The 41,709-nt window shown below is 46.7% G+C and carries 38 protein-coding genes and 2 tRNA genes; 18 read left to right on the top strand and 22 right to left on the bottom strand.

The features are described 5' to 3' along the window. On the top strand, positions 1-681 hold a 681-nt coding region (locus tag Q7S09_04345), incomplete at its 5' end, for a helicase C-terminal domain-containing protein (protein MDO8558385.1). Between the two features lie 105 nt (positions 682-786). After that, positions 787-1,050 (top strand): topoisomerase DNA-binding C4 zinc finger domain-containing protein, encoded by a 264-nt coding sequence (locus Q7S09_04340; GenBank protein ID MDO8558384.1) that lies wholly within the window; start codon positions 787-789, stop codon positions 1,048-1,050. Positions 1,051-1,064: 14 nt separating this feature from the next. Here Q7S09_04340 and Q7S09_04335 read toward each other — a convergent pair whose 3' ends face one another. The 4 genes from Q7S09_04335 to Q7S09_04320 form a co-directional block, all read right to left on the bottom strand. Further along, positions 1,065-1,958, bottom strand: a complete 894-nt coding sequence (locus Q7S09_04335; protein ID MDO8558383.1) for a tyrosine-type recombinase/integrase — start codon at positions 1,956-1,958, stop codon at positions 1,065-1,067. 966 nt (positions 1,959-2,924) lie between these two features. Beyond that, complete coding sequence (locus Q7S09_04330; protein ID MDO8558382.1) at positions 2,925-3,440, bottom strand: class IV adenylate cyclase; 516 nt, start codon at positions 3,438-3,440, stop codon at positions 2,925-2,927. A gap of 240 nt (positions 3,441-3,680) precedes the next feature. After that, positions 3,681-3,754: transfer RNA gene (locus tag Q7S09_04325), tRNA-Val, on the bottom strand. A gap of 1 nt (position 3,755) precedes the next feature. After that, a complete protein-coding gene (locus Q7S09_04320; GenBank protein ID MDO8558381.1) occupies positions 3,756-4,385 on the bottom strand; it encodes a hypothetical protein in 630 nt (209 codons plus the stop codon). A gap of 551 nt (positions 4,386-4,936) precedes the next feature. Here Q7S09_04320 and Q7S09_04315 point away from each other — a divergent pair. Next, positions 4,937-7,027 (top strand): hypothetical protein, encoded by a 2,091-nt coding sequence (locus Q7S09_04315; protein MDO8558380.1) that lies wholly within the window; start codon positions 4,937-4,939, stop codon positions 7,025-7,027. A gap of 117 nt (positions 7,028-7,144) precedes the next feature. Here Q7S09_04315 and Q7S09_04310 read toward each other — a convergent pair whose 3' ends face one another. From Q7S09_04310 to Q7S09_04290, 5 genes are read right to left on the bottom strand one after another with little or no spacing between them, the layout of a single operon-like run. Beyond that, positions 7,145-7,522 carry a hypothetical protein gene (locus Q7S09_04310; GenBank protein MDO8558379.1) on the bottom strand — a complete coding sequence of 126 codons (378 nt, stop codon included), beginning with the start codon at positions 7,520-7,522 and terminating at the stop codon, positions 7,145-7,147. A 57-nt stretch (positions 7,523-7,579) separates the two neighbouring features. Next, positions 7,580-8,002, bottom strand: a complete 423-nt coding sequence (gene msrB / locus Q7S09_04305) for a peptide-methionine (R)-S-oxide reductase MsrB (protein ID MDO8558378.1) — start codon at positions 8,000-8,002, stop codon at positions 7,580-7,582. A gap of 48 nt (positions 8,003-8,050) precedes the next feature. Beyond that, positions 8,051-9,337: a GspE/PulE family protein gene (locus tag Q7S09_04300; protein ID MDO8558377.1), complete on the bottom strand. Its 1,287-nt coding sequence runs from the start codon at positions 9,335-9,337 to the stop codon at positions 8,051-8,053. A gap of 46 nt (positions 9,338-9,383) precedes the next feature. Then, positions 9,384-9,953 (bottom strand): peptide-methionine (S)-S-oxide reductase MsrA, encoded by a 570-nt coding sequence (gene msrA / locus Q7S09_04295; protein ID MDO8558376.1) that lies wholly within the window; start codon positions 9,951-9,953, stop codon positions 9,384-9,386. 47 nt (positions 9,954-10,000) lie between these two features. Next, positions 10,001-10,402, bottom strand: a complete 402-nt coding sequence (locus tag Q7S09_04290; protein MDO8558375.1) for a PaaI family thioesterase — start codon at positions 10,400-10,402, stop codon at positions 10,001-10,003. 331 nt (positions 10,403-10,733) lie between these two features. Here Q7S09_04290 and Q7S09_04285 point away from each other — a divergent pair, with 331 nt between their 5' ends. After that, entirely contained in the window at positions 10,734-11,231 is a 498-nt protein-coding gene (locus Q7S09_04285; GenBank protein MDO8558374.1) for a hypothetical protein, read from the top strand. A 174-nt stretch (positions 11,232-11,405) separates the two neighbouring features. Here Q7S09_04285 and Q7S09_04280 read toward each other — a convergent pair whose 3' ends face one another. The 5 genes from Q7S09_04280 to Q7S09_04260 all read right to left on the bottom strand — a co-directional run bounded on the left by Q7S09_04280 (position 11,406) and on the right by Q7S09_04260 (position 15,289). Continuing rightward, entirely contained in the window at positions 11,406-11,627 is a 222-nt protein-coding gene (locus tag Q7S09_04280; protein MDO8558373.1) for a hypothetical protein, read from the bottom strand. Positions 11,628-11,903: 276 nt separating this feature from the next. Continuing rightward, positions 11,904-13,247 (bottom strand): FAD-dependent oxidoreductase, encoded by a 1,344-nt coding sequence (locus Q7S09_04275; GenBank protein ID MDO8558372.1) that lies wholly within the window; start codon positions 13,245-13,247, stop codon positions 11,904-11,906. 167 nt (positions 13,248-13,414) lie between these two features. After that, positions 13,415-14,392, bottom strand: a complete 978-nt coding sequence (locus Q7S09_04270) for a cation diffusion facilitator family transporter (GenBank protein MDO8558371.1) — start codon at positions 14,390-14,392, stop codon at positions 13,415-13,417. A 167-nt stretch (positions 14,393-14,559) separates the two neighbouring features. Next, entirely contained in the window at positions 14,560-14,964 is a 405-nt protein-coding gene (locus tag Q7S09_04265) for a hypothetical protein (protein MDO8558370.1), read from the bottom strand. Positions 14,965-15,109: 145 nt separating this feature from the next. Next, a complete protein-coding gene (locus Q7S09_04260) occupies positions 15,110-15,289 on the bottom strand; it encodes a hypothetical protein (GenBank protein MDO8558369.1) in 180 nt (59 codons plus the stop codon). A 153-nt stretch (positions 15,290-15,442) separates the two neighbouring features. Between Q7S09_04260 and dnaX the strand changes: the two genes are divergently transcribed. From dnaX to Q7S09_04245, 3 genes are all read left to right on the top strand, one after another. After that, a complete protein-coding gene (gene dnaX / locus Q7S09_04255; protein MDO8558368.1) occupies positions 15,443-16,567 on the top strand; it encodes a DNA polymerase III subunit gamma/tau in 1,125 nt (374 codons plus the stop codon). Positions 16,568-16,578: 11 nt separating this feature from the next. Next, positions 16,579-17,007, top strand: a complete 429-nt coding sequence (locus Q7S09_04250) for a hypothetical protein (GenBank protein ID MDO8558367.1) — start codon at positions 16,579-16,581, stop codon at positions 17,005-17,007. A gap of 322 nt (positions 17,008-17,329) precedes the next feature. After that, positions 17,330-17,403: transfer RNA gene (locus tag Q7S09_04245), tRNA-Gln, on the top strand. Positions 17,404-17,409: 6 nt separating this feature from the next. Here Q7S09_04245 and Q7S09_04240 read toward each other — a convergent pair. Next, entirely contained in the window at positions 17,410-17,556 is a 147-nt protein-coding gene (locus tag Q7S09_04240; protein MDO8558366.1) for a hypothetical protein, read from the bottom strand. Positions 17,557-17,561: 5 nt separating this feature from the next. Between Q7S09_04240 and Q7S09_04235 the strand changes: the two genes are divergently transcribed. Together Q7S09_04235 and Q7S09_04230 are read left to right on the top strand one after the other, a co-directional pair. Beyond that, positions 17,562-19,088: a RelA/SpoT domain-containing protein gene (locus Q7S09_04235; GenBank protein ID MDO8558365.1), complete on the top strand. Its 1,527-nt coding sequence runs from the start codon at positions 17,562-17,564 to the stop codon at positions 19,086-19,088. 10 nt (positions 19,089-19,098) lie between these two features. Continuing rightward, positions 19,099-19,944 (top strand): hypothetical protein, encoded by an 846-nt coding sequence (locus tag Q7S09_04230; GenBank protein MDO8558364.1) that lies wholly within the window; start codon positions 19,099-19,101, stop codon positions 19,942-19,944. Between the two features lie 27 nt (positions 19,945-19,971). Here the strand turns inward: Q7S09_04230 and Q7S09_04225 are convergent, their stop codons facing one another. The 4 genes from Q7S09_04225 to Q7S09_04210 all read right to left on the bottom strand — a co-directional run bounded on the left by Q7S09_04225 (position 19,972) and on the right by Q7S09_04210 (position 24,762). Then, the gene (locus Q7S09_04225; GenBank protein ID MDO8558363.1) at positions 19,972-21,315 is read right to left on the bottom strand and encodes a recombinase family protein; all 1,344 of its coding nucleotides are present in this window, start codon (positions 21,313-21,315) and stop codon (positions 19,972-19,974) included. 88 nt (positions 21,316-21,403) lie between these two features. Beyond that, positions 21,404-22,981 (bottom strand): hypothetical protein, encoded by a 1,578-nt coding sequence (locus Q7S09_04220; protein ID MDO8558362.1) that lies wholly within the window; start codon positions 22,979-22,981, stop codon positions 21,404-21,406. After that, positions 22,938-23,414 (bottom strand): hypothetical protein, encoded by a 477-nt coding sequence (locus tag Q7S09_04215; GenBank protein MDO8558361.1) that lies wholly within the window; start codon positions 23,412-23,414, stop codon positions 22,938-22,940. Before Q7S09_04215 ends, Q7S09_04220 begins: the two co-directional genes overlap by 44 nt. Beyond that, positions 23,401-24,762 carry a ParB N-terminal domain-containing protein gene (locus Q7S09_04210; protein ID MDO8558360.1) on the bottom strand — a complete coding sequence of 454 codons (1,362 nt, stop codon included), beginning with the start codon at positions 24,760-24,762 and terminating at the stop codon, positions 23,401-23,403. Before Q7S09_04210 ends, Q7S09_04215 begins: the two co-directional genes overlap by 14 nt. Before the next feature lie 623 nt (positions 24,763-25,385). On the opposite strand from Q7S09_04210, the gene Q7S09_04205 reads away from it, so the two are divergent. After that, positions 25,386-26,123: a DUF4352 domain-containing protein gene (locus Q7S09_04205; protein MDO8558359.1), complete on the top strand. Its 738-nt coding sequence runs from the start codon at positions 25,386-25,388 to the stop codon at positions 26,121-26,123. Between the two features lie 501 nt (positions 26,124-26,624). Beyond that, positions 26,625-29,192: a hypothetical protein gene (locus tag Q7S09_04200; GenBank protein ID MDO8558358.1), complete on the top strand. Its 2,568-nt coding sequence runs from the start codon at positions 26,625-26,627 to the stop codon at positions 29,190-29,192. Here Q7S09_04200 and Q7S09_04195 read toward each other — a convergent pair. After that, the gene (locus Q7S09_04195; GenBank protein ID MDO8558357.1) at positions 29,189-30,502 is read right to left on the bottom strand and encodes a DNA methyltransferase; all 1,314 of its coding nucleotides are present in this window, start codon (positions 30,500-30,502) and stop codon (positions 29,189-29,191) included. The genes Q7S09_04200 and Q7S09_04195 overlap by 4 nt on opposite strands. Before the next feature lie 203 nt (positions 30,503-30,705). Between Q7S09_04195 and Q7S09_04190 the strand changes: the two genes are divergently transcribed. The 3 genes from Q7S09_04190 to Q7S09_04180 all read left to right on the top strand — a co-directional run bounded on the left by Q7S09_04190 (position 30,706) and on the right by Q7S09_04180 (position 35,188). Then, positions 30,706-32,403, top strand: a complete 1,698-nt coding sequence (locus tag Q7S09_04190) for a TIGR04141 family sporadically distributed protein (GenBank protein ID MDO8558356.1) — start codon at positions 30,706-30,708, stop codon at positions 32,401-32,403. A 213-nt stretch (positions 32,404-32,616) separates the two neighbouring features. Then, a complete protein-coding gene (locus Q7S09_04185) occupies positions 32,617-33,792 on the top strand; it encodes a hypothetical protein (protein ID MDO8558355.1) in 1,176 nt (391 codons plus the stop codon). A 1-nt stretch (position 33,793) separates the two neighbouring features. Next, positions 33,794-35,188, top strand: coding sequence for a hypothetical protein (locus Q7S09_04180; GenBank protein ID MDO8558354.1), 1,395 nt, complete (start codon positions 33,794-33,796; stop codon positions 35,186-35,188). A 118-nt stretch (positions 35,189-35,306) separates the two neighbouring features. On the opposite strand, the gene Q7S09_04175 is transcribed toward Q7S09_04180, so the two are convergent. After that, positions 35,307-35,675 carry a hypothetical protein gene (locus Q7S09_04175; GenBank protein ID MDO8558353.1) on the bottom strand — a complete coding sequence of 123 codons (369 nt, stop codon included), beginning with the start codon at positions 35,673-35,675 and terminating at the stop codon, positions 35,307-35,309. 610 nt (positions 35,676-36,285) lie between these two features. Between Q7S09_04175 and Q7S09_04170 the strand changes: the two genes are divergently transcribed. Continuing rightward, positions 36,286-37,296, top strand: coding sequence for a PD-(D/E)XK nuclease family protein (locus Q7S09_04170; protein MDO8558352.1), 1,011 nt, complete (start codon positions 36,286-36,288; stop codon positions 37,294-37,296). 36 nt (positions 37,297-37,332) lie between these two features. Further along, positions 37,333-37,845, top strand: coding sequence for a hypothetical protein (locus Q7S09_04165; protein ID MDO8558351.1), 513 nt, complete (start codon positions 37,333-37,335; stop codon positions 37,843-37,845). A 91-nt stretch (positions 37,846-37,936) separates the two neighbouring features. Here the strand turns inward: Q7S09_04165 and Q7S09_04160 are convergent, their stop codons facing one another. Beyond that, positions 37,937-38,140 carry a hypothetical protein gene (locus tag Q7S09_04160; GenBank protein MDO8558350.1) on the bottom strand — a complete coding sequence of 68 codons (204 nt, stop codon included), beginning with the start codon at positions 38,138-38,140 and terminating at the stop codon, positions 37,937-37,939. On the opposite strand from Q7S09_04160, the gene Q7S09_04155 reads away from it, so the two are divergent. Both Q7S09_04155 and Q7S09_04150 read left to right on the top strand, forming a co-directional pair. Beyond that, on the top strand, positions 38,139-39,305 hold the full coding sequence (locus Q7S09_04155) for a PAS domain-containing sensor histidine kinase (protein ID MDO8558349.1): 1,167 nt from the start codon (positions 38,139-38,141) through the stop codon (positions 39,303-39,305). The genes Q7S09_04160 and Q7S09_04155 overlap by 2 nt on opposite strands. A gap of 525 nt (positions 39,306-39,830) precedes the next feature. Beyond that, positions 39,831-41,709: hypothetical protein (locus tag Q7S09_04150; GenBank protein MDO8558348.1), on the top strand; the 1,879-nt coding region annotated here is incomplete at its 3' end.

Here is a 41,709-nt window from a genome sequence, read left to right as displayed (position 1 = left end):
GATTATGAACAACAGGTTCGTTTTTTTGTACCAAAGGGGATTGCGTACAAGGAAGGAAAAGCTAAGCACTTCCAGAAAGCTGCGGCATTCCTGCAAGATGCTATTATCGCATCGGATGGAGGGTCTCTGGTACTTTGCTCAAGTCATGAACAAGTAGAACAACTCTACGAGCTGCTTTACCCAGCTCTTACGCAAAAAAATATACTTCTTTTAAAGCAGGCGCGTGGGAAATCTGCGAGCTCTGTGTTATCCGAATTTCGGCAAGATCTTAATTCGGTATTGATAGGGACGCTAACGCTGTGGCAAGGGGTTGATGTCCCAGGAGATTCTCTGCGCAGTCTGTTCATTTTTAAAATACCGTACAAGCGACCGAGTGCACCGGTTATACGGGCACGCATGGATTTTATAGACGCGCACGGCGGGAATGGCTTTGAAGGGTATTATGAGCCACTTGCCGCCCTAGAGTTAAAACAGGGGTTTGGGCGCTTGATCCGGAAAAAGACCGATGTCGGAATTGCGGTATTACTTGATGAAGGACTATTGGGCCGCCCCCGAATCGTAGCCTCCCTACCAGAAGGCGTGACGGTGCAACGTGCTTCTCCCGATCAAGTCATACAGGCCCTGGCTGCTCTTGCTGCGAATGTGCAGGAGCGCATGGGCACACTTGAAGTAGCGGAATAAGCTTGGCTAATTTTAAGTTAATGCCAAAAACTCAATGAAGCGATCTTATTATCAAATATACTTTAGTGAACGAGGGTGTGGGGTAAATTTACCAACTTCTCACGTATGAGCAGTCATTCAAAATCTGTTGCTAGGGCAAAAAAGGGCATATATCACCGCAATAGTTTTTTCCATCGTGGTGGTTTTAAAAAGAAACAAAAAAATTCCTATCCAGAGCCGCGCATACTACCCGGAGGCTCATTTGCTAAAATAAAACAAGGCTCCTGTCCAAATTGCAGCGAAAAGTTAGTGCCGAAAAAGGGTAAATTCGGTAATTTCTATGGCTGTTCAAGTTACCCTAAATGCAAATTTACTGCTAAGCATTTATAACCAGGCGGTTATTATCAGCTATTCAGCGGATGCTTCGTTATCTGCCCCCTTAGATGCTCAATGTTAGCTGCCAGGTAAATGGTGGTCGTTTTTATATCCGAATGCCCCATCATCTTGGACAGACTATAAATGTCACAACCACCTTCCAGCATGAGCGTGGCAAAGGTATGGCGAAGTTTATGGATGCCAAAATCTATCTTGGAAATCTTTCGCGTCTGCTCCACCAGATGCTTTAAGCCATGGTCCGTAAATCCGCTATTGAAGGTTAATGAGGTAAAGAACTCCGGACAAGTCTTGCGTAGGCGTTTCCGCTCTACTAGGTACTGTAGCAGTATGTCGGCAAGCCGCGTACAGATGGGAACTACCCGGTCCTTGGCTCCCTTACCCTGGCGGACAAATATAGACATGTTTTCAAGATCTACATCTGTGTAGGTCAATTTCAAGAGTTCCTTTTTGCGTAGACCGGCAAATATGTATGTCGCGAATATCGCCTGGTTGCGATAGCGCGTGAATTTGGATACATGCGGATAGTTGTAGACTACCTCTAGCAATCGCATGGAGTCTTGTTTTGACAGCTTCAATGGTAACCGCCTTTCTAACTTTGGTTGTTCTGTATCGTCGGTAGGGTTGGGTCCGCGCATTCTTCCTTCTTTAATGCACCACTCGAAGAATACTTTAAGGGTGTTATGACAGCTGATAAAGGTGCTACTCTTCCAATTGCGCTCTGTCCTACCCCTAAAGAAGAACTCCCGGATGTTGTCTTTGTTCACTTGCTCTATTTCCTCCACGCCCATCATCTTTATGAACGTGTTGGCCACGAAATGGTATCGCTTGATCGTCGCCGGTGAGTTACCGCGAAAATGTGTCGCATAGTCGCAGAAGCGATTAACGAGGAACTTAATCTCCATAAAAAATACTGCAACAAAACTGCTGCAGTATCTTTTCTTTGAGCCGTTGGTCGGAATTGAACCGACGACCTACTCCTTCATTCACACTCCTCCTTAACCTCTATATTGCCCTATACGAGGAGATTAGACTGTATCTTAAGCATTCTCCTTTCGGAGAAGAAGCCTCCCTTGTCAGTCGTTCGGGCGTTCTTAAACGCCACGGTCTGAACCCGGCGTGGGTCTTTAACCGTAATTCGGGATTCATCAGAAAGTTTCCGATCTGATGGGCAAGAAGACAAAATGTCTCACCATGGAGTTGCTCTACCAGCTGAGCTACAACGGCATATTTTCAATTTTGAAAATCTCTTTTCCACTCGCTATTCTAACCCATTTGGAAGGTCATCTCCAGTTTTAGAGCGGTGCTGTAAATGAGGAAAGATAATGACTAAAAGGTAATTATCCATTCTCACGTCACCGAGCCATTACCATGGAGTTGCTCTACCAGCTGAGCTACAACGGCATATTGATTTTGGAGGCTCAGCTTTCGCTGAGGCCGCGAGTACGCGGCACTTCGGCGCCGTTACTAAGTTGATAGAACACAGCGAGCGGCGCCTTGCTACAACGGCATATTGATTTTGGAGGCTCAGCTTTCGCTGAGGCCCTCGCTACGCTCGGGATCACGGTTTTCTCCAAATCTGGTATACAAGAGGAGAAAACCTGGACTACAACGGCATGTAATTTTTTAATGCATGCTCAGCTGAATCAGCTAGGCCCCGGTGAGTACGCCGGGATTACGGCCTTTTCAATTTCCGATAGAAAGGCGGAAAAGGCCTAGACTACAACGGCATACATTACCTCATACAGTATACGGATTTACCGGAAAATAGGAAGAGGAGCCTCTTGGGCCTCTCAGGTCTCTTCCTGTAAAAACTAAGTTTTAATCATGACTAAATTAGTCATGATCAAATAAAAACGAACAAAATCCCGTCACTTCTTCAAAAGAAGGTCGCTGTAGGAGACAGAAACGAGGTCAGTGTCGCTAATACCGAATAACTGCATATAAAGCTGGCATTGCTCCTGTAGTTTTTCTTTTTCGATAGAGCCATCCTTGTCGATCGCTTCTATCTCTACGAAAGCGCCAAGCTCTGCAACTTCATCAATGTGGAATTTCACATTTTCTATAAAATAGATCTCCCTCTTTTTATCTACCACAACAAGTACTCCAAGGCTTTTCTCCAAAATCTCTTTCAGTGATGTCCTTGGGGTCGTCGGAAAAAGCGTTACGTGAGATTCTTTCGGGCCTTCCTTGTCCTTTCTTTCATAGTAAATGAGGTAATTCTCTATGTCCCCTTCACGTAGTTTTAACCGTCCACGCTGGACATTGAAATACATATCTATTTGATGGTCCTTGCCATGAAAATCCGCATTCTTTGAAATGAGTATCTGTCTGATCCTTTCCGAATCGGAACATCTTGCCTTTATTTCCACGTTGAGATGGGACATGGGCAAAGCTTATCATAGACGATAAATTAAAACACGCCCGCAAGGAGCGTATTTCGGTTTCTGGTGGGCGGTACAGGATTCGAACCTGTAGTCCTGGGCGGCTTTTATACGATTAAAAACATTGAAGCCTCCTAGGCAAGTCCTCATTTTTCAGAAACATCGTACTTGCCCGTGGAATAAAAGACTTCTGTATTCCACCCCGCGAAAAGCAAAGACATTTGCTTTTCGCCCCCTGCAATGTGCGCGCGCCTGGACTTGAACCGGGGACCTCTGCAATGTGAATGCAGCGCTCTAACCAGCTGAGCTACGCGCGCGTTAGTCACCCACGATATTTTTCATCTTATTGATGAGTTTTTTATGCGGGCGCTCGAAAATATCGCGCAGGAAGTTATCATACATGCCGTACCGATAAATGAATTCCTGCGCAAGAAGCACTGCGTAACGGAGTTCCTTCCCGACATCCGCCTCCAGACCTCGCATAAATGATGCAACGGATTTGGCATGCAACGCATCGCCAACGACAAGTACGTCGAGCCTCGCCTTTTCATCGTTCAGCAAATGGCCCGCGATGACTGCGAGTTTAACTCTGCCAAGCTTCTTTATGGCATCGATCTTTTTATCCCATGCGGTCGGCGACGATTTAAGCACGAGGCTGCGCAATTCATTGAAAAACGCAAAGTGTGGGTTGATATGATATATCGTTTCTTTCTTGATGCGGACGCGCCGCTTGATTTTTTTTGTCGTCCGTATCGTACGGGTTCGTATAAGATCAATGGCCAGAAACTTCTTGATTTGACGCGCAAGTTCGCTTGATGCGACCCGCAACCTTCGGGCTCCGTCCTTAATGGAAAAAGCCTCGTTGGGGTTGCGCAAAAAAAGCTTTAATGATTTTACTTTCACCGGGGAATCAAAAAGTTCTCCTAAAATATCTTTTTCGTAATGCATAAAAAAATTCAGCCCAGACATTTGAAGCGCGAAACGCCAAGCATAGCGCCGGCGCCTTACCGTCGGGTATGGGATAGATGTTAAGGACTTTTTCAGTATAACACTCTTTAAAAAATGGTATAGGCAATAATATGCTCTGCCGCCTACGTTGACAGAAGTTTCCCGAGATTGGCATATTATTTGATTTTTTAAGTTCTGGCTTCCTCTATTTAGAAAAGTAATGAAGCGTCAGGAGATATCCCTTGGATAAGCTATGGATATCTTGGGAAATGTCTCCGTAATATCATGATGAATCAAAAACGTCAAGGATGTGCTGGGGCTCGGCAGGGAGTATACTGTAATTATGAAGGGCGGGCGCGATGCAAGGACTTTTGCTTCGCGTGGGCGGGAACCATGTTCCAAGTGCATGGCATCCGTCCAAGAATACGGCGTTACTGTACAGAAAGCACATCATACAATCCTATCTTTCTCAATGATCCGCAGGGCAAGGTAAGCATTGATGCTACTTGTAAGTCAGGTATTCTGCCGACTAAAGGCCTTCGTGGGCTTCCATGAGAAAGGACTCTAAAAAATCTTCAGCGCTCATAATGCTCCCGGCATTGAAAGCCGAGGTGAGGGAGCTTGTGCATTTGCCAAGAAGAAGCCCGGATGTTGCCGTAACATTTGCCTATGAGCCGACTCATGTGAACGAAATCCCCTTGGGGAATCTGTACATGATCGGACACATTGAAGACGCTTCCTTACAGGAACAAACGCTCCTAAATTCTCTTTTTTTGGAAGTACGGCGGACATACTACCGCACTGCGCACGGCTTGCCGGAAGAACGCTTCCACCGCACGCTTCAACAACTCAATACCTACCTGCAGGAACACATCGAAACGTCTACGTTCACATCGCGTCCCGCCCGATGCCATATACATCTTATGGTCATTGCGGACGGCGCAGTTCTCGTGAGCGAAACGGGTTCGGTTTTTTCGTATTTGGTGCGGGGTGAACTTATAAGCTCCATAAGCCACAAAAACGCTCCGGAGCTTGCAACCACTTCCGCATATCCCTTTACGCACCTTGTGCGCGGAAGGCTTATGGCCCAAGACCAGCTTTTGGCGGTAACGCCTCATTTTATCGACACTTCGCTCATTGAAAAGATAGATTCGGTGTTTCTCTCGCCCCCCCTGCTTGAAGAACTCACACAACATGCAAAACTGCATCTTGCCCAGGATATCAATAACGAAGGCCGTGCCGCAGCCGCCATCATCACGCGCATTTCAAATACCTCGGCAATCGAGCAACCCGATCTTTCCCTGGGAGACGGTGGAGAATTTTTGCATCATACTTCTCGCCCGGAGACGCGTCCGAACCATAGGAACCTTGCCTCTCCCAACCCGCGAAGTCCCAGAGCCTCCCCTTCAATGATCAACCAGATGCTGGAAAGCATGGCGCCGGGCGGCAGAGAAAAGTATGATTTTGCAGAAGAAATTCCCCGAGAAAAAATGCGTCGCACGCCTTTTAAGATCTTTGCGTCGGGCGCAACACGATACCTTCTTCGTTGGTACGTCCTTCTTCCGGTAGTCTCAATATTATTACTTACCGGAATGATTCCGCATATCGTACGCACCCATGAGGAGACGACATCGCGTGTACTGTTAAGTGATCGGATGAGCGATCTGACGGCGCGGATACGGACGGAGAAACAGGAAGTATCGCAAATTCAAAAACGCTCGATGCTCGCCGATTCGCTTCAGGCTCTGAACGGATCGCTGTTCCAGAAGAATATTCCCGAAGAGACCGAGGAAGTCCGTCTCATTCTGGAAAATGCCATCCGGCAGATAGACCGGATCACGCCCATATCTGTTTTTGTCCTTGCCGACTTTTCCAAGCTTGCCATTGAATTTTCACCGGAAATCCTTCTGGAAGGAGAAATGAACGACTATATCATTGCCGAAAAAAGTTTCGTGCAGCTATTACGCGTCACTGAAAACCAAAATCTGCGGTTCCTTATAACCGGCATAATAAGCCAAAAAAAGACGCTGGCAGTCGCCGTAACGGCGGAGGGCCAAAAGCGTCTTGCGCTATTGACGCCGGACATGTTTGCGGTTTTTGAGCCGCAAACAAAAACGTACCGGGAGCAGGATATCAGAATTCCAAAAACCATTACGGAGCCTGTATTTTTGGTAAGCGGCGTAAAAGAAATCTTCGCCGTCTCGCAAAATGGTCCCATCGCGCGTAAAATGCTCAACGAAAAAAAGTCTGATGTGTTTACGCCTCTTGCGCTTGGAAAACAATATAACGCGCTTGCGTGGCGCGGAGCCGCGGTGCTCTCACCTGCCCTCTATCTTCTTTCCGAAGACCACCGGCTTCTGCAAGTCGTCGGGGGGAAAGTCACAAGCGACAAGACGCTTGGCATCTCCGAGAATTTTGGCGGCACTGTGCGCCTTCGGGGGCTTAAAGGAAGCAAGCTTCTTGCAATTCTCGACGAAGAAAACCGCCGCATTATCATTGCCTCTCCGGACGGAAAGATCGTAAAACAGTATCGCCATGAATTATTTATCGATATGCGCGATAGCATTGAAGCGCCGGATGGCACAATACTAGTTCTTACCGAGACACTCCTTTTGCAAGTTTCCGATCCGGGATCGGGCTGACCCGGTAGCAAAAACTCGGCCCTTGCCAAAGGCCTTTGCTTACTGCAAGAATCTGGTGATGGATTTTCTGTCACTTGAAAGTAAAACCGCTCCGTACACGGAGCGGCACTGGAAAAATCAGTGGACAAGACGCTCGAGACACTCGACTTCGCTGTCCTTTTCTCTCGCAAACTGCATGAGCATGCTTATGATGCGCTTCTCAATGGCAGGCCATGCTTTCTCCCAGTCAAGATTTTGACGAAGGGAAATTCGCACGCAAGTTAGCTCAATGCCGATTCTCGCAATCCCGTCAACATCCGAGATGCGCTTGATAATTTCCGGAGTCGTATTGTCGATCTCCGAAATGTCATAGTAGTGCGACTCTTCCGAAATAATCCGGTTTATGTGGTACGCCCGATGCCAGGGAACGTCTGGTCTTGGCTCTATCCATATCAGCACAGGTCCCTTGAAATCATCTGCCTCCCCGTTGTCAGGCCTATTGAAAAGAACACTCATGATGACACCTCTTGTGCTTGATAGTATACCTCGCGCCGGATAAAATTCAAACCGTGCCTACTTCTCTTCAAGATCAAGGCAAACGGAATTCATGCAATATCGCTTCCCCGTGCTAGGACCGCCCGCCTTGCCCGCAAAGCGAGGCAGGTCGTCAAACACATGGCCAAGATGGGACCGGCATTTTTTACAGACAACTTCCGTGCGGTTCATTCCATGACTTGCATCACTCACATGCTCCACGCTTTCGGGTAGAGCTTGGTCAAAGCTCGGCCATCCGGTCCCCGAATCGAATTTGGCATCGGAGGAAAAAAGCGGATTGTTGCATGCCGCGCAGTTGTACGTTCCGCTTCTTTTTTCATGAACGTATCCACCGGAAAACGGCGCCTCGGTTCCTTTCTGACGCAACACCGCATACTGCTCCGGAGTAAGTTTTTCTTTCCACCCATCTTCCGTTTTCGGCATGGGTTTTTCTTGCTTCATGTTACTAAAGGTAGGGCCAATCGCGTTTTACGAACTATCCGCGAGACATTATTCAAGAGTTGCCTTCAGTATCTCTTCAAGCGCGGTGCGTCCGGTAAGCGCCTTGGCAAATCCATCCTGAAACATCGTGACCATGCCTTCCTGCAGAGCCTGTTCGCGTAAAGCCTGGGCGGACGCGCGCTTCTGTAAAAGAGCCCGCATCGCATCGCTCACATCCAGCACTTCGAAAACCGCAGTGCGGCCCTTAAAGCCGGTATGCATGCACGCGTCACAGCCTTTGGCGCGAAAAAGCATGGGCGGGCGTGGAATTGGCGTGAGATGCGGCATACGCTTTTCAATATCATCAATGATGCGTCCAAGGTCGTACCGCGTCTCTAGACCCTTGTAGACGTCCGGATCAAGTGTGTAAGACTCAACGCAGTGGGCGCAGGGCATCCGTACCAGACGCTGCGCGATCATAAGCGTTGCGGCGGATGCGATGAGATAAGGCTCAATACCAATCTCCAAAAGTCTGATGAGCGCGCCTACGGCATCGCGCGTATGCAGTGACGAGAGTAGAATGCGGCCCGTTAATGACGCCTCAATGGCAGCTTCGGCGGTCTCCCGGTCGCGTATCTCCCCTACCATAATGACATCGGCATCCTGGCGCAGAAGGCCCCGCAGCCCCACTGCGAACGAAAGCCCCGTGCCGCTTCCTGCCTGTATTTGATTAACGCGCGGGATGGCGTATTCCACGGGATCCTCGATAGTATTGATGTTGGCGCCCACGCCGCGTTCGGCAATGAGCGATTGCAAAAGCGTATAGAGCGTGGTACTTTTGCCCGCTCCCGTCGGCCCGCATACCAGTATCATGCCGTAGGGCTTCCGGATATTTTGCAGAATGGTAGTAGCGGCGTGTTCGTCAAATCCTAATTCCGTAAGCGCGAGCATTTTTACCTCGCGCGGGAGTACGCGTAGCACGATCTTTTCCCCGAACATGAGCGGCAGAACGGAAGTTCGAAAATCTACCATTTTCTCCCCGAACTTTCCCACAAAGCGCCCATCCTGCGGCACGCGATGTTCATCTATCTTAAGATTGGCAAGCACCTTGATGCGCGCAAGCACTTTCTCGTGCGTTGGTCTGGTAAATACACAGGCATCATACAGCAAGCCGTCAATGCGAAAACGGCAGACAACGTCTTGCTCATACGGCTCAATGTGTACATCGGACGCGCCGCGATCAACGGCAAATTGCAGCAGCATTTCGGTTAGCCGTACAGTCTGCTGCGGATCTTCTGATCCTTCGGCAAGTCGGCTTATCCGTTGGGCTTCTTCCTGCCCGAGAATAGTAGTCATATGGGGAAGTATATCACGAAAATCCCGCCCACGTACTCACCAGATATTACGGAATGTCCTTAAGCAACTGGGCGAATCTCTTTTGCGCTTTTTCCAGTTTTGAATTTATGACAAGTTCGCAATAGGAATTCTGCGGATTTTTTGCATAGTAATCACGGTGATAATTTTCTGCTTCGTAAAAATGGGTAAGCTCCTTAACTTCGGTCACGATAGCGCCGCCGTCGGAGTGTGATTCGTTGAGTTCCTTGATAAATTGCCCTGCTTCCTGTTTTTGTTCCCTGGTCGTATACAGGATAATGGACCGGTACTGCGGCCCTATGTCATTTCCTTGCCGGTTTTTTGTTGTGGGGTCATGGGTCGAGAAAAAAACCGAAAGAAGATCCGTAAAAGAGATACTCGTCGGATCATACGTGATGCGGATAACTTCCGCATGTCCCGTTCTGCCATCACAGACATCTTCATAGGTCGGATCCGCCTTTGTCCCTCCTGCGTAACCCGGCATTACCGAAATAATGCCCTTGAGCATTTTAAATACCGCCTCCGTGCACCAAAAGCAACCACCACCAAAAACCGCCATCTCTGTGTTTGTGTGTTGCGTTTCCACAAAATCCATCATACACCAAAGGATTCATATTAAAAATCCGCCGTTCGGCGGATGTGCGGCTACTCTTTAGGTTTTGCAAAGCGCAATGTGAAATGAGCCCTTTTTTCTGACCCGCAGAAAACCTCAACGATAACGTGCAAAGACTTCTTGTCTATGGCTACCACGTCGGCCCGGGCGAGAATAACCTCATCGATTCGAAAAGGACCGTAGTAGTCCCCGTGGACATTCGCAAGCGGGGTGTGTCCCGCGGAAATCCTCGACATTGCCGCGTATACTCCGGCAAAGTCGGCAATAGAGAAGGAAACTCCGCCCTGCACCATTCCCTGTGTAATAAGCATCTCGTGAGTAACTTTGGCGCTCACGACTGCAAAGCCCGTCTCAAGTCTCTCCAGTTTTGCGCCAAGGAGCCTGGAGAATGGATGCTCTCCAAAGCCCTGTTCCAGTTCTTCAATGCGTGTCATTCGGCACCTCCGTTATTTTTCAGCATTCCTCTTTCTTATTCCCATGTCAATCTTGACAATTATATTTTATATGCTATAATGTAATTACACTCAAAAATAGCCTTATTTGAGTGCTCTCGTAAGCCCTTACTCAACAAACTTCGGCTTGCTGACAGACAATGTTATCTTAAGCTTGCCAAAGGAACCCTACGGGGAAATGGGGAGGCGAAGAACAGAACGGAGAAAGGCAATGATACAGAAATTGGTTGGCATTTTGAAAACACATTGGACCGGACTTGGGGTAGTGGCTAGCCTAATCACCTTTTTGGCGGCACACGCTAGTCATGCTTATTTGTCCGTCAATTCGTATCCGAAAATGTACTTGCCCTTTCTTGGCGTAGTTGCCAGCATGTTCTTGTACACTGTGGCCTGGGATATTTTTTTCAAGAAGCGCAACCGGCAGCTCATTTCCACCAAACCCCGCATCCACGTCTGGACGCACAACGGCCTTACCATGGCTGCGGCAGATGCCGACGTGGAGCTTGCGATTCAGCAGCGGGAAAGATATCGCCTTGCAGTTAATCTACCGGCAGAGACGCCCATACGAATTCGGCCAGCATACTTTGCGCTGTTTTCCGAAAAATTCAAGTGGACAGATTACTGTATGCTCAACTCGATGCATGAATTGGTCGAGTTGATGGAGCTCTGTGTCGTTGTCCGTACCGAGATGGAGGTTCCGGAAAATGTTATAAAGGTCGGTGCCAGCGGAGCGATTTCCGTAATAACGCTGTGGAAGCTCATCACTAACTGCCGCGATGCGGAATTCCATCCAAAACCGGCTACCGTCTAAGCATCGCCTTGCCCCCACACCAATGTACATTGGTGTGAGCTCGCAAAGCGAGCGGGGGCTTGCGCCGTTCCTTGTATTACCAGGAACGGCGCATCACTTTTTCCGAAAGAAACATGCAAATAAAAAACCGCCGGATGATATCGGGCGGCCTAAAAGCGCGAGGAGACGCATGAACTATTGTCCGTTTTTCGCGTCTTCAAAAAGAACGCTGTTGAAAAAAGTTCCTGGAACCTCCTGCAAAAATACCCTGGTAGAGAAACTGTGAACCTCTGTTCTTTCCACGGTATACGTGTGGCCGACTTGCAAATGCCGTTGAGCATTTTTCTGGTCACCCGGGTATCCGTTATTCGGATGAGAAAATACCACCCTGCTTCCTGGTTTGGCGTAAATGTTCATTGTTACTACCTCCGTTGTAAAAGAATGGCTAGGATTACCAAAATACATTGTAGCAGATAGAATGGTAAACGTCAACACGTACGGCAATTTGAGAAAAAAATCTCAAATCCACTGCTACTTGCTTATATCCGGCAGGGAGGAGTCATGAGAGAAGTTCTTCGCTCATGATCCGAGAGAACCGGATATGTCCTTGATATTTTGTTAAATAAGCAAGTAGTCATGTTTTAACAAATAAAACCGCATGGACAATGTCCATGCGGTTCTCTTTCATAATTTCTAAAGTCCCAGGTTTTTCCTGAATCGTTCCTCGTCAAACCGGTAGTCTTCTCCAAGGGAATGCACGATGTACTTGGCAAAGCGCATTCCGTTGTACACGCTCACGGACGCACCGGGAGAAGGCGTAGTGACAAAAAGGCAACTCTCCCCTTCGATGGTGACGTCACCCATGATCATCTCTCCTTTTGCAAGATTAATGATCTGCGGGCGAATGCCTCCCGCACCCCGCCGAAGTTTGAGATCTTTGTAGCGGATGGTGGGAATGATGGGGCGGACCTCGCGCAAGAAAAGCGCTTTGCCGATGACGGGCAAGTCGTACAAAAAGTGCTTCGATACATAGCTCAAAATGCGTCTGTTCGCAAGTATCTTCCCCAAACTCCATATTCCGTGCCCCACCGCCCAGGGAGACCTGAGGAACAGCTTCAGATAATCCCACAAAGTCTCATAGTGATAGCGCTCCATGAGCGGAAGCGGTTTTGTGGTCGGGCCGAATCGCGTATCGTTCATGTTCAGGATATCCGGATCTCCGTGGATTGCGGCGAAGGGCAGACCCTCTATCTGGCATCGGTAGACCTTGGAATCCAACAGGTGGCCTGCGGAGAAAAAGCTTCCGGCAACGGAAAGAATGCTGTATTCCTTGCCGTATCCGAGCTGATGAGCGAAGTGCAGACTGTAGGCGCCGGCGGCAAAAACGACCTCCCGCGCATAAAATCGCATCCCCGTATCCGTTTCCAGAATAAATCCTCCGCCATTTCTGCTTACGGATTTTACTCCCGTATTGAACAGCGCCTCAAGCCGGACATTATTTTTCCCGGCTTCTTTCATCGCATCCTCAAGCAAACATTCCGCGAGCCGCTGATAATTTACGATATAACCCTCGGTGCTCACCAAAGCACAGATGGGTTTGGCGGGGTCTCTTCCTTCCATGATTTTCGGCTCGAGCTTTGCCAGCTCTTCTCTCTCTGCAAGGTGCAAATCGGAATAATACGGGGCAAATTCCATGAATCGTTTGTGTAGCATTTCAACTTCGTCCTGGACCACTCCAAGCGCCATCCGGAGACGCTTTTGAAAAAGCAGAGGGTCGTTTCTTTTCACGCAATACGCGCGAAGCATGTCCGAGCACGCCTTCACTTCCAGGGCATGAGCAAGGCCGTAGTTGGTCTCGGTGCCTCCATCGTGCGAAGTCTGCGCGTTGTTCATGGGATGCGAATTCACCTGCCCCACCCATGGATTTTTTTCAATAATCACTGTGTTTTGGATGTTTGCATAACCTAATGCCCACGCGATCGCGGCACCCGTCACACCCGCTCCCACAATGACGACATCAACCCTTTGTTCGGTCATATTTGATTCCTTTCGCATCGAACGGTCTTTGGGATGAATTTTCAAAGAACCAACTGTATAGGATACAGAAAATATTTCATGCCGTCAATGGCGTTTGGGGTTATTTGCTTTTACCCGTGTAGCAAGAAAAAATCCGCTACACAAAGTGTGGCGGATATAATATAGATCTACGAGTAGTCATACGGATCTTTCTCTTTAAAAATACTGCTTGCGCGTTCCCGGGCCGGCGCGTTATCCGGTTCAATGTGGATGTTTGCCGATCTCAAGCCCGGAAAGGCGTCATGCAGTGCACGCTTGACGCGATGACAGATGTCATCATGGGCTTTTTCAACCGTCAGGTCTTTCCTTACCCCAATATGCAATTCAAGAAAAAATCCTTCTTCAGGCCCACGCGAACGGACCGCATGGCAAAATTCAACCCCCGGCACGCAAAAAACCACCTTGATGACGTCCTGCGGCGGCACCGCTTGCGCATCCGCAAGTACGCGAACGGTCGGAGAGATCATTCCCCAAATAACCCGCAGAATGGAAAAACCGATAAGGAGCGTTACGATACCATCAACCTGCCACCAGCTTGTCCACGCCATGATCCCTGCGCTTGCCAGAACTCCTCCCGAGATCACAAGATCCGCTTTGGTTTCGCTCGCATCGGCAATAAGTAATCCGCTTTTCAGTTTTTTTCCGGCGCCACCCTCATAGAGAACTGTCGCGAGATTTATTGCCATGGATGCGACGAGAATCGCAAGTGCTAAAGTGGGAATCTTAACAGGATGTGGGTTTAAGAATCTCTCGATACCGCCCTCAAAAACTTTGTAGCAGGTAACGGATATCAGAGAAATGATGAGCATCGTCGCGATCGACTCAAACTTGTCGTATCCGTAGGAATATGTTTTATCCGGTTGCTTCTTGGCAAGTTTAATGCCCACAAAACCAACGACATTCGAAAGCGAGTCGCCCAGGGAGTGGAATCCGTCCGCAACGATCATAAGCATTCCTGTTGTAAAACCAAGCGCGATCTTGATAAGAGAAGCGCTGAGGTTCATTACCAGCGTCCAGCCCAGTACGCGCTGAATCTTTTCCAGCCGCAAAAGCCGCTCACGAGCCGTCATGCGCCCTCCTTCTTTTTCCAGTATATAATTTTTCAAAGAACCAACTGTATAGGATACAGAAAATATCTCTTTCTGTAAATAGTGTTTAAAGTTATAGGTCGCTTGCTCGTCCGTGGCATTGTGAAGGAGGAATGTGGAAGTTTTTCTGGCTCAATCGCTGAAAGTTTTCTGAAAAGAAAAAACCACTGGGTGATGCCCGATGGTTATACAGTCACGGTGGACTGCGATAGGGTTTTGATATGGGCCCAACCGGAGATTCTGCCTACCGAGTAACTCACATCAACCCACTCATCTTGTGACAGTTTACTGTATCGCGCTTTGTCGATCATGATGGAGCCTTTCCGACCATCCACTTCCACATACACTATATATTCGTCGTCAACTACGAGGAAAAGACCGGTTACCGCGTGAGCGAGATTGAATTCTTTCTTTGAAATCCTGCCCTTGCCAGCTCTCTCGGCCAAAAACCATGAATCGATGGCTACAAATACGCGCCATGCCACAAGTCCGATAATTACGAGAACTAAACATGCGAGGAGAATGCCAGCGATTGTACCAAGTGGCCAATCCTGAAACATTTCCATAAGTTCATTCAGAATGTAAATCATCTCGAGATCCTCCTATAGAAAACCTGATAGCAAAGTACGGGATATAATATAACTCGCCATCTCTAGCGTGTCAAGTCTGTTCGCGCAACAAGAAAAACCCCGCCAGATTGCGGGGATGGTCTTAAGTTTCGAAAGAGATGCGTTCTTAGCCGTCAAGCGCGACTTCATGATAGCGTGCCATGTCGAAAAGGTATGCTTCCTCGTCGCCGTTGTAGATGTCGCGGATGACTTCTTGTGGGTTCCGGTCGTCGGGCAGGGTATTCTCCCGAATGACATTCCAGATCTTCCGCTTTTGATCTTCGGTCAGGAACTGTGGAGTGCTCATATTTCCTCCATTTGGAATGTTCTGTTTGTATTTCTTAGTATGCGTTCACAAGGAGTAAATGTCAAGCGCTTCTATATCTATATCATAAAATGAATAATTTAAATTTGAACTTCGGCGGTTTTGTGTTATAGTGATTGGAGTTTTCGAATGCATATGCAAAATCTCGTGATCTATAGAAAATATCGCCCACAGAAATTTTCAGAGCTCGTGGGGCAAGAACACGTGGTGCGCACGCTCCAAGGAGCGCTTAAAGCCGACCGCGTGCCACATGCGTACATTTTTACGGGTCCACGCGGAACGGGAAAAACTAGCGTCGCCCGGATATTTGCAAAGGCGCTAAATTGCCAAAAGAAGGGCGTAGAACCCTGCAATGAGTGCCAGTCGTGTATAGAGATAACCGAATCGCGCTCGCTGGATCTTATTGAAATAGACGCCGCTTCAAACCGCGGCATTGACGATATCCGCGAGCTTCGGGAGGGAATAAAATTCGCGCCGATGCATGGGAAGTACAAGGTTTATATCGTGGATGAGTTCCACATGCTCACCAAAGAAGCGTTTAATGCTCTTTTAAAAACCCTTGAGGAACCTCCGAAACACGCGATATTCGTTCTTGCCACTACCGAGATAGCAAAGGTTCCCGATACCATTCTTTCCCGGGCTTTGCGTTTTGATTTCCGGCTTTTGGGACGCGAGGAGATCGTGGGAGAGCTTGAACGTATTTTAAAAAAAGAAGGTATGAGCGTTCAGGCCGAGGCGCTTGGGGAGATCGCGCGAAGCGCTGCGGGTTCCCTGCGCGATGCCGAGACCTTGCTTGAACAGCTGTTCCTTATCGGAAAAAAGAATGTCTCATACGAAGAAGCAAAGGATATTCTGGGATTTGCGGACCTGCACCTCACCCTGGAACTTGCCGAGAAAATCCTGCAGGGAAAGTCTGCCGATGCGCTCGCATATTTTATAGAAGCGTACGAAAAAGGAGAGGATGTGGAACTGATGCTGGGAATGCTGTGCGAATGGGTGCGCAAACTGCTGTTATGGAAACTGGACGAGAAGCTTGGGCCGCTCATTGCCCGAGACCTCTCGCCCGATCACAAGGAGGTATTAAAAAGACACGCCGGGCTTGCTTCCCTGCAAGCGCTTGCCAAAATGCAGTCGCTGCTTATGGATAAAGACGTTGAACTCAAGCGTACGTCATTTCCCCAGCTTGTCTTTGAACTTGCGATCGTGGAAATGGGAGAACTGCTTAAGCAAAACGAAACGCGCAACATTAAATCCGTATAATTCATATCTCTATGTCATCAGAACATCATCGGGAATTACCTTCTCCGGAAGAAATGGAGGAGGCAAAACATATCTGGAGTGAGCTTCTGGAAAACACGGAACCTCGCAAAGATTTACTTGCCCAAGTTGAAGATGCGGAAGCCGAGCCGGGCGGTGTTGCGGGCAAGCTCAAGAGAATGGAGACGCTCTTGGCAGAAACCTCATCCGGCAAGAAAGTAAAACCCGTTTCAGAGTTGGCTCCGGAAGATCTGAAAAAAGAATACCAACAGCTCTACCGGATGCGTGCCGCACTAGAGTCTTCGGACAGTGAAGCGGGTTTTGGCATGCCCAGAGAAGAATTTCTCCAGTTTTCCACCATGCGAATTGAGGAACTTCTAAAAGAATATGGGAGGCGCAAGTCGTCAGATGTGTCCCCGAACATTTCGCCAGAAGGCATGTAGAAGTTTTATTGAAATGCGGGGCCAGCCTCGCCTAGCTCGTCTAGGCGGGTCGTCTCAAATCAGATTATGTTTACGGTATATGTTTTAAAAAGCATGGTTGCCAAGAAGAGCTATGTTGGTGTCACAAACGATCTATCAAGGAGGATCGGAGAGCATAACAAGGGGCAGACATTTCTATACGAAACGGTACACACCCTGGCAGATAATTCACGAAGAAGTATTTGATAATTTTGCTGATGCGCACAAAAGAGAAAAGTATCTGAAATCAGCAGGTGGCAGAAGATTCTTAAAAAAGATTTTCGAGAGTTTTGAAAATTAATATTGCGGGGTCGTCTAATGGTAGGACAGCGGCCTTTGAAGCCGTGAACGAAGGTTCGAATCCTTCCCCCGCAGCCACTCAGTTCACCCGACCGTAGTGGGTGGTTGCGTCATGAGGCGCGATCCGTCAAGGACGCGCTTCGTGCCCGCAGCTTCGGAGAGGAACCGCAAAACCGCCGATTCTTCGGCGGTTTTGTGATTGCGCGATTTTTTATGTAGTGGTAGTGTCAAATATTATGAGCGCAGAAGACGAACTACAAGTTTATGAACCGTATTATAACTCCTTTAAAGACGAGGTACTTGCGTTGTTATTGGAGCTTCGCGAACAACACAAAACAACTGTCGATATTTATGATATTGACTGGCGAGTAAAAAGCGCTCCCTCGATAGAACATAAAATCACAAGCTCTAATGGAAAGTTTGCAAGACTTACCGATTTACAGGACATTGTTGGTGCTCGGGTTATTTGCCATTGTATCAGCGATACCGATCGATTTGATGCCATACTAAATGAAGAATTGGCAAAAAAGTATTCGGATATTGATAGACAACCGCGTTCTGGCAAGAGCGGCTACAGAGGCATACATTATATTATCAAAAAAGACTTTGTAATCAATGGCCGGAAAGAAATTCTTTTTTGCGAAATTCAACTACGAACTGTTTTACAGGATGCGTGGGCCATTCAGTCGCACCTGTATAACTATAAAAGAAAAGCTGAGGGAGATGCTGATATTCTTTCGCAAGTTGTTTCCGGAATTTTAAACAACTGCGAAAACCTATGGGAATTAGTTAAGAAAAGCACAAAAGGAAAGGAAGATGTCGGAAGCAATGAAGTAAGTATGATTTATGAGGACATATCAGATAAAGTCATCTCTGTCGGTAGAGTTTCCGCCGTCGAAGGTATTGAAAAGTTGATTTCCTCCAATAAGTCAGTTGAAGTTGACGATTTCCTAGACGCTGAAACTCAACACATTAAAAAAGTATGGGATGAAGCCCATGCCAAGGCAGCCTCCCCAGAACAGGCAGTGGGAATATTGGAGGAAATGGAGTTGGCGATGAATCCGATTATTTCCGTCGGCTTACTTGCTATTAAACATGAGAAAATAAACATCCTGCGCAGGGTATTAGACAAGTTTGGGCCCATAATTTCATTCGCCGATAGAAAAGACGGATACACCGTTATTCTCTCTGTCCCATCGGCTTCAGTTCATAACGCATATTATTATTTAGCAATTCATGCGCTACTCAAATTAAGTGGCGCGGCTATACACTTGCTACTAAATTATAAAGTTGAGCGCGACCATAATGGGCGTCTTTATTATTTTAGAGTTTGGGAAAGCGGGGCTATTTTTGCGCCCGAAGTTGTCCATGGTGCGGAAAAAATGTTTAATCGATTGAAGGAAGACTTCGCGAAGAATGACCTTATTAAGAAGTTCATTGCTGTGGATACAGATGAATTTCTTAGTCTGGCTTGTCAGTTTAACATGCTGTTTTGTCTTAAGGCGGTTGCTGAGGAGGAGGCCGAAGGGAAAAAACCATGGGCATATCCAAACTTTGGCAGATTTTATGCAAATCGTATTTCAAAGTTTATCGAGAGGATAAAAAACAGGGAAGACTTCAAAAAGTTTATCGAAGAGGCGATGGATGAAAAGCTCGAGGTTTTTGCAGACAAATTCAATGGTAGAATTGGTACACTAGCAGAACGCGGTTTGGGATCCGGGTATTTTTGGGAATCAATAAAAAAGTGGGAAAATGAAAGATGATAGAATGTCTATGACCAAAAAGGAAAGAGATATCTTGAAAGCTGTTGTGGTTGATCGTCCTCAAGGACTATTTTCTCCAGCAGACTTGATCAATGGAATCGCTCAGCACGACAGACGTGCGGTTGAGAATTTGGTTGCTAGAGGTTATCTGGAAGAGGTGCCCCAGGATCAACTAGGTCATGACCACTCCTATTCGATTAATTTCTACAGAGCGACAGAAAAAGGATTGACGGTCTTCGCTCCCTTCTATCAGAGAGCCTGGTTTGGTCTCAAGAACAATACTTCGCTTTACGTTGGGATCAGTTCCATTGTTTTTGGCATTCTGACGATCAGCATATCCACCTTTGTTTCTCGACAGACAATCCAAAATGCCCTCGAAGCAAATAAAATTAATAAGCAGACGGCAGATTTTGAATATGAAAACGCCCAGCCATTCCTGATAATAACCGGCGGCAACGAAGATGCCACCGAGGTTAAAATCCGGAACGCTGGTGGCGGGCCGGCCAAGAACATATTTTTTCTCAAACACTACATGAATGCGAGCGGGACAAGCATTTTTGTGTTAACGAAGAATTCTGATATTAAACTTGGACTAGCTTCTGGGCAAGAAGGAAACATTAATTTGAACGAACGCTTTATGGACCGCTTCGACTCTAAAGAAGATGTGCTTCGGAGGGTTGCGTGTATCCCGCAGAGTCTACTACGGAACGAGCCAAAGAATTGGATGATTGCTTTTTACGAAAATATTAGAGGCGAAAAGCTGGCAAGTAAATTTAGCGGGTTAGGCGGTTTATATACCGAGGCTGTTGATTTTTTGAAGCTATCTTCGTGCCAAATAAAACCTCGAGAACTTTGAGTTCCCGAGACGCAACGCAACGATTGTTTATTCCAGCGCAATCCTTCGATCCTTCAGGATTAGTCGATCTTTGAGGTGTGCGAGGACATCTCGTTTTTCTTGTGTGGTGCCGGTGTTCAATACGTGCTTTGCGTAGTTTTTTAGATCCACATCCCGAAGGTGGATTTTTTGCGCCTCCGCACCAAGCATCGCTTGGAATTTGTTATGCCGTTCGATATCTTCCCGCAGATTCTTGCGAAGGCCTAGCGCATCCATGCTCATGTTGTCTATAAGCGCCATAAGCTGCACGATCAGATCTTCTTCTCTCAGGTAGGCGATTGGGCAGTCCAGGTTCTTGGTTCTCGTGCAGCCGTAGTAGATGTAGGTTGCCGTACCGCCGTTTTTGAGTTGCTTGTGTTTTTCTTGGGCGGTTATGCCCGCTCCGCAAAGCCCGCATTTCATGAGCCGCGTGAAGGCAAAGTCCTTAGACATGTATCGGAACTCGCTCTCGCGCTTCATAACCTCCTGTGCCCGCTGGAATATCTCTTTGGATGTCAGCGGTTCATGCTTGCCCACATACCATTTGCCCGTACCAGCAGGGTATTGGAATTCGCCCATGTAGAAACTGGTCCGGAGTATCTTCTGTACCGAACTTAGCCAGATCGTCCCATTGTTTACCGTTTTGAATCCGATTTCATGCAGCCAGCGGTACACCTTTCTACCGCTCCAGCCATCGTTACCAACCTTCTCAAACATTTGCGTCACGATAGGCCCGCGCACGGGGTCTATAATTACATAGCCTTTTCGGTCGGTTCGCATCTCATTGAGGTAGCCGGTCATCGCAGGAGCTGGCCATAGTCCCATCTCGCACTTGGCGCGAAGGCCCCGTTTTACATTCAGGCCCTTTTGGTCGTTCTCCAGCTTACCCTGCGCCCCCACGATCATCAGCATGAATTTCTCGTTTGGATTGTTCGTGAACCGCTGCGTGTGCGTGCGCACCTCAATCAAGAGTTTATTGTCGAGAAGATCGATGATCTGCGAAAAATCTAAAGAGTTCCTAGCGAGGCGATCCGGGGCCCACGTTACCACCCCATTAAATTTCCCTGCGCGTATCTCTCTTATCATCTCGTTGAACACGGAGCGCTCTCCGGCGTTCTTGGCCGAATGCGCCTCCCGTTTTATTTCAACGATAGAAAGGCCGTCTCGTTGCGCGAGTTCCAACATTTCCTTTACCTGACTGTCGATGCTCATAACCTGCCTCTCGCTGCTCTCGTCGGAGCTCTTCCGCGCATAGAGGCAGTAACGGATGAGCGGCGGAGGGGCCTCGTTCGACCCGCGAGACCCCTCTAGAACACCAGCAATACTACGCGTCATGGGTTGTGCTTTGTCCATAGCCTTGAAGTTAATGGTTATTCTCCAAGGACAAGGAATGACGCAAAGCCCCAAGGAAGTCCAGACCCCAAAAGACCCCCAAAATGCCTCAATAACTGTTCATGCGTTGTTCATTTGCTTCTCGATACAGCCGTAGTTCATGCTCGTGATGCGCGCGCTCATTCTCCTCGTCTGCAGTTTCTTTCTTTGCGGCATAGTTCTTTTTCGGATCAAACATCGAAGCCACGCCGCTTAGAACCGCAAATGCCGGTTGTGCTTCGATCCGTCCCCATAGGTTCAGCGCGTTTACCACCAACGCATCCGCCAGATCGTCGTGTTTCTCCACGCCGAAGCCAGTCATCTCTTCGATAAGCCTCTCATGGCCCTTTCTGGCGAATAGGATCTTGGCTGTCTTAATGAGGCTCGTGATGCCTGCCAGCCGCGCACGCTTGTCTTTGCCAGCGATTGAAACTTCCTCGGCTTGAACCCCAAGACGCGCCAGCATCTGAGGAAGCGACCGCTGAGTGCCGGCCTGTTCGACGAGAACCCGACAGGGCTTAGGCGCTTCGTTATAGAGTTGTATAATCCTGTCCACCACATCGGGGAACTCCATGCGTTCGTTTACCGGGAACGGCTCCAAGTAAAGACGCATGTCCGCGCCGTAACCATGTACCCTTGCTGTAACGAGAGCCGTATAATCAGCGGACTCTTTTTCGGTGACAGCCAGATCAACCCCGATCACGGTTTCCCGAAAGTTCGTGCCAATAAGAGGCGGCAAGTTGTCGTAATAGTGTATCCATTCCTGATACACCACGCGGCCTTGGTCCGGAATGATCTTCAACATGAATTCGCGCAGCCAGGCGTTCTGGTCGCCAACGGTCCGCCGCAATTCGTCTATTTCTTTCTCCGACGGGAATTTGCCCGGCCAGGCAATATGCTCGTCGTCATCCACCAACGGATACATCTTGCAAATGCCGTTCATGGAACCGTTCACAATGGCGTTTTTGATGCGCATGAGAGCGGAATCTTCATGTAACAAGTTCCCGACGAAAATGAACTTGGTATTTCGATCTCCGACGGGTAAGATGTCGCCAATAATCCACTGGTGTATCTTGTCCCGTCCTTCGCGGGTTTTCACCGAGGCAAGATCTTCGCAATCGTCTATAACGACAAGATCCGGCCGGTAATGGCCGTGCCGGAGTCCGCGTATGGATTGCTCGCTCGAAGCCGCCATGATACGTGCGCCATAACGGGTAAGGTTGAGCGCGAATGCACCCCATTCATCCTTTTCTTCCTGAAAAGGTCCCAGGTCCTTTTTCAAGAGTTCATTACCTTCCAGTTGCTGGCGAATGTTCGCTAGGTGCTGCCGCGCCTGAGTGCGGGTTTGGGCGAGAATGACCACGAACTTCTTTTGCGGTCGACCCATGACCGCCCATAGCGGAAATGATGTGGTCATGATGGTGCTCTTGCCGGAGTTGCGGAAGGCGATCACCGCCGCATTCTTGATGCGATCGTCCTGTGTCAGGTTGAACATCTCCTTCTGGAACGGAGCTATCTCGTACATCTCTGGAATGGCGATATACGTGTAGAAGAACCAGACATGGCTCATACGCGCGATGGCGCGGCGCACCATGCCGTCTTTCTTAAACCAATTCATCACCCTCGGGTTTTGGGTTAACGCTTTCATGATTTTTTTCCGGCTCGGGATCCATGCCCGCAAGCGACGCCAATTTCAGCGCAGCTTGCACAGCGGATTCCTGTTCCGGGGTTAAGGATTCGTTAATGCTTTTTACGCTTCCGCTTATTTCCACCTTCGTGCTGTATTTTGCCCGATGCGCCCGTAACCACATGGAAATTGCCGGGATGTTGCGGTCCTTGATGAGCGCAATGAGCTGTGTTTCGGACATATCGGAGATGAAATCTTCCCCGTGCGCTATGGCATCGTCCGCCGCTTTTGCGAACTCCGGGTCATCCTTACGGTAGCGGTAGTAAGACGCTCGGCCTATGCCCACCTCCCTGCATGCCGCTTCAATAATGGGAAGCTTACGGAGCTTATCGAGCATGTGTTCTTTGTTTTTATCTTGCCGTACTTCCGGCACGGTCTTGTCACTTGTTTCCATGGATCTTGTGGGCTTTTAACCCGGTTAATTTTTCCCAGCGTTTTCTAATAACCTCAGCATAGACGGGCGACTTTTCCATGAGGTAACACCGCCGTTTCAGTTTTTCCGCAGCGATCAATGTCGACCCGCTTCCCCCGAACGGTTCGATCACAATGTCTCCGCGCACGGTTAAAACCTTCATGTACGGAACGAGAATTTCTATGGGCTTCGTGCCGAAGATTATTCCTTGGCCTGAACTTTTCTCGTCCGCGGCTTTGAATTCTATGAAATCCGTCGGACATATCTTTTTGCCTTTTTCATAACTCTCCCAGTGCGGTTTCCCCGAGGTTGCATATAAAGCCGCCTCGTATTCGTTCTGCAACAATTCATCCTCTTCCGGCTCGTCATTCAGTTCCACGTTCCCGCCAGTACCTACAATGGCGATGTCGCCCTTATTGAAGAACTTATACTTCGCCGCGAAGCCCTGCGTTCGATTAGGAAGATGCCAGAATATGGTGCCCCGATACTTCCAATGCTTTTCCAACTCATTCCACAGTGCCCGCAGATTCTTTGGATGCTCGTAGGCAATAATGGAAAAGTCCGGCTTCTGCACTTTTGCGACGTTCGTCATCCATAACTCTACAAAGTTGTCCGGCAGGGATTCTGTTTCCAGGTATCGACGGTCGCGCTTCAGGCCAAAGCCGGTCGTGGCTTTGCCGTGGCGCTTTTTACCATGCAGATAATCAAGCAGATATGGCTGGTCAGTAAAGCACATATCGGCTTTCTCACCGTTCATAAGCTTAAGTACGTCCGCTTCGATGGTGCTGTCGCCGCACATGAGGCGGTGATCGCCGAGCTGCCACACAGCGCCTTTCCGTATTTCGATCTGCGCGATGTCGAGTTTCCGGAGTTCCTTCTCAAGGTCAAACACCTCCGGGTTCTCATCAATGCCAAAAACCTCATCAAGTTCCTCTGAACTGAAACCAATACCCGCAAGGAACGACTCGTCAAACTCCGCAAGCAAATTCCAGTCGAATTCACCGGTGTTACGGTTAAGCCGGAGATTGAGCTCCTTTTCTTTTTCCGGGTCGGATATTTTCACGAAGACGACGGGTACCTCGGTAATGCCCATCTTCTTTGCCGTCTCCCAACGGAAATGTCCGCCGATAATGATATTCTCGCGTCCAAGTGCGGCATTTACGATCAGTGGGTCGACCATCCCGAATCGCGTAATGCTTTCTCGCAGTTGTGCGGCTGCCGTCTCATCCCACTTGCGCGGGTTATACGGAGCGGGACGCAGGGAATCGATTGGCACGTATTTGACGGCCAGCCGCCCTCCATCGTCGCTCCGAAGTGTTTCGTTTTGCATAACGAAAAAGTTAATAGTAATGCGCCCGCAAACCAAAAACCGAGACACATCGTCTCGGCATTTGAAAAAATCCAAACAGCAGAGCCGATGACTATGCATCGTCTTTACTGTCTGGAGTTTTTCTGTCTCGTCAGCGCTTTGGCATACTTGCTGCGCTGGCAATTCAGCACTTTCCCAAACGCACAGGTCCGCACACTTAAATTTATCGACAAACGCACGCCTTAGTGGCGCGGAACTTGTGCCCAATTTTTACCGGTTTGCAAGATACTTCTACTACCAGTATAACACCGTGACGAAGAGCGTCAACGGGTGTTGCGCGGCCTCAACAAGCGTCCGGACTGGTTTTTTAGAAAATCGCACAACAAAAACACTTTTGAGAAAAAAGTCTATGCGACTCTATAAAACTCCAGAAGAATCCGCCGGAGAGTTATCCCCAACTCGCTTCGCGGATTTCAAAAAGCGAGCTAAGGGATGAGAGAAGGCCGTTTCTGTGCTACAATATCCTTAACAACTTAATTGCCTAAACCCATCGGGAAACCGGAGGGCATGGCACAAAGAATCCTCTCATCGATACCAAACTCCACGTTTGGCCAACTTCGATGAGAGGTCATGCCCGAAAGGGTATGGAGCCGCAAGGCTCAGGTCAGCGTGGAGTTTTGTGTTTAGATAGCCACATATTATCAATATTATTACATATGACCGATAATCCAATTCCACCCGCATCAGTTCCACCAGTGATCAACGCAACAATAAAAGGCGTCCTAATATTATTCGCAATTGGTCTCGTAATTTTTGTGGGTATAACAGTATTTTTGGAGAGTGAGTCGCCTTCAGTGCCCACATCATTGCCTTTGCAAAAATACGCTGCAACGGTTCCGGTGACTACGCCAGTAAGCAGCACAATGCCTACGGCGTTCTACGGTGAGAGGGTCGAGCTTGTCAGCTCCGGGCGGGCAGAGCAATTTGCAATAGGAAAAGTTTATATTATCATCTCCTCGCCGGAGGAATATGTCAGCAACAGCCCGTTCTTTCAACCCGGAAGCGGTCAAAAGTTTGTAGCCGTACTGGTGAAATTTGAAAATGTTTCTGAGAAGGTATTTGGAGAAGACGTTGGCAGGTTTGCACTGGTCGATGCGGCAAGATTCCATTATCGCGCTGGTTCAGTTGGAAAGGATCCGGGCTTAGATTTCGAACGGTTGAATCCGGGCGAGACGGCGCGGGGCTATGTTACTGCGATCGTTCCCAAAGAAGCGGATTTAAAAACACTAGATGTTCATTTTGAGCTACATGGAGCTGGTCTTGCTGTAGATTTCAAGCAGCCCGCAATCGACTCTCAACCGACAGACGCCCAAGCACGATAAGTAAGCAAGTCTTTATAAGAGATGTATGTGTTGACAGATTTGCGTGGGAAAAGTTACCAAAAACGACTATTCTAAGTAGGTAAATTGCTGATTTAGCCCCACCCCTTTCAGCCCACCCACCCCTATTGACACCAGTATTACCCGTGATATACTCCACCATAGTATTTAAATTATTATTTACTAAATACTATGACAAAGAATACAGAAAATCGCTCGGAAAGATTTAAGAGGTTAGCTGAAAAGCGCACTAGGCGCGTTTTAAACAACATCAGGGTCTTATCGAACTTGTCCAATAAAGGACTCTATGATTACACTCCTGAACAAACTAGGAGGGTTTTTAGCGCCATGAAAGACGCAATCGCCAAGGCCGAAGCACGTTTTAGGGGGGAGGCTAGAGAAGAAGTTGAGTTCAAGCTTTAATTCTTTCTAAGGATAAGTATAGCGAGTGGTTGAAAAGATTAATAAAATGATAAATGCTATTAAATTTCAGTTTTCAAATCCATGAATTATAAACAAAGCAAGACATTATTACTCGGGCTTTTAGCGTGTAAAACTTCTGATGAGGTTGAGCAGGTTTTGGCACACGACCCACTCGCAACCCAGTGGGAATGGTTGCCCTATGGAGGACGCACTAACAATGTTGGCATCGTAGAGGGCCAGATGCATGAACCCGACAACGCGCTAATGGAGAAAATTACTAATTCGATAGATGCCATCCTTATGCGTCGGTGCTATGAGGAAGGCATAGACCCACGGGATAAAACAAAAGCGCCACAATCCATGACAGAAGCCATCGAAAAGTTCTTTGGGGGTAAAGAAAAATTACGAGAAAAGCGATCTGAGTTTGGAAAAGAGTGGCTCAGGTTAACAGCTGAAGGGAAAAAGGATCGCCCAACGATCACAATCATTGACAAGGGTGAGGGACAGCAGCCGAATATGATTAAAAAAACTATTCTCAGCTTGAGTGAGAATAATAAAGAAAATATACCCTTTGTATACGGCACCTATAATCAAGGGGGCTCGAGTCCGCTTGGATATGCAGGGAAGCCGGCTTCCTATGATTACAATTATCTTCAACTGATTCTATGCAGACGGCCTGACACGATAAAGGACAGGGAAAGGGCGAGTAACTATAACCATTATGGATTCTCGCTTGTTAGAAAAAGGTTTGATCATGGGGCGCGCAAATTCACGTATGAATATTTTGCAGAAAAAGATACCAAAGAGATATTTTCGTTCCCTCAGGACGAACCCATTAAGATTGATGATTACGTATTTACCGAGGGTTGTCTTGTAAAACTTTTTGATTATCAGCTACCACAGCGTGGCAATATTGTTTTCAGGGGTTTAAACGAATTCATTGAGAAGAAACTACCCGATGCGCCGCTACCAATTTATATGAAGGAGCTGAGAGACTATGGGGGCGGCATTGAATATACAATATTTGGTCTACGAGAAAAACTTTTGAGAAAAAAAACGATTCTGCGCGATGGATATCCCCAAAGATTACCCGTTGATCTCGGCGAGATTGGAAAGCGGGAGATTGAAGTATTCGTTCTGAAGCATAAGGTGCAGGTCGAGGAGAATCTCAGCTCCTATCTCGAGCAGCAGGAGAAAATATTTTTTATCAAGGATGGCCTGGTATTACATACAGAAAATGTGTCGTGGTTACGGAATGAGTGTGATTTGGTAGATCTTTCGCCTTATCTTTTTGCGTTTGTAGATATATCCAATATAAATCCGCCAATTGCCCAAATGCTTCATTCGGGGCGTGAAAAGTTCAAGAATAATGAAACAACCAAGTTGGCACTTGAAAGATTAAAGATGTTCTTGGGCAATGAAACATTTAAGGAAATTGACAAAGAGTATGCTCGTCTCGCTTTCAGCTCGGAAAACTCATTCAAGGATGAGGTTTTGAGAAAGCAGCTGATGAAAGATATCGAGAAGCAGCCGGAGCTGAGAGAGTTATTTGATCTCGGTAATGACCTACCGACCAAAGAAGAAAAGGGCCCAGAGGACACCGCTCCATATGAGGGCACATACCTCCCGGAAAAGTTTGAACTTCTAGGGCCGGATCCCCGAGAAGTTTGCGAGGGTTCATTCGGCAAGGTCACATTTGAAACTGGTGCAGACGAAAGACTCTTTGAGAGGATAGATGATCGTGGCGAGTATGATTGGGAGAATGCAGAAAAATTTCAAGTGACTTTTTCTTCTTACAAAAGGGGGAAGATTACTTTCCGGATAGATTCTGCAACAAGGGTTACTGCGCCCGAAGAAGAAGCAGTTTTATTTCATTTGAGAGTACCGTCAAAAGGTATTGCATTTAGTCGTGCGGTCACCTTTTCTCTTAAAGAAAAGGTACCATATGTCGGAAGTAAATTTCCCTCATTTTTTACTCCCGAAAAAGAGATTATTGAAATTCCGTTAGGCGAAACACGTAAGATGAATTTGGCCACGGATGTTGAGAATGAATATTTTGATCGTGAAAAATCACCTGGCAGGATTGAGCTAGAAGTCCGTAAAGACCTTGAATTTAGTAAGCCAAAATTAAAGGACGGAATTTTAACAATAAAAGCGAGATTCCTTGAGGATCAAATCAGAGAGGTCGATCCCATAAAATTCAAGGTTAGCGATGAAGCTGGTCATACCTTTGAAATCAATATACCTGCGAAGATTGTACCCCCCGAGGGAGATCCGTCTCTCAATTTGCCAAAAATCCTTACAGTGGAGCGTGGTGAGTGGAATAACGATACTCCTGCGTGGGATGAAAATTGCGTATCACGCATTCCATCCTGGCGGGAACTGAAAAGCATAAAGATAAATCTCGATTCGCGACCATTTGACGAGTTAAAGAAAATAGCTGTTGCAGACAGGGAAGCCGCAAGAGATCTCTTGATTAAGCAAGTTTACATCAATTCCATTTGGATGTTCCTCGAGTTCAGAAATCTGGATGTTACAGCCGGGAGCGGAGAAAATAAATATCCCGACCAAAAGGACGAGATATTTGAGCGAGGAATGCGGGCTGCGTCTAAAATTATAATTCAGAACATTAAGAAGTTTCTTCGTTAGACCTTCTCCATAACTAGGATGTATTCAAATTGGTAAACTCGTTTCTTACCCGGGTTTGAGTGTGATGTAAAATGCCCGCTTTTAGGATCGCGCCAAGGAGTGATCATTTTATTGGTAATTTCCCGCTTAATAAATTCTAAGGGCCGAAAACCAATATTTTGCATTTGCTCTGTAGCAACTTCTGAATTACTGATTTCGATACCGCATAAGTTGGTGTCTCCAATAATGACACAAGCCCTTCCGCCTCTTTTTAATATGCGGAACATCTCATTAAATGATTTATTCATATCAAGAAAATAGTGTGTCACTCCTTTTGCAACACTGAAATCTCGTTGGAAAAGTTTTTTAACAATCCCGTCTCCAATATCACTATTGAGATCCCCGTCCCTTCTAATTTTACGAATACTTGATCCGATGAACTTCTTGCGGAATCCGTTATAATCTTTTATATGGCGACCCCATTTTTTGAAGAAATGTTTGTCATTACCGAACCAAAGAAGTGACAGCTGGTGAAGATCAGCATATTCATACGATGTTACATAGGGCGGCGATGTAATGATCAAATCAATGCCATGGTCTTGGAGGGGCAGTCTTTTTGTGGAGTCTGCTATACGCATTTTGGCAGGAGTGTCTAAACGGCCAGCTTCTTTCAGTAGGAAAAAAAAGGAGTTATTCCGTTTTATCATGAACTGCAAATGTTTCCTAAAAACATCTATGGGTTTGGGAGGAATTTTTTCTGGATCCACCTGGGGTTTAATGCTCTTCATGAGCCAGTGGGAGCAGTTCTTGAGAATGTGCGAGAATGCACACAGATAAAATCTCCTTACGTTATAATCTTTCAGAGACTTAATCGCCGAGTATATTACGTTGAGTTCTTCTATCGTTGTCTTGCTGAACCAGTGATATAAACGCTCATTAGTTATAGAGAATTCCGCAGGCCTGAGCTGAATATACCGTTCAAATTTCTTCAAACTATTTTCAAGGGTCTTGGGATAAATCGGAGTAATTTTTACTTGGGATATAAGCTTTGCCACTGGATTAATGTCGAAGCCGTAACTTTTTCGGCCACTAATCTTGGCCTCTACAAGAGTCGTCCCACATCCGCCAAAAGGGTCCACAACAACATCACCCGGTTCTGTATAATCTTCGATCAACTTTTTTACAATATTGGGAATGAATTTTGCTGGATATCGGTGATATCCATGTGTAATATAATTTGTCTCAGATCTTCCACTATTGGCAAAAGCCCACTCTGGGGAGGGTTTGAGGCGATCAAGATCAACAAGGGTTTTGGTTTGGGTAGCCAGCATATGCTCTAGTACCATTATATCAACTTTCCGGAGGCTTATCCATTAAGGTTGTCCCCAATCCTACTTTGCCCATATGTGATGGCGGAGAACCGATGAAGGTTTTGGAGGTAAGATAAATATACAGAAAAGGCGGAATATTTATAAAGTTCCTAGGTAGGGCTCTCTTCCCTGGGAGCTTTGAATTTATGAAGGTTTGTGGTAATTTGAACTTTCATGCCAGCCTCGCAAAAGCAGCTCCGCTTGGAAGTAAAAATATCCATCTCGGTAAATTTTATAAAATGCCTCGCCGCCGACAACCCACAGATTCAATTTATAATCTAAAAATCTTTCTCCTGAAAGATGGCTTCGGCGATCCCGAAAGTATTTTTAAAACTCCTCGCTCTCTCCATCATAAAAACATTGAAGGAGTTGGAACCCTATTTTATAGTGTCTCGCACACATCTTCGCCTGGATGGCTGTCTCTGTTCTCTTCACGTCTACAGGGAGATGAGTTGCGAAAACTTTTTAACGCTAGCACCCGCGCTGTTTTACTTATTAAACAAGGGGGCAGATCATTTGCGCTTACCTTTGGTTATGGTAGGTACTTAATAAAGGAGGGTGTATGCGAATCCAGATTTGGGTTAAAAGTCATACTGAATACAGTCAACCACGAATCGCTGCGCAGTATTGATAAAGTATCCATCGGATCTGTCCCGATGCATTCGAGAGACCAATTGAGTCGAAGTGGAGCGCCAAGGGATTTTGGACTTAATTTTGACGAAGACTTGATCCAGGCGGTTACGGGTACGCCAAAAACTGGCTATACTATGCTCGGAGAAACTGTATCCGGTAGTGATGTATTATCAATATCCATTCCTTGTACCCTGGAAAGCATCAAGCCGCTCCTTGCAGAATGCCTGACAAAATCGGCATCAACGGACTACCGAGAAAATTTCTCCTGGGTGGATCAGGTCAATGAGATTGATGATAAAATGCAAAAAGAGGAACTTGACGAAGTCTTGATTCAAAAAATGCGTGGCGGCGAGACAGACAATATTTGGCTGGCAGTGCCAGAAATAATAGAATGGGCAGACGTATCTGGGTTCAAGTATAGCCGACGTGATAATGCTTTGATATTTCACGATCTTTCCCTCGCAGAATTTTTTAATACCGTTAGTGACCCGGCTTCAATATCTACTGATCTCCTGAAACAGCGACAAATAACGTGCCTAAGAACAAGTAACGAGGCTGCAAGTTTGGAGTGGTCTGCATTTCAGTGTCTATATGCGGAAATTGATCATGGGGGCAATAAATTTATTTTAACAAATAAAGGTTGGTATAAAGTCGATCAGGACTTTGTGAAAAAAATTGACGAAGCATATCATGCGGTTCCCACGTCAGCCATCGACTTTCCTGATTATATAGTTGATAGATTCGCTGGGAGAGGGGAAAACAAGGGCGAAAGAGGTTACAACCGACATTTTTGCGACCAAGATCGCGTCAACCGTGTCCTGCTTGACGGCGAGTTAATTCGATACGGCGGAGGGTACAGTAGTTTCGAATTCTGCGATATTTATACGAAGAGTAAGAAGATAGTCCATGTGAAAAGGTATGGCGGCTCAAGCTCTCTAAGCCACCTGTTTCAGCAAGGATACGCCTCGGGCGAGCTATTTAAACAGGAGGAATTTCGCAGGAAGGTCAATGGATTATTACCGGATGGCTTCAAACTTGCGGAAGTAGGAAGAGAGTTAGCTCAAGGCGAGTATGAAGTTATTTTCGTAGTCATAAATAACTCGGCAAGGGAATTGGACCTTCCCTTCTTTAGCAAGGTAACGCTGCGCTCAGCTGTACAACGACTCCGGGGCCTTGGATATCAGGTGGCGCTAAATAGAGTCAGGTCCGCCAAAATAATGGGTGCATGAAATAGAGTCGGCAACACGGCCTAGTACAATTGCGGGAATCTGCTTTATGTCGTTTAATTAACGGGATGACTAGAAAACCTTTAAAAAAATCACTTCATTCCAAAGAGACAAGCCTTATGCTAAAAAGGCAACCCATTTTCGCAGTACATAGCGGGAGACGAGTTGTTTCATCACTAATTAGAACCAGCTGCTTTATGCGGGATAATAAACAATATGAATAGATATTCAACGATATTAAATAAAAAATTGCATAAAGACAGAAGATATTTGTCAGCAGGATTGGTCGTCGTTGCTGTGCTTATTTCTCTGAATCTTTTTCTGCGGTTTAGCCAAAATTCTCCCTGGTTTGATAATTTTTCCAATTTCATTAATCAGACTCTTTATCAAAAAGATCCCGCAACCGTTGCTCAAAAATCAAAATTAATCAAAGAGTTGAAGCAACCTGAAAGTGAGGTTAATAGTCTTACTAAACTAGAGGCATCAAAAATAATAGATCGACTTTTAAATCCCGAAAAATATTCTAAGCCGTACCAGTTCTGGTCGGACATTAAAGCTAAGATCATTACCAATACATGGATCTACATTTTCTTCATCCTGCTTGTAGTTGGAATGGCTTGGTATTACGGGGGCCAGAAGTCATTTGTCCTAATTGCTACCATTCTTAGTACGACCTACTTTTTTTATGATATTATATCTCTTTTTTCATTCTCGTTTTTTGTACAGGGTTTAGCGGCACTTAGTTTTTCAGCCATTTTATATGCTTTACCGTTCGAATCGCCGATTGATAAAAGGGAGGAGAGAATACATGAGTATGAAATGAGTATACACGGCTATGAAGAGAAGGTTATTGGGCTAGAGTCTTATATTAATCAATTACGAAAAGATACGAGTGACAAACAAGAACTTATTGCTGTGCTTGAGCACGAGAAGCAACAGGCGATTAGAGGGCGAACCGAGGCAATCCGAGCAAAGGAAGAAATGCAGGGATATAAAGAAAGGGGACGCGGTTTAAAAATAGGAGTATTTGGGGATAGCGACATCGATGATAATGATATCATTAAAGTCATTATGACAACCCTGGCATCCCAAGGGATAGTTATCGAGAAGAAAGATATCCAAATAATCGAAACGGATTATGGGAAAATGACAAACGCTGGTCCAAAAGCATTCATTCAAAATGAACGATACGAGAAAAAATGGCTTATACTGGGTCCTCATCCGCATAAAATTGAAGAATTTCCACATGGAATCGAGCGGTTTATCACGGATAATGAAGATTGGTGTCATACTAAGTATAAACAATGCCTAGACTCTTCGGGCACTACTCTGAAAGCCATCAATAAAAATAATCTGGCTAAGGCAGTAAGCGTGCTAGGCGCAGAGGAATAACATGGATAGTACGATATTTGTATTGAATAAGTCCCTGCTTCAATCGGAGGTCGGCAGGATCGCAGACGAGATTGCCAAACTTCTCCAACCAGAAGGTTATGTCCGAAAGGGCAGGGGAAGCAAATTTACCTATCCAGAAGGCGACCATTTCATCGGCCTCTCTTTTTGCTTTGAGTTGCGCCCGCGGGACACTCTAATATTATTAGAAATCTCGAAGTTCTTTGAAGATCCGAACAAAATACCGCCAAAGTTAACGAAAGATGAGATTAGTAATTTAGCGGAAAGATTTCTCAAAATAGTAAAGCGCCAAATCCCCATAGCGCCTTTTGTTATCCGGGGTTTGCCCAAAAGTACTTGCGACAGGATTGAATATGTACTTGGAGAGAACAAATTATTTGGAGCAAACCTTATTTTGAAAAACGGCATCAGGCGGCTAAAAATTCCTACAGCGGTCCATATCTATTATTTTGAAGAAGATGCGCAAGTCGTGCCTGGGGTTTATGAAAAGTTGCGTTGGACCTTCCGCGGATTTAAGATCACAATAAAGATTGATACTCAGAAATTCACTGGCAAGATTGGTGCTGGCGGAATCAACTGCCTACTTATTAAGCCCAATTCGGATAATGCGTGGCTTGAAGGCATCTTAAAAATAATTGAAGGCGAGGATCTCTTAATATTTGACTACGATAAGCTGGGTGACGGAAAAAAATGGGCAAACATTGTTTGTCAGATATTAGCAAAAAATGGTTCGGAGATTTGGCAAGTGCATAATTTAGATACCAAGACCGTTTTTGTTGGAATAGACCTTGGCCATGACCATGCGCGCCGGCTTTCCAGATTGTGTTGCACCTTTTTTAACGGAAACGGGACTGAATTTAGGAGGGGAAAGATTCTAAAGATTGTCGGACTTAACGAAAAAATGAGTGAGGTGCAATTGACCAAGGAAATCCAGGCGAAACTCGACATCATTAATAAACATTACGAGTTTCAAAACCTGGTTATTCATAAAGATGGCAGGGTACTTGAAAATCCCGAGAAAGTTTACGAACTTTTGAAAGGGCAGAACAAGAGCGTGTCCATCATGGAGGTCATAAAATCAAATTCGGCTTTCGTTTTCGACCTTGGGGAAGGAGAGTGTCTTGACTTTGGCACCTTCCGCCTCCTGCAAACTATTAGACCTGATTATCAGGGCACTGTTGCTCGGCCGCTGAAAACCAAGCTTCTGAAATCAGACCAGGATGCTAATTTGCTTATGAATCAGATCTATCAGCTCTCAAAAGTGTATGCGCAAGATTCGATCTATGGACAAAGGCGGCTTCCTGTCACCACATACATCGCCGATATTTTTTCATCATTCTTTCTTTCCAAGAAACTCGCCGCATTTAACAGAAAATAAATACCTTAAGATTCAATGGGCCGGTGACGTGGAGTTTTGTTTTTAGCTTAGGTGCATATGATCACCTCCGAAAAACAACTCAAACCCGAATCCGCTGATTTCTACGACCATAGAAAATTCACCAAATTGTATCTTGTTTATATCGAACATCAACGATATCAAGTGGGTGGAATTCCACCCGCGTGTTTATTTTCAATTTCTTGAATCCGATAGGATCTTCAAAAACATAGCCTGACCAAAGGATCCCAGATTCCTTATTGGTTAATTGCACCCATTGAGCCTCCCTGATGTCGGGCTCCGAAAATATAAGTTTCACAAAATCTCCACTTTTTGAGCTTTGTATTCGCTCTGGGGACGGTAGTTTAGAGTTCGATTGCAATCCCGGCCGCAAGATTGAATAGTGCGGAGATGGTAGTTTACGAACCGGTGTAATTTCGCGAGAATTTTCCCAAATAATTTTAGCTTCTTCCCCGGTAAAGATTCGCATATTACTTAGTTAAGAAATTATACTGATGATCACGCAACATGCTTTCGTAAAGCATGTTTTGCCGTTCGATTCTGATAATTCGCCAGAATTTATTTTTCCGGTACCGAGGCGAACGACCACGCCGCGAACGGTGTTCGCGGTGCGCCTGGTGACCAAGTTCTTTATATAGAGTTTTAATGCGTCGTGCAGGCATAAATATGCAAATTAACGAATAACTTTCGTCATATAAATATCCCAACGCCGCCAACTTGCGTTAGCGGTACCACTTTCTTATTCAGTTGCATTGCGAGTTATGTTTTCTCTACTACTATCACTACCATTGTCACCGTCACTTACACTTTCTTGTCCGATTACTTTTTACACCACAAACTTTTTCTAAAATCTGCGCCAAAAAAAATTTTACTTAGCCAAGGTTAGCAAATTATTTATTCGTTGTCAATCGTTATTCCGTGTTACCAAAGTTAAAGACCATCTCAAATCGTTAAGCGGTGGATTGCGCGGTTATAGAAAGTCTTCATGGCCGGGAGTTATTTGCTCTTACGTGTTTACATAGTTGTAGGAAATCATGGATCGCTTGCCAGAGTAGCCAGAACAAAGCTATTGTTAACTAGTGCTGGTAGACAACATATTCAAGCTGGTCAATAAGTTTGCTGCGGAAGAAGACCAACTCTCCGCCAATTTCGGCTTCATTCTGAAAAACGACACGAAGATACTCGACGCCTTTTTTAAAACGATCCGCGTATCTGCCAGCTTGAAAGACATGCGTCACACCGATATCGAAACCCAGGTTTCTTACGATTCTGGTAAAAGCCGCATCGATATCCAGATGACCGTGCCAGAAAAATATCTGATCTTTTTGGAATCTAAAATTGTGGCAACGAAAATAGATACGATTTTCCGGCAATTAAAAAAATACAGAAAAATACTCGAGAGCAGACGAGCGGACTACCACGCTGTGCGGCTCGTCTACGTGTGCAGGAACCCCATGAGTCCGAAGGAAATCCGCCTTTTACGAAAGCGGCTGAAACTGCGGGAAGACGAGTTTTTCTTCTTCTCGTGGGAGGATCTTTTACGACTCGCCAGCCGGTTTAAGCAAAAAGAATTAGCCAAATTATTCGCAGAATATATGGGAGACTCGATGTACAATAAAAAATATATTCGGGAACAGAAGATAAAAAGCATGGCCGATGTTCTTGTTATTTTCACCAACCAACATTTCTGGGAAATGACGAAACAAAAATACATCGCGGTGCAAAAAAACGGTACACTTGATGCGCATTATGTTGCATTCCTGCGCACTCATCGCGACGGGAATAAGCGAAGCGCAATCACTCATATTGCCGAAGTAGAATATACAGAAACCAATATACCAAGAAAGAATATGCTTATCGGCCTGCCCTTAAAAGTGAAAAAGGAGCACTTGGAACATATGAAAAAGCGCGGAATCGACTCGAGCGGGACGCACAAGCATTACGTGCTAAAAAAGGGATCGCTAGTGCAATTAGCTCATGAAATTCCGCATTTTGGTAATAAAGGAATGTTGAATTTCAAAACTTCTTTGGGAGAATTGCTACGAGCTCATACGACTCGGGACATCCGTGTGCTTAGTAAGATAAAGTAGGTTCGCGTCCACTTCGGACCGCGCTTGCCTCATTTTATGATGGAACTTACGAAAGAAAACCTCGTTGCCTATGCAGCGCACTACGATAGCGATGCAAGGGTCAGCGATAAAACGGAAGAGGATGCGTTGAAAAGTATTTTGGTTGTACAAAGGTATCTCACGAAGGATCAGTTCGTTAGAGTCGGAATTTGGAAGTCGCCGCGACAGAAGAAGCGCTATAAAAGCAACGATGATGTAACAGTGAGGGAAATAACTGCGTTCAGCTTCTCGGCTAAAACCGAGCAGGCAAGATTGGGTGCTTTGCTCGCGCTGGAAGGCGTTTCCTTTCCTGTAGCGTCAGTTATATTGCATTTTGCCTTTCCCGAACGCTATCCAATCCTCGATTTCCGAGCTCTTTGGTCACTCGGCTGGGAGTTACCGAAGAGTTACAACTTCAGATTCTGGGCCAAGTATTGTGACAAGATTCGCTCAATCGCAATGGAAAGTAGCCTTTCGATCCGGACGGTAGACAAAGCTCTCTGGCAGTACTCTAAGAAAAATCAGAAATGAGACAGTGTGCTGCCTCATAAAAGGAGACGAATCTCTTGAGATGTCCAGAATGAGACACGCCATACATGCCCGTTCCGTGTCTCAAAGTGTCTCATATCGCATAACCAAGCCCCGACCTGAGAGCCCCGTGAGACACGCCTCCTGGACCTTCCAATAAGCCCTCAACGGCCTCATACTTACGGGTACTAGCCATCAGCGTCCAGCACCAGTCGGCGCGTTGTCGAGCTAGGCCGGAGGGTCTACGTAATCTCTCCCCGATGACCCGACCCTTGCTCCAGGTTAAAATAAAAATCATGAAGAGAAAACACGAAACACGCATTATAAAAGCCGGCACTGATGCAGCAGCTAAAGCCGGCGGGCTACTTTTGAATGAGCTCGCGTATGTCGTAAATAAAACCCCGATATGCATTAAGCTGTTTGATGAAACGGGTCGCCTCCGATTTATCAATCAGCATGGCGCGGAGGAACATTTCTTGAGAACTGCCGAAGAAATTAGGGACTGGGATTATCTTTCTAGCGTCGATTCGGAATTTATAGAGGAGGTTAAAGCGGCTATGCTGGCAGCATTCAAAGGAGAAGCGAGAGAAGTGGAATTTAAACATGCGCCCGGTACGTCCGCGAATGAATGGTGCCAGGGCTATATCTTGCCTTTGAAAAATAACAGCGGCAAGACGATTGGCGTATTATTCTCTTCTCTCGATGCTACAGGGCGCAAAAAAGCCGTTGAGAAGATCGAGAAACTAGAGAAGGCCAAGAACGAATTCATTTCTATCGCGGCGCATCAATTACAGACACCCATCGCAGCCCTGCGTGGTTATTCCAGTCTTTTATTGGACAACAAAGAAAAATTCGTACCAGAGCACCAAGAATCCATTGCGGCCATCGCACAAGCCGCAAGCAACATGAGCGACCTGGTGAATTTCCTTTTAAAAATTGTTCGTGCTGAAGGCGATGCGGTCAAATTCAATCTCGCACCCGTCGATCTATTGGAGATTACACAGGAAGTGGTCCGCTTACTTCGACCAGAAATTAATGCCAAGTCGCAACGCGTAGAAATAAGCAAACATCCCGATATATTTCCAAAGGTCATTACGAACCATGAAGCCGTGAAGCAGGTTGTCCAGAATCTTCTATCAAACGCTGTGAGATATTCGCCGCCTAAAAGCGTCATTCACGTTTTACTGTCCTTAGTGAATGACGAGGCGCAGTATTCGGTCAAAGATCAAGGAATCGGCATACCGAAAAACGAGCAATCGAAAATATTCGAAAAATTTTACCGAGCGAGTAATGCCAAGGCCGAAGTGCCGTACGGCACCGGTTTAGGATTGTCCCTTACAAAATCGTTCGTTGAAGCATGTGGTGGCAAAATTTGGTTTGAATCAGAAGAAAACGGAGGTACTGTTTTTTATATAACCTTGCCCATCGTGGAAAAACGGAAGGCCGGCATCGAAACAAAATAAACATCGGCGGTAAGGCTTTCTTATATTAACCCGGCCGAGACTGGTCGGCCGATCTCTTAAATCGGCGGCAAAGGGACCTTATGCCGATTGCAAGATTACGGTACTAGACCCGGGAGTGCGGCTGCCCTATGCTAAAGACTGACTCCCATGGACCTCCTTTCCCATCATGGCATACCGGCTGAGCGCCGTATTCAAGAGCAGAAAACAGGGACCCCGACTCAAATCCAGCCACCGCTGTCAGACTCCCTTCCCCGAGTTTCCCCCTTGCCGGGGCTTTTTTGTTTCCATAATTTATACAACATTCCCTTGTCCGAGCTGAAGCGAGGGCTGGCCTGGCCTGTCTTGCGCCGTGCTTTGTGTTTAGGGAGGATAACCTGTATTATTAATATATAGAAACAAGAGAGGCCCTAGAGACCCCAAAGACATAATCGGGGTTATTTGTTTTATGAAAACGGAGCAATGACGATAAGCGCTCTTACCCGTATCACTTATTAAGTATTAAATTTTAAAGGTAATTATCATTTTATGAAACAAAAATACGCCTTGAGTCCCGGACTTACATTGCCGATGGCCATAAGCTTCTTTGCCTTACTAGGTCTCGGTCTGGTCGGTTTTTCGTCGGCGGCGTCCGGTCCCGGCGATTATGTCAAAACGACGTACGAGCCGGCCGTATTCAGCAAGACTGCGATAGTCGGTGGGGAGACTTTTTTCGTCACCATCAAAACCAAGGGCACCTGTGTTCAAGCCCTTCCCAAGCCGACATCAGCGATGCGGTTTTCGTACCGCTATACGGCTAAAAGCGGTACGAGCAGCCAACCGCTGGTACTCAATGCGTTCTTCGGCGTCAAGATAGAACCGTATCCGTTGACGGTAGGGCAAACGTACGTGACTTCAAACGGCGTGCCACTCGTGTTCCCTGCCGGAAGCAAACCGGGCGACTATATGATTATCGAGGAAATGACCGGCGCCGAAACGAAAGCTCCGGAGATTGGCTGGCAGAATGTTTTTGATGCTTCCAGACCTCCCGAACCGCGGGCGTTGGGAGTGGTGAAATATTTTCCCGTGAGTCCGACTGTCATTCCTTCGCCGTCGCTTTCGCCTACGCCTACTCCAACACCCACGCCTACACCGGCGGTGTGCACTAACCTTACATTTGTGAGCGGCTCTGTTTTCCCGGCTTCTGTCCCGGCTGGAGGACCTTACGCGGTTAAATGCAATTATGGCGCGAATGTCGACTCTATTAATCTAATGGTTGGTTCTGGAAATTGTTCTTTCGTCTCATATTCTCCCGGCACAACGATAGCTAATTTTAATTGTAGTGCCGGAGCCGTTTCCGGTACTTACGCCAACTACTGTGCCATTACCAAGGACACCAGTAGCAATAATTGCGCCAGGCGAGACGCCATCAATGGTCTTACGGTCATCGCACCCACTCCAACTCCGCGTCCAACTCTAACTCCAACACCCACGCCCACTCCCACGCCGAAACCGACTCCCACGCCTACGATAACCCCAACCCCAACGCCTACTTCAGAAGTGAGCGCCTACAGCCCCGCAGAAGATATTGCGCTCAATAAATCCGGAAAGGGATTTCCCAATTCTTTGGAGTCCGACAAAGGATGGGGCGGAGGAACAAAACCTTGGGAGATAATTGACGGGACGCGGACCTACCCCGATTGGCAGAAAGGGCTCGCCTTTACCGGGGGAAAGACCAGCTATATTGCATCCTGCGGATGGAGACAGGCGACCATAAACTTCGGCGAACCCAAAGCCTTCCAGGCGGTGACGGTCTGGTATCACGGGATTGACCAAGTCCCCAATACCTACAAGATACAGCACTGGGATGGCGCAAGCTGGGTTGATATATTCTCCACCGACAATGGGCATGCCTATTTGAAGTACCCGGCAGATGCCTCCGGAAAATGGTGGATGGGCTGGTCAACGCCCACGGAAAACACCTTTGCCCCAGTAATTTCCAGCAAAGTGAGGTTAACGTTCAACAACTGCGATATTACGCACGGATGGATATATGAGTTTGAGGTATATGGCGCTCCAACCCCAACCCCAACTCCTACGCCATCTCCTTCAGCGGCAGTTTGTCCCGGTGTTTGCGTCTCCAGTGCGCAATTTTGCCCCTCGGGCACTATCGGTCAGGGAACTAATAGCTGTGCGCCTGCACAAAGCTGTCATCGGTGCGGATTTCTGTGGCTAAGGCAATGCTGTTCCGATATTCCTCAACTCTGTTGTGCGCCCGCCCCTACACTTCCGCCCACTCCCACGCCTACCCCAACCCCAACTCCTACGCCATCTCCTTCAGCGGCAGTTTGTCCCGGTGTTTGCGTCTCCAGTGCGCAATTTTGCCCCTCGGGCACTATCGGTCAGGGAACTAATAGCTGTGCGCCTG

The sequence above is a fragment of the bacterium genome, from assembly GCA_030649025.1.
In the GTDB taxonomy this organism is placed as follows: Bacteria; Patescibacteriota; Minisyncoccia; order JAUYLV01; family JAUYLV01; genus JAUSGO01.
Note: the sequence above shows the minus strand (reverse complement) of the source record. Positions and strands in the feature narration are given on the sequence as shown.

Excerpts from the sequence above, each read along its gene's own strand:
- Q7S09_04330 (MDO8558382.1), bottom strand. The coding sequence starts at position 3,440 with ATGTCCCATCTCAACGTGGAAATAAAGGCAAGATGTTCCGATTCGGAA.
- Q7S09_04195 (MDO8558357.1), bottom strand. The coding sequence starts at position 30,502 with ATGCTGGCTACCCAAACCAAAACCCTTGTTGATCTTGATCGCCTCAAA.
- Q7S09_04315 (MDO8558380.1), top strand. The coding sequence starts at position 4,937 with ATGAGAAAGGACTCTAAAAAATCTTCAGCGCTCATAATGCTCCCGGCA.
- Q7S09_04215 (MDO8558361.1), bottom strand. The coding sequence starts at position 23,414 with ATGGAAACAAGTGACAAGACCGTGCCGGAAGTACGGCAAGATAAAAAC.
- Q7S09_04200 (MDO8558358.1), top strand. The coding sequence starts at position 26,625 with ATGAATTATAAACAAAGCAAGACATTATTACTCGGGCTTTTAGCGTGT.
- dnaX (MDO8558368.1), top strand. The coding sequence starts at position 15,443 with ATGCAAAATCTCGTGATCTATAGAAAATATCGCCCACAGAAATTTTCA.
- Q7S09_04265 (MDO8558370.1), bottom strand. The coding sequence starts at position 14,964 with ATGATTTACATTCTGAATGAACTTATGGAAATGTTTCAGGATTGGCCA.
- Q7S09_04235 (MDO8558365.1), top strand. The coding sequence starts at position 17,562 with ATGAGCGCAGAAGACGAACTACAAGTTTATGAACCGTATTATAACTCC.
- Q7S09_04230 (MDO8558364.1), top strand. The coding sequence starts at position 19,099 with ATGACCAAAAAGGAAAGAGATATCTTGAAAGCTGTTGTGGTTGATCGT.
- Q7S09_04205 (MDO8558359.1), top strand. The coding sequence starts at position 25,386 with ATGGAGCCGCAAGGCTCAGGTCAGCGTGGAGTTTTGTGTTTAGATAGC.
- Q7S09_04310 (MDO8558379.1), bottom strand. The coding sequence starts at position 7,522 with ATGAGTGTTCTTTTCAATAGGCCTGACAACGGGGAGGCAGATGATTTC.
- Q7S09_04280 (MDO8558373.1), bottom strand. The coding sequence starts at position 11,627 with ATGAACATTTACGCCAAACCAGGAAGCAGGGTGGTATTTTCTCATCCG.
- Q7S09_04175 (MDO8558353.1), bottom strand. The coding sequence starts at position 35,675 with ATGCGAATCTTTACCGGGGAAGAAGCTAAAATTATTTGGGAAAATTCT.
- Q7S09_04210 (MDO8558360.1), bottom strand. The coding sequence starts at position 24,762 with ATGCAAAACGAAACACTTCGGAGCGACGATGGAGGGCGGCTGGCCGTC.
- Q7S09_04275 (MDO8558372.1), bottom strand. The coding sequence starts at position 13,247 with ATGACCGAACAAAGGGTTGATGTCGTCATTGTGGGAGCGGGTGTGACG.
- Q7S09_04220 (MDO8558362.1), bottom strand. The coding sequence starts at position 22,981 with ATGAAAGCGTTAACCCAAAACCCGAGGGTGATGAATTGGTTTAAGAAA.
- Q7S09_04225 (MDO8558363.1), bottom strand. The coding sequence starts at position 21,315 with ATGGACAAAGCACAACCCATGACGCGTAGTATTGCTGGTGTTCTAGAG.
- Q7S09_04320 (MDO8558381.1), bottom strand. The coding sequence starts at position 4,385 with ATGCATTACGAAAAAGATATTTTAGGAGAACTTTTTGATTCCCCGGTG.
- Q7S09_04260 (MDO8558369.1), bottom strand. The coding sequence starts at position 15,289 with ATGAGCACTCCACAGTTCCTGACCGAAGATCAAAAGCGGAAGATCTGG.
- Q7S09_04340 (MDO8558384.1), top strand. The coding sequence starts at position 787 with ATGAGCAGTCATTCAAAATCTGTTGCTAGGGCAAAAAAGGGCATATAT.
- Q7S09_04180 (MDO8558354.1), top strand. The coding sequence starts at position 33,794 with ATGGATAGTACGATATTTGTATTGAATAAGTCCCTGCTTCAATCGGAG.
- Q7S09_04335 (MDO8558383.1), bottom strand. The coding sequence starts at position 1,958 with ATGGAGATTAAGTTCCTCGTTAATCGCTTCTGCGACTATGCGACACAT.
- Q7S09_04155 (MDO8558349.1), top strand. The coding sequence starts at position 38,139 with ATGAAGAGAAAACACGAAACACGCATTATAAAAGCCGGCACTGATGCA.
- Q7S09_04250 (MDO8558367.1), top strand. The coding sequence starts at position 16,579 with ATGTCATCAGAACATCATCGGGAATTACCTTCTCCGGAAGAAATGGAG.
- Q7S09_04290 (MDO8558375.1), bottom strand. The coding sequence starts at position 10,402 with ATGACACGCATTGAAGAACTGGAACAGGGCTTTGGAGAGCATCCATTC.
- msrA (MDO8558376.1), bottom strand. The coding sequence starts at position 9,953 with ATGATGGATTTTGTGGAAACGCAACACACAAACACAGAGATGGCGGTT.
- Q7S09_04165 (MDO8558351.1), top strand. The coding sequence starts at position 37,333 with ATGATGGAACTTACGAAAGAAAACCTCGTTGCCTATGCAGCGCACTAC.
- Q7S09_04185 (MDO8558355.1), top strand. The coding sequence starts at position 32,617 with ATGAATAGATATTCAACGATATTAAATAAAAAATTGCATAAAGACAGA.
- msrB (MDO8558378.1), bottom strand. The coding sequence starts at position 8,002 with ATGAAGCAAGAAAAACCCATGCCGAAAACGGAAGATGGGTGGAAAGAA.
- Q7S09_04300 (MDO8558377.1), bottom strand. The coding sequence starts at position 9,337 with ATGACTACTATTCTCGGGCAGGAAGAAGCCCAACGGATAAGCCGACTT.
- Q7S09_04160 (MDO8558350.1), bottom strand. The coding sequence starts at position 38,140 with ATGATTTTTATTTTAACCTGGAGCAAGGGTCGGGTCATCGGGGAGAGA.